Source organism: Lacticaseibacillus suibinensis, assembly GCF_003946175.1.
In the GTDB taxonomy this organism is placed as follows: Bacteria; Bacillota; Bacilli; order Lactobacillales; family Lactobacillaceae; genus Lacticaseibacillus; species Lacticaseibacillus suibinensis.
The window spans coordinates 1-49,711 of record NZ_RHOK01000019.1 but is presented as its reverse complement, the minus strand read 5'-3'; the positions used below and the strand labels follow the sequence as shown (position 1 = coordinate 49,711).

General features: G+C 51.5%; 48 protein-coding genes and 1 pseudogene. 30 read left to right on the top strand and 19 right to left on the bottom strand.

All coding sequences use genetic code 11. The features are described 5' to 3' along the window. Positions 1 to 109: 109 nt before the first annotated feature. Genes asp2 through secA2 form a run of 4 tightly spaced genes read right to left on the bottom strand, consistent with a single transcriptional unit; the run spans position 110 to position 6,643 of the window. Positions 110 to 1,462, bottom strand: coding sequence for an accessory Sec system protein Asp2 (gene asp2 / locus EKM90_RS09935; protein ID WP_125582180.1), 1,353 nt, complete (start codon positions 1,460 to 1,462; stop codon positions 110 to 112). Further along, complete coding sequence (gene asp1, locus EKM90_RS09930) at positions 1,463 to 3,037, bottom strand: accessory Sec system glycosyltransferase Asp1 (protein ID WP_125582178.1); 1,575 nt, start codon at positions 3,035 to 3,037, stop codon at positions 1,463 to 1,465. A gap of 17 nt (positions 3,038 to 3,054) precedes the next feature. Then, positions 3,055 to 4,284, bottom strand: coding sequence for a preprotein translocase subunit SecY (locus tag EKM90_RS09925; protein ID WP_125582176.1), 1,230 nt, complete (start codon positions 4,282 to 4,284; stop codon positions 3,055 to 3,057). Between the two features lie 10 nt (positions 4,285 to 4,294). Next, positions 4,295 to 6,643 (bottom strand): accessory Sec system translocase SecA2, encoded by a 2,349-nt coding sequence (gene secA2, locus EKM90_RS09920; RefSeq protein WP_125582174.1) that lies wholly within the window; start codon positions 6,641 to 6,643, stop codon positions 4,295 to 4,297. A gap of 73 nt (positions 6,644 to 6,716) precedes the next feature. On the opposite strand from secA2, the gene EKM90_RS09915 reads away from it, so the two are divergent. Further along, on the top strand, positions 6,717 to 6,920 hold the full coding sequence (locus EKM90_RS09915; protein WP_125582172.1) for a hypothetical protein: 204 nt from the start codon (positions 6,717 to 6,719) through the stop codon (positions 6,918 to 6,920). A 331-nt stretch (positions 6,921 to 7,251) separates the two neighbouring features. Here the strand turns inward: EKM90_RS09915 and EKM90_RS09910 are convergent, their stop codons facing one another. The 3 genes from EKM90_RS09910 to EKM90_RS09900 form a co-directional block, all read right to left on the bottom strand. Then, positions 7,252 to 8,271 (bottom strand): galactofuranosyltransferase, encoded by a 1,020-nt coding sequence (locus tag EKM90_RS09910; protein WP_125582170.1) that lies wholly within the window; start codon positions 8,269 to 8,271, stop codon positions 7,252 to 7,254. Positions 8,272 to 8,342: 71 nt separating this feature from the next. After that, positions 8,343 to 9,359, bottom strand: a complete 1,017-nt coding sequence (locus EKM90_RS09905; protein ID WP_125582168.1) for a galactofuranosyltransferase — start codon at positions 9,357 to 9,359, stop codon at positions 8,343 to 8,345. 29 nt (positions 9,360 to 9,388) lie between these two features. Next, complete coding sequence (locus EKM90_RS09900; RefSeq protein ID WP_164507943.1) at positions 9,389 to 10,282, bottom strand: glycosyltransferase family 8 protein; 894 nt, start codon at positions 10,280 to 10,282, stop codon at positions 9,389 to 9,391. Positions 10,283 to 10,787: 505 nt separating this feature from the next. Between EKM90_RS09900 and EKM90_RS09895 the strand changes: the two genes are divergently transcribed. After that, positions 10,788 to 12,128 (top strand): C1 family peptidase, encoded by a 1,341-nt coding sequence (locus EKM90_RS09895; RefSeq protein ID WP_125582164.1) that lies wholly within the window; start codon positions 10,788 to 10,790, stop codon positions 12,126 to 12,128. Between the two features lie 43 nt (positions 12,129 to 12,171). On the opposite strand, the gene EKM90_RS09890 is transcribed toward EKM90_RS09895, so the two are convergent. Further along, positions 12,172 to 12,849, bottom strand: a complete 678-nt coding sequence (locus tag EKM90_RS09890; RefSeq protein WP_125582163.1) for a 2,3-bisphosphoglycerate-dependent phosphoglycerate mutase — start codon at positions 12,847 to 12,849, stop codon at positions 12,172 to 12,174. A 120-nt stretch (positions 12,850 to 12,969) separates the two neighbouring features. Between EKM90_RS09890 and EKM90_RS09885 the strand changes: the two genes are divergently transcribed. Continuing rightward, a complete protein-coding gene (locus EKM90_RS09885) occupies positions 12,970 to 13,773 on the top strand; it encodes a homoserine kinase (RefSeq protein ID WP_125582161.1) in 804 nt (267 codons plus the stop codon). A gap of 45 nt (positions 13,774 to 13,818) precedes the next feature. Here the strand turns inward: EKM90_RS09885 and EKM90_RS09880 are convergent, their stop codons facing one another. From EKM90_RS09880 to EKM90_RS09850, 7 genes are all read right to left on the bottom strand, one after another. Beyond that, positions 13,819 to 14,055 (bottom strand): CsbD family protein, encoded by a 237-nt coding sequence (locus EKM90_RS09880; RefSeq protein WP_125582159.1) that lies wholly within the window; start codon positions 14,053 to 14,055, stop codon positions 13,819 to 13,821. A 97-nt stretch (positions 14,056 to 14,152) separates the two neighbouring features. Next, a complete protein-coding gene (locus EKM90_RS09875; RefSeq protein WP_125582157.1) occupies positions 14,153 to 14,398 on the bottom strand; it encodes a hypothetical protein in 246 nt (81 codons plus the stop codon). 68 nt (positions 14,399 to 14,466) lie between these two features. Next, positions 14,467 to 14,718 (bottom strand): hypothetical protein, encoded by a 252-nt coding sequence (locus EKM90_RS09870; RefSeq protein ID WP_125582155.1) that lies wholly within the window; start codon positions 14,716 to 14,718, stop codon positions 14,467 to 14,469. Between the two features lie 196 nt (positions 14,719 to 14,914). After that, on the bottom strand, positions 14,915 to 15,901 hold the full coding sequence (locus tag EKM90_RS09865) for a serine hydrolase (RefSeq protein ID WP_125582153.1): 987 nt from the start codon (positions 15,899 to 15,901) through the stop codon (positions 14,915 to 14,917). Between the two features lie 98 nt (positions 15,902 to 15,999). Then, a complete protein-coding gene (locus tag EKM90_RS09860; protein WP_125582151.1) occupies positions 16,000 to 17,241 on the bottom strand; it encodes a glutamate-5-semialdehyde dehydrogenase in 1,242 nt (413 codons plus the stop codon). Continuing rightward, positions 17,238 to 18,044 carry a glutamate 5-kinase gene (gene proB / locus EKM90_RS09855; protein WP_125582186.1) on the bottom strand — a complete coding sequence of 269 codons (807 nt, stop codon included), beginning with the start codon at positions 18,042 to 18,044 and terminating at the stop codon, positions 17,238 to 17,240. Before proB ends, EKM90_RS09860 begins: the two co-directional genes overlap by 4 nt. 246 nt (positions 18,045 to 18,290) lie before the next feature. Then, positions 18,291 to 19,250 (bottom strand): N(4)-(beta-N-acetylglucosaminyl)-L-asparaginase, encoded by a 960-nt coding sequence (locus EKM90_RS09850; protein ID WP_164507942.1) that lies wholly within the window; start codon positions 19,248 to 19,250, stop codon positions 18,291 to 18,293. Positions 19,251 to 19,460: 210 nt separating this feature from the next. On the opposite strand from EKM90_RS09850, the gene EKM90_RS09845 reads away from it, so the two are divergent. Beyond that, positions 19,461 to 19,667 (top strand): hypothetical protein, encoded by a 207-nt coding sequence (locus tag EKM90_RS09845; protein ID WP_125582146.1) that lies wholly within the window; start codon positions 19,461 to 19,463, stop codon positions 19,665 to 19,667. 56 nt (positions 19,668 to 19,723) lie between these two features. Beyond that, positions 19,724 to 19,966, top strand: a complete 243-nt coding sequence (locus EKM90_RS09840) for a YdeI/OmpD-associated family protein (protein ID WP_125582144.1) — start codon at positions 19,724 to 19,726, stop codon at positions 19,964 to 19,966. Positions 19,967 to 20,219: 253 nt separating this feature from the next. Here EKM90_RS09840 and EKM90_RS09835 read toward each other — a convergent pair whose 3' ends face one another. Both EKM90_RS09835 and EKM90_RS09830 read right to left on the bottom strand, forming a co-directional pair. After that, positions 20,220 to 21,125: a TMEM175 family protein gene (locus tag EKM90_RS09835; protein ID WP_125582142.1), complete on the bottom strand. Its 906-nt coding sequence runs from the start codon at positions 21,123 to 21,125 to the stop codon at positions 20,220 to 20,222. 75 nt (positions 21,126 to 21,200) lie between these two features. After that, entirely contained in the window at positions 21,201 to 22,436 is a 1,236-nt protein-coding gene (locus EKM90_RS09830) for an NRAMP family divalent metal transporter (RefSeq protein WP_225422820.1), read from the bottom strand. A 731-nt stretch (positions 22,437 to 23,167) separates the two neighbouring features. Here EKM90_RS09830 and EKM90_RS09820 point away from each other — a divergent pair. The 10 genes and pseudogenes from EKM90_RS09820 to EKM90_RS09775 all read left to right on the top strand — a co-directional run bounded on the left by EKM90_RS09820 (position 23,168) and on the right by EKM90_RS09775 (position 30,803). Then, positions 23,168 to 26,977, top strand: coding sequence for a SpaA isopeptide-forming pilin-related protein (locus EKM90_RS09820; RefSeq protein WP_191987477.1), 3,810 nt, complete (start codon positions 23,168 to 23,170; stop codon positions 26,975 to 26,977). 1 nt (position 26,978) lies between these two features. Beyond that, positions 26,979 to 27,221, top strand: a complete 243-nt coding sequence (locus EKM90_RS09815) for a hypothetical protein (RefSeq protein ID WP_003606405.1) — start codon at positions 26,979 to 26,981, stop codon at positions 27,219 to 27,221. A 42-nt stretch (positions 27,222 to 27,263) separates the two neighbouring features. After that, positions 27,264 to 27,587 carry a DUF961 family protein gene (locus EKM90_RS09810; RefSeq protein WP_003606404.1) on the top strand — a complete coding sequence of 108 codons (324 nt, stop codon included), beginning with the start codon at positions 27,264 to 27,266 and terminating at the stop codon, positions 27,585 to 27,587. 18 nt (positions 27,588 to 27,605) lie between these two features. After that, positions 27,606 to 27,977, top strand: a complete 372-nt coding sequence (locus EKM90_RS09805; protein ID WP_125582138.1) for a YdcP family protein — start codon at positions 27,606 to 27,608, stop codon at positions 27,975 to 27,977. Positions 27,978 to 28,051: 74 nt separating this feature from the next. Next, positions 28,052 to 28,315: a hypothetical protein gene (locus tag EKM90_RS09800; protein ID WP_003606402.1), complete on the top strand. Its 264-nt coding sequence runs from the start codon at positions 28,052 to 28,054 to the stop codon at positions 28,313 to 28,315. Next, positions 28,308 to 28,565: a hypothetical protein gene (locus tag EKM90_RS09795; protein WP_125582136.1), complete on the top strand. Its 258-nt coding sequence runs from the start codon at positions 28,308 to 28,310 to the stop codon at positions 28,563 to 28,565. Before EKM90_RS09800 ends, EKM90_RS09795 begins: the two co-directional genes overlap by 8 nt. A 32-nt stretch (positions 28,566 to 28,597) precedes the next feature. Further along, positions 28,598 to 28,846, top strand: a pseudogene (locus EKM90_RS13205) (hypothetical protein). Between the two features lie 19 nt (positions 28,847 to 28,865). After that, complete coding sequence (locus tag EKM90_RS09785) at positions 28,866 to 29,153, top strand: hypothetical protein (protein WP_107773161.1); 288 nt, start codon at positions 28,866 to 28,868, stop codon at positions 29,151 to 29,153. Next, positions 29,150 to 30,538 carry an FtsK/SpoIIIE domain-containing protein gene (locus EKM90_RS09780; RefSeq protein WP_125582134.1) on the top strand — a complete coding sequence of 463 codons (1,389 nt, stop codon included), beginning with the start codon at positions 29,150 to 29,152 and terminating at the stop codon, positions 30,536 to 30,538. The genes EKM90_RS09785 and EKM90_RS09780 overlap by 4 nt, the downstream gene beginning before the upstream one ends. After that, complete coding sequence (locus EKM90_RS09775; RefSeq protein WP_125582132.1) at positions 30,528 to 30,803, top strand: hypothetical protein; 276 nt, start codon at positions 30,528 to 30,530, stop codon at positions 30,801 to 30,803. The genes EKM90_RS09780 and EKM90_RS09775 overlap by 11 nt, the downstream gene beginning before the upstream one ends. A gap of 88 nt (positions 30,804 to 30,891) precedes the next feature. On the opposite strand, the gene EKM90_RS09770 is transcribed toward EKM90_RS09775, so the two are convergent. Then, positions 30,892 to 33,585, bottom strand: coding sequence for a TrlF family AAA-like ATPase (locus EKM90_RS09770; protein ID WP_404819944.1), 2,694 nt, complete (start codon positions 33,583 to 33,585; stop codon positions 30,892 to 30,894). Between the two features lie 405 nt (positions 33,586 to 33,990). On the opposite strand from EKM90_RS09770, the gene EKM90_RS09765 reads away from it, so the two are divergent. The 11 genes from EKM90_RS09765 (at position 33,991) to EKM90_RS09715 (ending at position 44,630) form a co-directional block, all read left to right on the top strand. Further along, a complete protein-coding gene (locus EKM90_RS09765; RefSeq protein ID WP_125582128.1) occupies positions 33,991 to 35,181 on the top strand; it encodes an XRE family transcriptional regulator in 1,191 nt (396 codons plus the stop codon). Next, positions 35,171 to 35,497, top strand: a complete 327-nt coding sequence (locus tag EKM90_RS09760; RefSeq protein WP_125582126.1) for a hypothetical protein — start codon at positions 35,171 to 35,173, stop codon at positions 35,495 to 35,497. Before EKM90_RS09765 ends, EKM90_RS09760 begins: the two co-directional genes overlap by 11 nt. A 130-nt stretch (positions 35,498 to 35,627) precedes the next feature. Next, positions 35,628 to 36,362, top strand: coding sequence for a DNA-methyltransferase (locus tag EKM90_RS09755; protein WP_125582124.1), 735 nt, complete (start codon positions 35,628 to 35,630; stop codon positions 36,360 to 36,362). Positions 36,363 to 36,460: 98 nt separating this feature from the next. Further along, positions 36,461 to 36,682: a hypothetical protein gene (locus tag EKM90_RS09750; RefSeq protein ID WP_003606383.1), complete on the top strand. Its 222-nt coding sequence runs from the start codon at positions 36,461 to 36,463 to the stop codon at positions 36,680 to 36,682. A gap of 3 nt (positions 36,683 to 36,685) precedes the next feature. Further along, a complete protein-coding gene (locus EKM90_RS09745) occupies positions 36,686 to 37,183 on the top strand; it encodes an antirestriction protein ArdA (RefSeq protein WP_125582122.1) in 498 nt (165 codons plus the stop codon). Positions 37,184 to 37,244: 61 nt separating this feature from the next. After that, complete coding sequence (locus EKM90_RS09740; protein ID WP_125582120.1) at positions 37,245 to 37,637, top strand: conjugal transfer protein; 393 nt, start codon at positions 37,245 to 37,247, stop codon at positions 37,635 to 37,637. Then, complete coding sequence (gene tcpF, locus EKM90_RS09735; protein ID WP_125582118.1) at positions 37,621 to 40,086, top strand: conjugal transfer ATPase TcpF; 2,466 nt, start codon at positions 37,621 to 37,623, stop codon at positions 40,084 to 40,086. Before EKM90_RS09740 ends, tcpF begins: the two co-directional genes overlap by 17 nt. Further along, positions 40,073 to 42,175: a CD3337/EF1877 family mobilome membrane protein gene (locus EKM90_RS09730; RefSeq protein WP_125582116.1), complete on the top strand. Its 2,103-nt coding sequence runs from the start codon at positions 40,073 to 40,075 to the stop codon at positions 42,173 to 42,175. The genes tcpF and EKM90_RS09730 overlap by 14 nt, the downstream gene beginning before the upstream one ends. After that, complete coding sequence (locus EKM90_RS09725; protein WP_125582114.1) at positions 42,172 to 43,167, top strand: bifunctional lytic transglycosylase/C40 family peptidase; 996 nt, start codon at positions 42,172 to 42,174, stop codon at positions 43,165 to 43,167. Before EKM90_RS09730 ends, EKM90_RS09725 begins: the two co-directional genes overlap by 4 nt. Before the next feature lie 9 nt (positions 43,168 to 43,176). Continuing rightward, positions 43,177 to 43,710 carry a hypothetical protein gene (locus EKM90_RS09720; protein ID WP_125582112.1) on the top strand — a complete coding sequence of 178 codons (534 nt, stop codon included), beginning with the start codon at positions 43,177 to 43,179 and terminating at the stop codon, positions 43,708 to 43,710. Continuing rightward, on the top strand, positions 43,707 to 44,630 hold the full coding sequence (locus tag EKM90_RS09715; RefSeq protein ID WP_125582110.1) for a conjugal transfer protein: 924 nt from the start codon (positions 43,707 to 43,709) through the stop codon (positions 44,628 to 44,630). Before EKM90_RS09720 ends, EKM90_RS09715 begins: the two co-directional genes overlap by 4 nt. A gap of 61 nt (positions 44,631 to 44,691) precedes the next feature. Here the strand turns inward: EKM90_RS09715 and EKM90_RS09710 are convergent, their stop codons facing one another. After that, positions 44,692 to 45,105, bottom strand: a complete 414-nt coding sequence (locus tag EKM90_RS09710) for a hypothetical protein (RefSeq protein ID WP_125582108.1) — start codon at positions 45,103 to 45,105, stop codon at positions 44,692 to 44,694. 441 nt (positions 45,106 to 45,546) lie between these two features. On the opposite strand from EKM90_RS09710, the gene EKM90_RS09705 reads away from it, so the two are divergent. The 4 genes from EKM90_RS09705 (at position 45,547) to tnpC (ending at position 49,451) form a co-directional block, all read left to right on the top strand. Beyond that, entirely contained in the window at positions 45,547 to 47,055 is a 1,509-nt protein-coding gene (locus tag EKM90_RS09705; protein WP_125582106.1) for a mucin-binding protein, read from the top strand. A gap of 315 nt (positions 47,056 to 47,370) precedes the next feature. Beyond that, the gene (locus EKM90_RS09700) at positions 47,371 to 47,553 is read left to right on the top strand and encodes a hypothetical protein (RefSeq protein ID WP_125582104.1); all 183 of its coding nucleotides are present in this window, start codon (positions 47,371 to 47,373) and stop codon (positions 47,551 to 47,553) included. Further along, complete coding sequence (gene tnpB, locus EKM90_RS13250; protein WP_164507941.1) at positions 47,540 to 47,935, top strand: IS66 family insertion sequence element accessory protein TnpB; 396 nt, start codon at positions 47,540 to 47,542, stop codon at positions 47,933 to 47,935. The genes EKM90_RS09700 and tnpB overlap by 14 nt, the downstream gene beginning before the upstream one ends. A 16-nt stretch (positions 47,936 to 47,951) precedes the next feature. Continuing rightward, on the top strand, positions 47,952 to 49,451 hold the full coding sequence (gene tnpC / locus EKM90_RS09690) for an IS66 family transposase (RefSeq protein ID WP_125582102.1): 1,500 nt from the start codon (positions 47,952 to 47,954) through the stop codon (positions 49,449 to 49,451). Positions 49,452 to 49,711: the final 260 nt, after the last annotated feature.

Here is a 49,711-nt window from a genome sequence, read left to right as displayed (position 1 = left end):
TGAGTTGTTGGTAATGCTTGTGGGTGTTAGTCTGAGAGTGGGTCATGAAGATTCCTGCTTTCTTGTTTAGCTAGTACTAACAAGAATAGGTCTTCATGGCCTTTTTGGTCTAGTCGTCAGGGTGTTGCACTTGAATTGTAAACTGGGGGTCGAATTGTTGCCACAACCGCTGATTTAAATGCGCACTGCTGGCGGTGCTTAAGTCGCCTTCATAGTACAGTTGCACATCAAAGCTGGCTTCAAAATCGCCGGGTCTTAGAATCTTCCCGGCCTTGGCGATGGCGCCAAGGTTGGTCAGCGGCTTGCCGGCGAAAATAGCCCGCGGCGGCAACTGCGCGCCATAGTAGAAGGCCGCGTAGGTGCCCATTGACATGCCGCCCATGGTCAACTGATCCGGAGTGAAATGCAGCCGCTTCAGAGTTTGCTTGATCAAATCCAGCACGGCTTGTTCAAAGGCCGGACTGCCGATATAAAAACCGCCCCCCATTAACCGGGTATCGGTAATCAGCAGATGCGGTGCGCCGAGGCGACTCATCATCCCGCGCCCTTCAAAGCCGTCATCCCCACGAAACCCGGAGAAGAAGACATTCAGCGGCGGCTTCAAGTCCCCAGCATCGAAGTAAGCAATGATGCCACCATAGCCACTGGCCGGATCAAGTAGCCGCACCGAGTTCAGTAGCACTTCGCCATACCGGCCGCGAGACCGCCGCACATGGAACTTGCCCAGTTTGACTTCACCGCTGCCGCGAATGTAGAAGCTCACGTTAAACCCCGTGGCCGCCTCGGCGAGCAGGTGATAGCCTTCATGGAGTTGGTCGCCGGTGAGCGCGATACGCTGGGTCGGCGCCCCTTCTGTCAGCAGGTCAATAGCCATCATTAGTTCGGCTTGACCGGGCTGCTCGACGTATTCCAAGGTGAGATGGTCATCAAAATTGGCTGGCACATACTGTGGATTCGGCAGCGCCGCCACCCGCACCCAGTCTGGACTGGCGGCCGTGAAGACGCGATACGCCCCGCCTTCTTGCCGGAGCGGACCGTGATAAGTCGGATCGAGCCGCAGGAACTGCGGCCCCATTCCGAAAGTGTGTTGACCGTCGAAAAAATCAACATTGAGGTCATGGGCCAAGCCTTTGACGTCTTCGAAGTCGAAGAAAAACACATTTTTCAGGTTCAAAATTTCCAGTGCCGCATCAGGCAGGGCCACATGCACATCACAGATGATTTGATTGGCCGGTAGCGCCCGCAGCCGCTCAGGCTGATCAAGCCAAGGCGAGGTGGCATCAAGCAAGATAAGCGCCCGAAAATAGCGCGGGTTAAACTGCCCATTTGCCAAAAACAGCGGTTGGCCGGCCACTGGTTGCCCGGTGTCATCCGGCAACCAATCATATTCAAAATCATCACTTAACGCGTCCCATAGCGGCAGCGAACGAGCCGCCACATGTAAAACGTTGATGGTTGCCATTTAAATCACCTTTTTCCACTCGTTCATAATGTGGGTGGCTGTGTTGGCCTCTAGCAAAGCCGCATTGCCCACTTGCGCCGTATTCCAATGATGTAGCGTATCCAAGAAATAACTCAGTCCCGGCACGATTTGATCCGGGGTCGCCACCACAATGCCAGTTTGATGGTCCTCGATAAAATCGTTGGCGCGCCGCACCAGTTGCGGAATGGCATTGCTGATGGCCAGCATTTGCAAGCGCAGGTTCGTCAGCTTGCTGGTATCCAAGTACACGCGCGCCGCACTCATCGCGGCCGCTTGAGCCTCCGGCGGAAGCGGTGGGTTCATCACCACGCGCTGCTGCAAGTTGTAGGCCGCACTAGCGGTCCCCCAACCGGCGCTTTCCCGCAGGCTCTTGCCAGCCTTACGCTCAGCCGGGGTCAGCTCATTGGCCTGCTTTTTCTTCAGATAGGCCATCACGTTTTGATAATCCTCAGACTGTAAATCTACGCCCAGTTTGGTTTCGAGCCAATGGGCCACGACGTGCTGACCAGCCTCCACCCGCGCGTCGTCATCAGCTTCAATCATCACTGTTTTGGCGCGATTTTTCTGCAGCATGGTCAGCATTTGCTCCAACGTTTGCCGGAACTCCGCTTCATCTGCATCACCAACGAACCAGTAGGTCATCATCGTCGGTACTTCATTACTATGCCCGAGGCTCAGGGACGTCGGATACGGCAAAATCGCCCGCGTCTGGTCCTCCCAATCAGCGGCATTTTGGAACTGCTGTAAAAACAGTCGGCGGTCTTCCTGCGTCGGTAGCACCACCTGGTCGGCGGCTTGAACGCTGAGGCGATCCACCACTTTTAGTTCAGTGTTGGCCGCCGCGAGGAAAATCACCTGCGGAAACAGCGTCAACTGCCGGCGCAACGCCAGATTGGCTGGCGTCATCGTTGCCACTAGCGTTGGCTGGCGGCCAGCGGCCATCACCCAGCGGTCCATCACTTCCGCCAGCACCGCGCTGCGGTCCGGATAGTGGCTGAAGGCGAAGCGACTCGCGACTTGCGGTGCCATGGTCACAGCGCCTTGGCGGTCTTCGGTCATCACGAGCTGATCTTGATCATCGAACCACTCACGCTTGACCAGTCCATTGCCTTGTTCACGGTAATCGACATACAGGCGATTGCCGCGGTCATCGTATTGCGCCACGCTGCGCGCGCCGGTCGGCTCATAGTCCGTGATTTGCCAGACAAACCCTCGCGGATGCAGCGCGACCGTTTTGGCCAGGCGCTCGCCGGCGAAGTAATTCACGTTCGGCCAGGCATACACCGGGAGCAAATCGGCTGGCAGCGGCACTTCGGCCAGCTGCAGTGGCGTACCGCTTGGCTCGTGGATGCCTAGCAACTGGTCATATAAGCGTACCAGCGGCACGGTATCCAAGCCCACTTGGTGCAGCATGAACTGCAGATCCGGAGCGGCCTTTGCCGTCATCAGGGTAAAAGGCTGCTGATTAGCTTTGAACACTTGCGCCAGCTCCACCACCCGATTGAGGTCCGGATGCGCATCCGCGGCGTTTAAATCAACCAATAATGTAAGCATGCTGAACCTCCTTAGGCTTATTCATCGAAGAGTTGGTACTGGTTTTTCAGTCGCAGCGCTTGGAACTGCTGCACCACCGTTGAAATGATGGTGATCATGATAAACAGATTTCCAATCAGCAACGTGTAGTTCGAGATGCCTTTGATATAAAGCCCAATCACCAGCGGGAGCAACGCAATGACAAAGATGATGCTGTTGCCAATCACCGTCAGCCACAGGAAGTGATGGGTCAAAAAGGCTTCCGTGTCATCGCCAGGCATCACGCCGGCAATGTAGTCGCCACTTTCCTTCAAGGTTTTGGCTTGTTTGCTGGGCTGGAAGTTCACGAAGCCGAACACGAAGCCTAACAGCACCAAAATCACACCATACGTGATAATCCCGCGCCAGTTCAAGTAATCGGTCCAGGCTAAAATGGCTTGGCCAACCTTGGAAAAGCGCAGGTTGGTGGCTTGCACCACTGTTTGTGGAATGGTGAAAACCATGGTCGAAAACATGAACGGCATTGAACCCGCCGTCAAAAACGGTAGCGGCAGATACGGCTTGGAAAAGGCACTTTCCAGCATCGGCTTTTGCAGTTCAAAGCGAATTTCGCCATAATTCAGGGGCACGGCCACCAGCAGCACAATCACGCCCACGACGCAGGCCGTGGCGATATGTTCCGGCGTCAGCGGATACGGCGAGTGCCCCCAGCCATTTTGAAGCATGTTCGGAATGTTCAAAATCAAGCCGGGTAAAATCAGCATCACCGTACTTCCAATGCCATGGTCGGCGTTATACAGCGCCAGATACACGACCAGCATCGCCCCAGCGGTCAAAATCAAAAGCGCCACCAGAAACGAGAAATCATAGCTGCCGCCTGGTAGATATAGCGGCGTCAGCGCCGAGCGACTTAGCCACAGCATTTCCAAACCCTGCACCAGTGCTAACACCGCGGTGATACCGTTTTGAATGAAGCCGGCAGTGCGCGTGGAAAGCTTATCCACAGCGGGAATACCCAAGGAAGACAGCGCCTGCCATAAAATCAGCGCCGTCATGTACGGGCCTAAGCCCAATGACATTAAGGTCGGGGCGCCGAGTGCGCCACCAGTGGCGTAACTGAAGACCTGCAAAAATTGGAACTTGGCCAAAGCATCTGAAGCGGCGGTGAGATCGTAGCCTGGAATCGGAATTTGCTGGCCCAGAGCCAAAATGGCGACCAGCATCATCGTGGTGAGGCAGCGTTTCAAGAGATCATGATTGGTTTTCATTGCTGCCTCCTTAAGGGAAATTAACCTTCACCGTACCATCGGCCTTGGCAATCAGCTCCGAGCACAACAGATTGGCCAGCACTTCTTGATACAAGGCGCGTTTCATCACCTTAAAACTGCGCCGACTTTCTTTTTGGTACTCATACATCGGATTGCTGCCTTGCGTGCTGCGATTCATGGTGACACTCTGTAGCGTCTGTAAGTTGTCCACTTGCTCAATCCATTCCCAGTCGATGGCCTTCAGCAGGGCCAGCCGTTCAAAATAGGCCCATTGATCCTCGGCGGGCAGCTTTTCATGCACCGCAGCGAGCCGGTGCATGATCAAGTCGGTCAAGTAATCAACGTCGGCCGCGAGCTTAGGTGCTTCGCGCACCGGGGCAGGATTGTAGTCACGGTCGACATGCTGATAAACAAAATCCAAAAACGCCGCCACGTCCGGTTGCGGATGATCTTGGACAAAGTTGCGCGCCGCTTGCTTAACGGCAAAGTCGACCTTACCCTGCACATCTTCTCCCGCGATGATGGCATCGCGTTGCTCATAAATTTTGTCGCGCTGCACCCGGAACACCTCGCCATATTGCAACGTGGAAAACCGTTGTGAACGTTCTCCGGTCGCAATCACCCGCTGGGCATTGTCAATCACATGCCGAAACCGGCCGTGGTTGCTCAAGCGCTGTTTTGGGGCGGTCGCATGTTTGTCGGTCCACTTGCGCACATGGCGTGGAGCGTTTTGCAAGACAATGCGGTCCTCCAGTGAGGCATAAAACAAACTTTCGCCGGGGTCGCCTTGGCGGCCGGCGCGGCCACGGAGTTGGTTGTCCACCCGGGGGTTATCCATCCGCTCGGTGCCCAGCACCAGCAGCCCGCCTTGCGCCTTAACGCCATCGCCGAGGTGAATATCGGTGCCGCGGCCGGCCATGGAAGTCGCCACCGTCACAGCGCCTGGCCGGCCGGCTTCGGCGACAATGTTCGCTTCTTTGGCAGCGGAGCGGGCATTCAGCAGGCTGTGCGGAATGCCTTCCCGCAGCAGGAGCCGCGAATACAGGTTGGACAGGGCCAAAGAGCCGGTCTCAATCAGCACCGGCCGTTTATCTTCATAGGCTTGGCGAATCACCTTGAGTGACGCCAGCAGCTTGGCTTCATTGCTGATGAACAGCCGGTCCGGCCGGTCTTTGCGAATATTCGGCTTGTGCGTCGGCACCTTAAAGACCGCCAGATGATAAATTTCCATGAACTCTGACGCATCCGTGGCGGCGGTACCGGTCATGCCAGCCAGCTGATGGAACATGCGAAATAAATTCTGGAACGTGACTTGCGCCATCGCCCGCATTTCCTGGGTAATCCCCACGCCTTCTTTGGCTTCCAGCGCCTGGTGCATCCCTGCTTCCAGTTTCATCCCGGTCAGTTCGCGGCCATTGGTAATGTCGATCAACGACACCTCGCCATGCGCGACGATGTAATCACGGTCTGGCTTCAGCAGGTAATTCGCCCGTAAGGCCAGCACCAGATGGCGGTACAAGTCGGTCCAGTCTTTGCTGAGCAAATCGTCAACGCCAAAATACGCCTGCATGCGCTCAATCCCAGCTGGGGTGAACCAGATCTGCTTTTCGTCTTCGCTGCGTTCAAAGTCCTCATCTTCCACCAGCATTTTGATCAGCCGGTCTGAAGACACGTAAAAATTCGATTGCGGCCTCGGCGCCCCGGAAATAATCAGGGGCGTCGAAGCTGAATCCAGCAGCACCGCATCGGCCTCATCCAGCAAGGCAAAGTTGAAGCCTTGCATGTAACGGTCTTCAGCGGTCGAAGCCAGGTTATCGGTGAGATAATCAAAGCCCAGCGCACTATTGGTGGTGTAGACAATATCCGCACTGTAAACCTGGTGGCGATCTAATTCGTCTTCATCGCTACCTTCTTCGGCCACACCAGGCATCACCGTCAGCCCCAGCCACTGGTAAACCACGCCCATTTCTTTGGCATCACGGTTGGCCAAGTATTCATTGGCGGTAATCAAAAAATTGCCTGGCCCAGTCAGACCATGCAGGTACATGGGCATGATCGCGGTCAACGTTTTGCCTTCACCGGTTTTCATTTCGATGATGTTGCGGTCTTCCATCGCCACGGCGCCCAAAATCTGAACGTCATACGGCACCATGCCCAGCACCCGCCGCGCCGCCTCACAGACGGTCGCGTATGCTTCCACCAGCAGTTTATCGAGCGGTTTGCCTTGGGCGAGCTGCTCACGCAGTTCTACCGTCTTCGCCTTCAGCTGCTCATCGCCAAGCGCCTGGTACTGCTTGATCAAGGCTTGAATTTGCCGGGTTTGCCGGATGTATTTATGTCTACGCAGGGAAAAATTCATCTCGGGATCATCGTTCCTTTGGCTTCAGTGAGTTCACATTGCAGTTTCACGCCGGCATCCATATAATGTGGGTATGAAAACAGAGAAAAAAAAGATTAATCAAGCCGATAGCTTGCTCGACCAAGATATCGAAGGCCGGTTCGCCAAAGAAAAAAAGGAAATCGTCAAGCCCACCAAGAAAAAGCCTGGGGGTAAAGGTTCACAAATTTTCATGGCGTTTCTGTTGGCCGGATTGATGCTGATTGGCATCTTGGTGCCGCTTTTGACCATGTTTTAAGCGGCAGAGGCTCATTTTTCAGAAAAAATGTTATTTAAAGTATAGCACAGGCCAATTATTTCCACGCTCATATATGACAACTCTCGTTTCGAAAAATGGTACACATAGGGAACAATTCTGGCGGCCGGCCCTGATTGGGGTCGGTGGCTGCCTCTAGTGAACCAAAGTTGGCGGGCGAAAAGCAAGCGTGGCCCCTTCAACCAATAAGCAACTGCCAGTGCCACAATTAAGCGGCTTCATTCCCTATCTACTGGGAATGAAGCCGCTTCTTTTTAACGCTAGTGAAGGTGGCAGTTATTAAAACTAGGCCAAGCGGGGCCTCAGGTGCCACCTACTCGCTGGTAATGTCATGCGCCGCTAAGACGGCTTTTAAAGCGGCCAGTTGCGTGTGCCGGCCAGAGCGAATCAAGGCCGACAGCGCTTTGACCTGGTCAACCAGTGGGCCATAGGTGACTTCAGTTTGCGCCGCCAGCACATCAGGAAGCTGGGCCAGGCGATCAACCACCAGGCCGACATGATTTTGCTCGATGTAGGCCCCAATCGCACTTTCCCGGTTGGCAATCACCGGCAAGCCCAGCGCCAAGTACAGGCTGAATTTATGCGCCTGGTTGATGCGCGCATAGGCCGCGTAATGATCCTGATCGTCTTCATCCCAAATCAAGCCAAAGCCGTGCGTCAGCGTTAAGCCTAACTGCGCTTGCGACATGGTGCCGCGGTAAGTGACCCCAGGGCCAAGCGGATAGCTTAAATTCGTTTGACCATTCTCCGAGCCATAGACCTGGACATCCAGGCTGGCAGGCACATGCCGCAGGAAGCCACTCTTCCACTTCATCAGATTGCCAGCATAATGCAAGGTCCGGCTGAAGCTTGGTTGGCGGTACGTCATCGGCTCCACGTACCCCCATGGGCCGCTGATAATGATGGGCCGCTTCACCCCGTCCGCCTTAATCGCAGCTGCCATCGGCACCGTTGACACCATCACCACGTCAAAACTATTGAGATAAGCCAACCATTCCACTTTCGGATACAACTCCGGATAGCGCAGATACTCCACATCATGGACCAACGCGACGATTTTCGCGTGGCGCTGGTGCACGGCCTCAATGATGTACTTTTCAATCGTGATATCCGCGTAGGTCGGCGTCTGGTAGATGACCACATCGCCAGCTTGCACTGGCCCCAGCATCCCTTCGATACGCCCGGCCCAATCGCCGTCGCCTTCAAACTTGATGAAGCGATTGTACCAAAGAGGCTGAAGCCCGATTTGCTGAAGATAATGCGCAACGTCTTCTTTCGGCTTGACCACAGCCTGATCGGACGCCGCTTGAAGCGGACTGATAATAAAATTCATGTTGACCTCCTGAGGCAAAGGGAACGCCGTCTGCCAGTGCGGCAGGCGGTGTGGAAACAGCTAGCGGTGCCTTAATATTCTGAAATGCCGTTCACAGCCATGATGGCTTTGAGGGCAGCCAGTTGAAGATGGCGCCCAGAGCGAACCAAAGCTTCCATTGGCTTGACCGCCGCCAGCAATTCGTTGTAATGGGCTTCATCCATGGCTGCCATCACTGGCACCAAGGCTTCCATATCGTCCACCACAATGCCGACGTGATTGGCCGCCACAAAGTTGCCGACCTGGCTGCCTTTTTTGGCAATGACTGGCAGCCCCAGCGACAGGTACAGGCTCAGCTTATGCGGCATGTTGATCATGGCGTAGTCGTTGTAGTGATGGGTCGAATTCTCGTCCCAAACCAGCCCAAAGCCATTATCCAAGGCCAGCGCCAAGGCTTCCTGCGAATAGGAACCCATGCGCTCCACGGAATCGGCAATGCTATAGCCTAGATCGCTATTACCATCACTGGAGCCGTATAGTTTCACATCAAGTCCGGCTGGGATGTTGGCCATGAAGCCGCCCTTCCATTCCACCAGATTACCGGCATAATGAATCGTCTTGGAAAAATGCGGCTGCCGCGAGCCGATGGGTTGAATATAGCCCCAAGGACCCGTCACGACGATGGGCAGGTTTACCCCACTGGCCAAGACTTGGCGCTTTTCTTCTGGGGTGTTCACCAGCAAGGCGTCGTAGGAGCCGAGGTATTCGACCCAGGTCTTGCGGTCGTAGCTCTTGGGATAGCGCAAATATTCCGCGTCGTGCACCAAGGCAATCACCTTCCCGCCGCGATCATGGGTACCATGCACGAAGGCATCTTCCACCGTCAGCGGCGCATACCCTGGTACTTGCGGGATGACAATATCGCCGGCTTGCACTGGCGCTAAAATTCCACCTTTGATTTCAGTTTCCCAGTGGTCTTCATTGTTGATGTAGCGGGAATAGCGCAGAGGCAAAAACCCGATGTGACCAAGAAAAACGGCGGTATCTTCTTTGGGCTTGATCACCGCTTGGTCGGTGGGGCCTTGAATTGGTGTGACAGTATAAAGCATATTTACTCTCCTCTATGTGGGTAACCACATTAATAGTGGTTCAACCCTCTGCGCTTGGTTTCTGTTGTGAAAAATTCCCGAGTTTGGCTGAAGTACTGCCAAAAAGCGGCTTCGAATTCATCCATCACCGCCAAATGACCCCACGGCCGGTAGCCATAGAGATTGCTGAGAAAATGGCGAATCACCACGTGCTGGCGCTCCGCGGTCATGTCAGCAGCCACTGCCGGGTCGGTTTGCTGCGCCCAGTGGGTCAGCCAGTCATCGTCTTTTTGGAAGTTGTACCGGAACGGGAGCAAGGTCACCTTGCCCGCCGTCAACAGATTGAGCAACGTTTGATCAGGGTATTGGTAATTAGCCTGATCCGCACGCTCAACCAGCATCTCCGGCTTGAACTGCTCGTTATACAGGGCCACATTGATGACCAGCACCCCGGAGTTGAAGTACGCCTTCATGCTCGGAAAATCCGGTAAGACATTTTGGTCAACCGGCGGGTTTAACGTGTAATAGTAGAAATCTGGCACTGCCGCCATCACGTTACCTGGCTGATTCAGGCTGAACAGTGGCGAAATATCGGCCATGACGATGGTGTCGTTATCGATCATCAAAAGCTGTTCGTAATTAGGAAAATACGCCGGCACGAACAGCCGCCACAAGGTCACCTGCCCGAACCGCGCATTATCGTAGTGCTTGAGTTCAGAGGTGATGGGCGGCTTTTGCCAGACAAACAAATGAACTTGCGGTTTCTGGTAGAAGTCAGGCAACTCACGCAGTAGCGCAACATCGGCATCAAGCTCGCCTTCTGTGACCACCAGGATATCAAGCGCCGCTTCGCTTTGATAATGGTCGATCAAAGAAGCAACCGAGGTGGCGCAAAGTAAAATGTGCGGGCCACTGACCGTATACACCACTGCATTTTTTGCCATAAACAAACTCCCTCCGAGCACCGTTTTCATCGCCATTGCGTCAAGACACAACGACGGTCAATCCTAATTTCAGTCCGCGCCGATGGCCACCCGCTAGCCGCATTGGCTTGACCGGCCCGTTCAGCGTTCAGTTCCTTGTGATAGGAATCCTAGTTAACCATAACATTCCCGGTCTTGTCGGAACAGTCAATTTTTGCAAGATTCCTTTGCCGGATAGCATTGATCACGTCAGCTTGGGGCATACCATAACGCCAGCCGGTCGTTGCGCCGGCCGCTAACCTCAGTCTAGGCCGACGCGGCAGCCACCGTCAATCACCGCTGTTTGTGCCTGCGTTTACAACCACCAAAATTCGTCGGCAAGGCTTTTGTCAGCTGATTTTCATTTTGGGGTCAACATTGCTTGCGTTTTTTCAGTCGGCGCGGGTTCCTTCCCCTGCGGCTTTATGCTAAACTGAGAAAGTCTGAGAATGTATCATTATTTTCTAATTAAAGGAGTGAACGGAACATGTCAAAGGCAGTTACTGCTGAAGATCTTGCTAAGTACCAAGCTGACCTGGAAAATACCCCAGGCAGCGCGGCCATCCAAAAAGCCGTCATGAACAACGGGGTGCTGAAGTCCAGCGAGGACGTGCACAGCCAAACCACAATGGAGAAAACCTTCTCCATCGATTTGAGCACCGGCACCGTGGCCGACCAGAAACAATCCGGCCGCTGCTGGATGTTCGCCGCATTGAACACGATGCGTCATGACATTCAACAACAATTCAAAATCAAAGGCTTCGAACTCTCCCAGAACTTTACTTTCTTCTGGGACAAATTCGAAAAGTCCAACTACTTCTACGAAAACGTCTTGAAGACGGCCGGTGAAGACATCGATAGCCGCAAAGTGGCTTGGCTGATGGCCAACCCTCAGGGCGATGGTGGTCAGTGGGATATGCTGACTGCCATCATCGACAAGTACGGGATCGTGCCGAAGTCCGTGATGCCTGAAACCTTCAGCTCCTCTGCTTCTGGTCAGATGAACAAAGTCTTGAACCTGAAGTTGCGCAAAGACGCTGTGACCCTGCGCAAGCTTGTCGCTGACAACGCCAGCGCTGAAGACATTCAAACAGCCAAGGACCAGATGCTCTCCGAAGATTACCGGATTTTGGCTTACACGCTGGGCGTGCCACCAACCAAGTTCGACTTCGAATATCGCGACGATGACAAGAACTACCACATCGACCGCGACTTGACCCCTCGCACTTTCTACGAAAAGTACATTGGCTGGGACACCAACGCGTTCCAGAGCTTAATCAATGCCCCTACGGCAGACAAGCCTTATAACCACCTGTACACCGTTGAGATGCTGGGCAATGTCATTGGCGGCCGCGAAGTACGCCACTTGAACCTGACCGTGGACAACCTCAAGCAACTGGCCATCAAGCAGCTGGAAAACGGCGAAACCGTCTGGTTCGGTTCCGATGTTGGTCAGTCCTCTGACAGCAAGCTGGGCATCATGGATCCAGCCTTGTTCGACAAGAACGGTCTGTTCAACGCCAACTTCGACATGACCAAGGCTGATCGCTTGGATTACGGCGAAAGCCTGATGACTCACGCCATGGTTATCACCGGGGTGGACATTGTTGACGGCCAGCCAACCAAGTGGAAGGTTGAAAACTCTTGGGGTGAAAAAGCCGGCGACAAAGGTTACTTCGTTGCGAGTGATGCTTGGTTCGACGAATTCGTTTACCAAGTGGTCATCAACAAGAAGTACCTGAGCCAAGACCTGCAAGATGTCATCAAGAATGAATACGATCACCCAACTGTCCTGAAGCCATGGGATCCAATGGGAGCCTTAGCTTAATGAGATTCAAAAAAGCCGCAGCGATGCGGCTTTTTTCGTGGCTTCATTTGGTGATGACAGTTTTAGCCACAATGTGCAACCGGTCGTCTAAGGTGTAAACAATCGGCTGGGCATTGGCCACCTCCACCTGATCGATTTGATCATCGGGAATGGCTTCCAAATATTTAATCAGGGCCCGCAGCGTTGAACCATGCGCGACCACCAACTGGTTCTCCTGGCGCAACAGGCGCGGTGCCAGTTCATCGCTCCAGTAGGCAATCAAACGCGTCTCGGCGTCCTGCAGACTTTCACCGCGAGGAATGATGCTGGCCGGGAAGCGGTGATAGCGCCGGCTCCGGCTGGGATTGACCAACAACGGCGGGCGGTTGGTGTAACTGCGCCGCCACAAGGCCACTTGCTGAGCGCCAAAGAGCTGGCGCGTTTCGTCCTTGTTGATGCCGCGCAAGGCCCCGTAATGCCGCTCATTCAAGCGCCAAGATTTGGTGATGGGGAGCCAGTTTTGGCCAATCGCATCTTGCACCAGGTAGGCCGTTTCGATGGCCCGTTTGAGCACCGACGTATGCACATGCCCGAACAAAATTTGCTGTGCCGCCAGCGCCTGCCCGGCCGCCTGCGCCTGGGCGACGCCATGCGCCGTCAGCGGGACATCGGACCAGCCGGTATAGGTATTAGAAAAATTTGCGGCACTTTCGCCGTGCCTGAGTAAGACCAGTTTGACCATCCGTCAACCTCCCTATCACTCGCTTAGTATACCATTTTCACTGAAAATCCGAAAAAAGGCTGGAAAATGAGAATATAATTAGATATACTTATTCTTATCTCATGATATGGAGGACTTAAGATGGCGATATGGGTGCCTGGCACGATTACATCACGAATTCAACCTGATTTGGCGCTGGCCATTGACCGTGGCGTCACCTTAAGCATCGGCGAGGAAAGCTTTGAATGGCAGATCACTGCCAATGACCAGACGCTGCCCACGGATCAAACCAACCTGATTATTGATGTGGCGTTGGCGCTGGATCCCATGCTGGTGCCCCATGAACTGACCTTGAACACCACGGTCACGCCCAGTGTTGGCTTAGGGGCTTCTTTGGCCGCAACGATTTTAGGCATCGAACTGGCTGAAACGCTGAGCCAGCAGCCGATCACTTTGACCCGCAAGCTGAACATGGCCGCCTTTTTCGAACCCAATCAGGCGGCCATTCAGGCCAGCTTGTTCGGTGGCTGTCTGGTCTACGCGCGGCCGAACAACATCATCAACTTCGGCACCGAGCTGGTTCAAGGCGCGATTTACGTGCCGGACCAGGTGGTGGAAACGCCGGTTGACCCTACGCCTTGCACGCAAGGCGTTTCGGCCCGCAGCGTGATGAACGCGATGATGAATGCCGATGGTGCCTGGTTGCAGCAGCATTTCCCGTTGCGCTCCCAAGTGACTGCCGGCTACTATCCGCATGCCGAAATGGTCTCCCGCGCGGTGCTGGCAGCAGGCGGGTTTACGACTTTCGTTTCTGCCAACGGCCCGGCGCTGGTGTGCCTGGCGCTCACTGAGCATGAGGATTTCTTCCCCCGGCTGCAGCAACAGCTCACTGCCGGCACCGTCGCCCCATTTCACTTGTCCCGGCGTGGGGTAACGCAGGTTTAACTCAAAAGGGCGTCTGGCCAAGGCCAGACGCCCTTTTTTGGATGATTAGTCGTCATGCTGCACGTGATCCACGGCATCGTTGAATTTTTCGGCTGCCTTCTCTTTGACGTCATCTGCTTTCGCAGCGGCGTCTTTTTTGGCGGCATCCAGCTTTGCTTCGGCCTGGCCCTTCAGGTTTTGGGCCTTGCCTTTGGCTTCCAACTTTTCATTGTTGGTGACCTTACCGGCGGCTTCCTTCACCTTGCCAGCGACCTTGTCTTTCATGGCATCAAAATCTGGCATATCATCCCTCCTTTACCTCCCAAGCATACCCAAAAGTCGATATAAAAAGCGAATATAATGCTTGAACAAAAATGGCATAAAAAATAGACCCAAGGGCCTACTTCTTCGCGTCATCAGGGACGGGCGGCTGGACCGCTTCACCGTCTTTGGTGATGTCTTTATAATTGACCACGGTTTTGTGTTTGAGATCCTCAACCGTTTCGTGGTCTTTTTTTGCGAACTGATCAATCGTCAGTAACGCGGCGTTGGCATATAACTTTTCCACCGTCCCGGTAAAGCTCAACGGGACCTGCTTGCTCTTTGTGACGTCGACGGTTTCGCCGACATTGATTTCTTGGGCCAAAAAAGTTCCCCCTTGTCGTTAACGACATGCAACGTCGTCTATTATACCATAATTGGCCCAGTGCCGTCTTAACTGGCGGCTTCGTCCTCTTCGAGCTGCTGCTGTTCGGAAATTCCTGGCGTCAGCACCTCCATTTGGCGCTTTGAAATCACGGCTTGATACAGCAAGTCGCGAGCATTCATCCGGTCTGCCGGATCGAATTGCTCGATCATGACCAGCGCAGAATTCTCGTAGCATTTTTTGATGGTGCCGATAAAATCGTGTTCCATGTTGCCGTTGGCGTGGCAACGAACGATGGCTTGTCTGGTAATAGCTGTCATGATAGCGCCTCCATTTCTTTTTATAAATCGAGTATACCACCAGCATTCTTATGGTCAATATAATTTATTAATTATATTTAAAAAGACGGACGTTATTTTGTGATTTTCTGCACTATTATTAATGCTGCATTAAAAAAGGCCAAGCAACACCAGAAGTGTACTTAACCTCATTTTTCACATATGCTTGGTGCGACCGTTAACTACCATACACAATGGTTTGAATTTTCTCGGCGTAGGTCTTAATCGCCGAGAAATTTTGGTAACTCCCATTATCGGTCATAATCACCAACAAGTAACGTTGACCTGAGGCCGTCGTCACGATTGCCGCGTCATTATCGGTAGTGCCCAGCCAGCCCACTTTATCTTGCACCGTGCTGCCTGGGTCAGTGGCACTGGCGGCGGCGGGAATCCCATCACGGTACACCTGCTTGCCCATGGCCGTAAGCAATTTGTTCCGATAAGTGGCATTGGCAAACGGGCCTTGCCCTTTCACCAGGAGCTTGAGCATCGTCAGCAGGTTGTCACTGCTGGTGGTGGCCGCCCCTGAGTAGTGAAACGGACTGGTAATCCCAAATTGGCTCAGGTAGGTGTTGATGGGCGTGCCGCCGGAGCTTTTCAGCACTGATTCCGCATAATCATTTTGACTGTTGACGATCATCGCCTGAAACCCGCTTTCGTCGCTGCTGGTCCAGGTCTTGGCGCCAGTGGCCACTTCGTGAAACAGCCAAGCAGTGATATAGAGCTTATAGGTGGACGCCGCCACCATCTGGGTTTGGGCATTGGCGCTGGTGGCCAGCGCCCCTTCTGCGTACACTGCCGCGTCTTTGGCCTTAGCGGCACTGCTCCCAGCCACTGGTGCTAAGTTGTAGAAACTCACCGCGACATGGCCGCTTTTAGTAATCTGCGCCAGATACGTGTTCAGCGCCTGCTTGATGCGTTGCTGTTTGGCTGCCACTTGCGTTTTGCTCAGCGTCGCAGCCTTGACCGTGCTACTCACCTTGCTGGCACTGTTACTGCTAGCGCTGACGCTACTGCTCACCGCCACTGGCGCGTCTGCCGCATCGGTGGCGTCATCGGCCGTCACCTCATGCACAATCGCCGCCACTGCCAGCCAAAGCACGCTAATGACCAGTAAACTGAATGGAATGATGCGATGCCAAATTGGCCGTTTTTTTCTGCGCATGCCTTTTGCTCCCTGTTTATTGTCTTAATAATAAACCAGGCATGTGAATTTTATAAGAAGAAAATTAAATCTTTATCATTTCGCGATGATGCGGCGAGCTACTCGCGCACCTGACCATTGCCCCGGATTTGATACTTGGTGGTGGTTAGGGCGGCCAAGCCCATTGGTCCGCGGGCGTGCAGCTTCTGCGTGCTGATCCCGATTTCGGCGCCAAAACCAAACTGCTCGCCATCGGTAAACCGGGTCGAAGCGTTCACGTAGACACAAGCGGCGTCGACCCGACTCAAAAAGCGTTCACTGCTGGCGTAATCATCGGTAATGATGCTTTCAGAATGTTTCGTGTTGTGGCGGTTAATATGGGCAATCGCTTCGTCCTCATCGGCGACCACCTTAACGGCCATGATCAAGTCATTATATTCGGTATCCCAATCGGCCGCGGTTGCTGCCGCCATATTAGGCACAATCGCCCTGGCCGCCTCATCCCCACGCAACGCTACCCCATGCGCCTGCAGCGCCGCCGCCAAGGCTGGCAAGTAATCGGCAGCGACCGCTTGATGAATCAACAACTTCTCGGCGGCGTTGCAGACGCTGGGCCGCTGCACCTTGGCGTTAACCACAATCGCCTTGGCCATTGCCAGGTCAGCCGCTTGATCCACATAAATGTGACAATTCCCCGCCCCGGTTTCAATCACCGGCACGGTAGCGGTGTTGACCACCGCCTGAATCAGACCGGCGCCACCGCGGGGAATGAGAACATCGATATAGGCCGTCAGATGCATCATGTCATTGGCCAAGGCGCGGCTCGGATCCGCCACCAACTGCACCGCCTGCGCCGGCAAGCCCACCTTGGTCAACGCGGTTTGCAGCACTTGGGTTAAGGCCAGGTTGGACTGCAGGGCCTCTTTCCCGCCGCGCAGGATCACGGCGTTACCGCTTTTCAGCGTCAGCCCTGCAGCATCGACGGTGACATTCGGGCGGGCTTCGTAAATCATACCTACCACGCCCAGCGGGACCCGTTTTTGAATAATCGAAAGCCCCGCTGCGTTGGTGAAGCCACCATCGATGCGGGCCGTTGGATCAGGTAAGGCCGCCACACTGGTCAAGCCATTGGCCATATCGCTGATGCGCGCTGGGGTCAGGCGCAGGCGATCGGTGAACTTGGCGGGCTGGTCACTGGCTGCCGCTAAATCACGCGCGTTGGCGGCCAAAATCTGTTCGGTGTGGGCGGTTAGCTCAGACGCCATGGCCAGCAGCGCCTGATTTTTCGTGGCGGTCTCCAACTGCGCCAGCACTTGGGCGGCGGCTTGGGCTTGTTGCCCCATTTGATTTAAATCAATCATCGCATTTCCTCCTTCACTTGGCCAAAGCGCGTGCCCACTTGCTCACCTGCCAGCACCTGGAGCACCAGGCGCGGATCTTGGCCAGAACACAGCACCATTTGCTTGCCGGCGGTCATCATTGCTTTGGCGGCGCGGAGTTTCGTCACCATGCCACCAGTGCCGAAGCGCGAGCTGCTGCCACCAGCGGCCGCCGCGGCCAACATCGCCGGCGTTGTGACGACTGGCACCAGCCGCGCATCGGTAAACTGATGCGGGTCCTTATCATACAACCCGTCAATATCAGACAAGACTATCAGCTGATCAGCATCAATCTGGGTGGCCACCAGCGCTGAAAGTTGATCGTTATCGCCAAACGTGGTGCGATGCGCCAGCTCATCCGTCGCCACCGAATCATTTTCGTTGATCACGGGAATCACCTGCTGCGCCAGCAAGGTCTGAATGGTGTCCAGCACATGCTGCTTGGTGAGCGGATAATCAAAGACATCATGGGTCAGCAAGAGTTGGGCAATCGTCGTGCCGTAATCGCTAAAGCGCTCGCTGTATAGCCGCATCAGCTCGGACTGGCCAATCGCGGCTAGCGCCTGCTGGGCGGCAATCGCCTTGGGCCGCGCAGTCATCCGGCGGCTGGCCAAGCCGACCCCGATGGCCCCTGAAGTCACCAGCACCACTTCACAGCCGCTATTTTTCACCGCTGATAAGGTATACGCCAGGCGGTCAATCGTTTGTAAATTCACCTGACCATTGGGATAAATCAAACTGCTGGTGCCAATTTTTACCACCACTCGGGAAACCATCGTCAACATCCTTTCGAAAACAAAAAGCACCGCTTCGTCGAGGCACCCATTCCTGGGCGGTACCATCCTCGTTCGAAGCAGCGCTTCACACTTTGTCAGTTCATTAAATTATCGGTTCATCTGCAAGTCGGTTTCGAACACCAGGCGCAATTCACAGTCAAGATTGCGCTTCCTGAACGGTTCTACTTACATTGCAGGGATTGATAGGTAGTATAGCGGGCCTAAAGCCGCTTGTCAACTACCGTTCGTTGGCCTTTATAGCGGCGCTTTTAATTCGCGCTCATAGTTTGCAAGCCACGCTTCAGACACCGGTTCAATCTTCGTGTGGTCATCACTCGTTGGATGCGCGATCAGGATTTGTGCCGGCTGATCCGCCGTAGCCACACTAAAGGTAAATTCAACGTTGGTCGCAACGCCCCACTCGCCATTGTGATTCATGGCAATCAGTGAAAATTCACCGACCTTGCCATACCGGGCTTTGAGCTTGGCCACAAAGGGATACACAGCCTGGTCGCAAGCGGCTTGCGGGGTGGCCCCTGCCGCCATGCGCCGCACGATTTCATAAGACATGCAGCCTTTCATGATGTCCTCGCCGAGCCCAGTCGCCGCCGCGGCGCCGACTTCACTATCGGCATAATAGCCAGACCCGGACAGTGGCGAATCGCCCACCCGACCGGCTTTTTTCATGAACAGTCCAGAAGTGGAGGTGCCTACCGCCATCGAGCCGGTTTGATCCAGTGCAATGGCCCCGACAGTATCGTGGCCATCATAAGCCGTCATCGGTTGCTGACGCAAAGCTTGCAGCCGTTTTTGCCATTCGGCTTTGGCTCGCGGCGTCAGCATGTTCGTCATTTCAAAGCCATGCAGCAGCGCAAACTTGGTGGCGCCTTCGCCGACCCGGAAGCTGTTGTAATGATACTTGGCCAAGGCCCGGGCCGCCGAAATCGCATGTTTGACATTCTGGATGCCCCCGACCGCGCCTTGGGCTAAGGTGTCGCCATCCATGAACGCCGCGTCCATTTCGACCACGCCTTCTTCATTCGGCAAACCGCCGTACCCCACGCTTTTATAATACGGGTAAGCCTCGACGGTTTTGATCAGCGTCTCCACAGCATCCCCAGCCTGAGCTTGCTGCGCCAATAGGTCACTGGCCTTAACCACGCCATCATGTGCCATCCGCCAAGTGGCAATTGTCCCCCACTTCATCTGCCTCATCCTCTCGTTTGTCTGATGGGTCTTAGTATACCCGTCTCAAAGCCAAAATGGACCTGGCGCCGCTGATTTTTCCAACCAGTGAGGCGGGACTAAAGGCTGAAGCAATCAGGCCAGTAAATCAGGCGAAAGTTGCAGGTGGCCCGACTTGTTCAATGCTACACTTTGGGTGTCATCAGGTAGCCGGGCACTACCACTAAGGAGGAAAAGCAAATGTCAATTTGGGGTGTTTTATTGGGAATCGTGCTGGTGGTGGTTGGACTATGGCAGTTTCACGCCACCACCCACGCCTTCAAAGAAATGAAACAAAACGGCAACAAAAACACGTCACCGTTCATCATGTACGCCTTATACAGCGGGTATCTCTTCGGCGGTCTTTTCATCATCGGCGGGGTGATGGTAGCCTTTAACCTGTTTTAACTCGGACTGGCGCAGTCTGGTAAAATAGAGGGCAAACCTAGGAAAGAAGGCCTTTCATGCCTAACCAACCTTTAGCCGCCTATGAACCCATGATTCCTGAAGTGGCGGCCTTGCTCGCCGCCCAGCCTGACCTGCAGGCCTTTTTCAACACCTTAACGCCAGGCTATCAGCGCGAATGGGCCCGTTTCATTTTTGGTACCGCCAGCGAAGCCACCAAGCAAAAACACCTCGCAAAGATGTGCGAGGTGTTGGCTGCCGGTTATAAATCAAAACGTGCGTATGATCAACGCGCCAAATAATACCATGACCAAGCGAGTGCTTGGTCATTTTTGATTCAAAATCGCATCTGGTCATAAGGCACCGCGGGCTTGCGCCACAAAGTAAAGTTAGCCCGCCTAGCAACTGTTGTCTTCCAGCATAAGCACCACCACTAATGCTATTTCAGTCGTTAGCCCATAAAAGAGCCAAAAATAAGCCAAAAGTGGAGAACTATGGCTCCTTATCTGCAGTTTTAAGCTATCCGTGCCCTTAATCCGCGTTTTTAAGGCGTGCTCACTGCTCATCGTGGCGGCGATTGCTGCGACCCCGGCGCTGCTGGGCAAACCACGCTGCCATTTGCTGGCGTTGCTCTGGAGTTGCATTTTGGAACTTCGCTTTCACCGCTTTTTGATAGCGTGGATCCAGGCTACGATTCAACCACTCACTCCAACGCGGTGAGCCTTGTTCGGTGCGACTTGTGGCCGGCGTCGAGCCTTGCCCTGTCGCTGCGGCGCGCTGATCATAGAGCTGATCGGCGATTTTTCGCCAGTCCACATAGGCCGAAGCTGGCAGTTCGGCGAGATCCTTCTGCTGCTCCGCCGGTAAGGCCTCGGCATCGTACATTTGCTGGCGGGCATCGGCGTTCAGGAAGAAGCTCATAATCGGGTAAGCCAAGTAGAAGAATAACGCCACCTGCGGCAGGAAGTAGCCGACAATAATGGCAACTAACGACAGCCCATCTAACCAGCGATTAGCATTGCCGTAGATTTTTTGATACACCTGCTGCATCTCGGCTTTGGTCGTGAACTGCAGATGGACGATGGACTTCGCCAGCCCCCGAAACAGAAAGCTGATCACCGCTTGGGTCACCCCATACAGCATCACCGTCACCCGCGTGGTATTTTCCGCCATCATGTCGGTGAACAGCGGCATCAGGGACAACACCGCCAGAAAAACCACTTCCCAAATCAAAATCTGATAGGTCATGGTCTCGATCTCGGCATAGGCCGTACTGTGCTGATACCACATGTTGAACACGAACACGAAGGTAATCATATAAATGCCAATGTGCTGCCCCATCGCAAGGTAATGGGCCCAGCTATCGTGCAGCACTGGTGCAATGTCCAATACCATGATGGTGATGATGACCGCCATCACCCCATCGGAAAAGGCATCGAGGCGACTTTTGAGTTTTTCCATACTGATCTCCTTAGGTTAACTGCTCGTATTCTACTGGTTAACCTGGTGCGGTGCAAGTCGCCTTCATTATTTTCCTTACCACAAGTGGAGAATTGGCCCCACCATATACAACCCAAACACCATCACCAGCAGACACAAGCTAGTAGCGGCAAACCGGTACCAACCATGCATTCGATACCGGTCCGGCAAGGCCTTGGCCTCTAGTAGGAGCAAAAAGCCGAGGACAATGGGCACCAGTAGCGCATTGATCACTTCAACTGTCACCGCCAAGTCCACCAGCTGGATGTTGGCCAACACCAACACCGCGCCAATCACATGGGCCCCGATGTAGATCAAATAAAAGCCGGCACTGCTTCGATTGAAGGGTTCATTCAAGCTATGCGGCCAGCCTAGCACCTCAGTCAGGCCCCAAGTTCCAGCCAAAGCCACCACCAACGCTGCAACCATCGAACCACCAAAAAGACTCATGCCAATAAGCAGGTTAGCCGGCCACCGCCCCAAAAACGGCGCTAACGCTCTGGCCATTTGCCCCACTGTGGCAAAGGCCTCGCTGCCGCCGTGCTGCCCCACCGTCGCCGCAAAAGTCACAATGAACACAATCATGATGCCTTGCGTCACCAGCGTGCCGACCGCCGTATCCCGGCGCTCTTGCGGGATATCTGCCGGCGTCAGGTGCTTATCAATCACTGCCCCTTGCTGATAGAACAGCATCCAAGGCATGATCACCGCCCCGACATTCGCCGCCACCAAATACACATAGCTGCGATGATGCCAAGGAATCGTCACTAGCCCCTGTAGTAAATCTGACAGCTGCGGCCGCGCCATGAACATCGCGATGATAAAGACGAATTCAGCTAAACCGACCAACACCCCGATTTTCTCCACTCGGCGGTACTCGCCCAAAAAAGCTAAGCTCACCAGAAAAATCGTGGCAATGGGAATCGTGATCCACTTGGACACCCCAAACAGTTCCCCGACGCCAGCAATGCCGATGAATTCCGTCAGCAGCGCCCCCACTGCGGAAATACCAAGCGTAATCGCGGCCAACCAGGCCCAGCCGCGGCCAAAGTACTGACGGATCAGGGCGCCATGCCCTTCCTGAGTGATAATCCCCAGTCGCACCGTCATTTCCTGGGCCATGAATAAGACTGGTATCAGCACCAGCTGTGGCAACACCATCGTGTAACCCCACTGTGCACCGGACTGCGCGGCGGTAATTAAACAGCCAGCATCGGTATCGGCCAGCATCACCAGTAGCCCTGGTCCCCATACCGCCAAAAAGCGGTGGCGCCGCCAAAAATCACGGCGCATTATTTTCTCTCTTGCGATGATGCCTCACTCCTTAACTTTCACAGTTTAGCGCAAAGCATCACAGTCGCCTAGTCACTATGACCAACCGCCGCGCAGTCGCACTATCGTCAAAATCCCAATTACATCCCATTAAGCGCGTTAATATCGGCATTAAATGGTGTCCTGTGCCCATTATAGTGAAGCAAATCGGTCCTTTGTGGTGCTTAGCGGTAAACGTGGCCAGTGACGGTAACAGCATCAAAATTGACCTAGCCACTTTAAGCCATCAAGCGCTACGACAGGCTTACGCTGTTATCCGGCCGGCCCCCGCAGCCGGACCATCGCGCCCCAGCGCCGCACCGCCTGCCTCCGCGAACCCGAAAAAAATAAGCCTGCCACCAGGGCAAGCTTACTTTTAAATGCATTGAACGAAAGATTAACGCTTGGAGAATTGACTCGCCTTGCGGGCCTTCTTCAAACCGTACTTTACGTTCCTCGGTTTTATACGGTTTCACCGAGTTTCAAAATCCCCTTATATCAACGTTTCTATTCACACACTTTTATGGAATTTCAACGAGTTTTGAGCGTGACGCCCTAATTTGGTACAAAATGGGCATTTCGTAAAGCTACGATTAACGCAAAGCAAACGCACAAATGAACGTAAAGCAGGTTGCTCCCAGACCTGCTTTTTTTGTCCCTCAAAGCTCGTTTTATTCAAGAACAAATCAATAAATATGGAGGAAATCACATTGATGAAAGCAGCCCGGCGAACTCCCATTTTCGCCGCATTGATTATGCTATTCGTTCAACTCTTTGTCCCCGCCTCAATCGCCTTCACCGCCAGTATGACCAACAGCAAGGTTGCTGACTGGCATAACACTTGGCACCTACATCTGTTCAATGGCTTACATTGGACGGACACCGGTATGTGGATGAAAAAGGTGGACGGCAAAGTTGCCTTCTGTGTGGAGCACGGGGTCGATCTCGATATGAGCGGCTCCGGTTACAACCCCAGCACTTACTCCGACAGTAAGAAGGATCAACTAGCCAAGATTGCTTACTATGGTTACTACCAGAACCCAACCAACCGCAACTACGCTGTCACCCAGATGGTCATCTGGGAAACACTTGGTGACACGCTGCTGACGACACCGAACAAGACCTACCAAGCTGAAAAGAAAGCCATCTTGAACAAGGTCTCCGCGCATGATCGCAAGCCATCGTTCAACGGCAACCAGATCACCCTCGCAGTTGGCGATTCAATCACCTTGACTGACACTAACGGACGGCTCGCGGTTTTCGCCCAGCAAACAGCGAACACCGCGAACCTCAAGATTGCAAAGTCTGGCAATAAGCTCACGCTGACGGCCACTGCCCAGTCGAAGGAATCTGGTAAGGTGGCTTATGCGATTGCCAAGGCTGCTGACGTGGGCACCTCTTTCGTCTACACGAAAGGCTCACAACAAAAGCTCGTCAACTTCAAGCTCTCCAACAACGGTGAGTTCAGCCTGCCAATCAAGGTCAACTTGAATGGTAACGTGAAAGCCAAGAAGGTTGACGCCGATACTAACAAGGCGCTGCCGGGTGCTAAGCTCAAGTTTGAATACGCCGGCACCACCAAGGAAGTCACGACCGGCACTGACGGCTATGCCGCCCTGAACGGAATCAAAGCTGGCACCAAGATCAAAATCAGTGAAGTCACTGCTCCTAACGGCTACGTCAACAAGGGTGAACTCAAAGAAGTCACCATCGAACCCGGCAAGACCGTTGAAGTTGTCCTCGGCAACAAGGAACAGCTCGGTAACGTGACCCTCGCCAAGATTGGGCGTGAGTTCGGCAGTGATATGTTCAATGCCTATTACTCGCTTAACGGCGCCGTTTATGGGATCTACACCAATAACGGAGCACGGGTTGGTGCAATCACGACCGACAGCAATGGTAAAGGAACCTTGCAGAATCTCAAGCTCGGTAGCTACTACGCACTGGAAGAAAAAGCCCCTGCTGGCTATGTTCTGAACACGGCCAAGCTGCCGTTTGAATTGAAGTATGCTGGTCAAACTGTCACGGTCACTACGGCTCACGTCGATACGACCGATCAAGAACAGCGCGGCACTGCCAACATCGAAAAAGTTGACGCTGTTACTGGTAAGCAGCCACAAGGTGCTGCCAGCCTAAACGAGGCTGTCTACGAACTCCACCGTGCAACCGATGACAAGCTCGTGAAATCGGTGACGATCGCCAACAACACGGCGTCTGTTTCCGGCTTGGAACTGGACGATTATTACTGGCAAGAAGTAAAGGCGCCGACTGGTTACGTGCTTGATCCGCAAAAGCACGCCTTCAAGTTGGCTTACGCTGGTCAGAACCTCACCACTGCAACTGCTACCACGACGGTCAAGGAACAAGTCATCACTGGTGATCTCGACTTACTCAAGTACGGGAACTACGACTGGTCAACCCAAGGCAAAGGCACTAAGTCGGTCATGCTCAAGGACACCCAGTTCGCTGTCACCAGCAAGACCACTGGCAAGGTTGTTCGCACTGGCCTCACCGATGCCCAAGGGTACGTGAAGTTTGCGGATCTGCCTTACGACACCTACACCGTAGCTGAAACCAAGACCCCAACGGGCTACAACGGCATCAAGCCGTTCACGGTCACAGTTGATGGCACCCAGAAGTCCCAGCATTATAGCATCGAAAACAAGGTCATTGAAGAAAAGCTGCGGGTAGTCAAGGTTGATACCGAAACCGGTAAGACCGTGCTGCGCGCTGGCGCAATCTTCCGCATTAAGAACCTGCAAGCCAACAAGTACGAAGTTCAGCCGACAGCCGACAAGACCGGTATGACTGATAAGTTCGCTACCGACAACTCCGGTGAGTTAATCACAGCCGAAGCGCTCGGCTACGGCAAGTACCAGCTCGAAGAAGTTCAAGCTCCAGAAGGCTATGTACTGGCTAAGAAACCAGCCAAGTTCACCATCAACGGCAGCCATAAGGACGGCATCGTGGTCATCAAGTTCGCTGACCTCTCCCAAAAGGGTGTCGCCACCTTGACCAAGACCGGGGCTACCCCGGTCGCCGTCGAAAAGGTTGAAACTGAATACGGTGACCAGTATAAGTACCGCTACGACTACATCGCCCTCGCTAGTGCGAAGTTTGAGTTCAAAGCAGCCGAAGACATTACGACTGCTGACGGAACCGTTCGTGCACACAAGGGTGACGTGGTTGCTACCGGCACCACTGATGCTCAAGGTCAGATTCAGACCCCAGAACTCTATCTTGGCAAGTACACGGCAACTGAAATCTCTGCACCAAACGGGTTCATCATGAATACCGATCCGATTGCTTTTGAGCTCAAGTATGCCGGGCAAGAAGTGACGGTGGCCTCCACCTCACTTGAAGCTAAGAACGACTTCCAGCAGCTCGACATTACACTCAACAAGCAAGAAGAAAGCATCACCGGCTGGAAGGACAACCTCCCAGTTATCAAGAACGTCGCCGCCAACGGTCAGGTCTTCGGCTTGTTCACGCAAGGCGAAACCAAGATTGGCGAAACTGTGATTCCGTCTGAATCACTGGTTGCCACCACGACGGTCAAAGATGGTAAGGCTGAATTTGACGCAATCCAGTTGCCAGAAGGCTACTACTACGTCAAGGAACTTGATGCCGGTGAGAAACACGACTTGAATACCACCATGTACGGCTTCCACTTCCACACCACCGACAACGAGAAGATCAAGCACATTGACCTTAACGACGGTAAGGTGATCGACAACAAGCTCCACGAAAACGAACTGACCTTCAAGAAGATCAATGAAGTTGCCACACTGGTTTCGGGTAAGGGCTACTCCTACGTGATAACCGGCAACGCTGCTGGCGCAGTTTTTGAACTGCTCGACACTGACAAGAAGGCCATTCAGACTATCACTGTCGGCAAGGATTCCACTGGCTCCATCAAGCACCTGCCTGTGGGCACCTTCTATCTCCGTGAATCCAAGCCTTCTGCTACCAGCCTCGTACTGTCTAAGGAAACCCTCAAGCTCGTATCCACTAAGAACGGCGTGACGGTTTTCGATGGCAAGGATAAGCAGATCGGTGAGACTAAAGCTGATGCCAAGGAACCAACTATCGCCTTTGAACTGACCAACGACTTGATCAAAGGCATGGGCGAACTGACCAAGACCGACGTTTCGACTGGAAAGCGCCTGCCAAACACCGGTATCCGTATTCTGGACGAAAACGGCAAGACGGTTGTATCTGGTCGCACCGACAAGAATGGGGTCTTCTCCTTTGGTAATCTGCCTGCTGGTAAGTACAGCTTCCAAGAATACGATGCACCAAAGGGCTACGAAATTAGCGAAGCCCTCGTGCCATTCGAAATCACTAAGGATGGTGAAATCGTGAAGGCCGTCATGACCGACAAGCAGACACCTAAGCCTGGCCTCCCACAAACTGGCAACGCGACGTCTGGCTGGCTCATCGTCATCGGTGTGGTACTGCTGCTCGGCGTCCTCGCTACGATGGTTGTAATCGGTGGTGCCAAGAAGAAAGATGGCAACTGATATGCGCATTTCTTCTATCAACATGTATCCCAATCCCGGCGGCGACGTGCTGCTCCAAGGCGACATCGTACTGGATCATGTGCTCATTTTGAAAAACGTGAAGCTCATCGAAGGTCAGTATCGCTGGTATATCCAGTTTCCACGATATGCTGATGGCCGCACAGTTCACCCAATCTCCAAGTCGTTTTACGATTATCTACTTCAACAATTAACCGAATACTATCACCAAGCCACAGCCGAGTAGCCCAACTACCCGGCTTTTTGAATACGAAAGGAAGGCTACAACATGGAACTCAAATTTGTTGCACCAAATATTGAAAAGACGTTCGGCCACCTGTACTTCGGTTCGCTTAAGCGCGAACTGTCCGAAGGTGATCGCGACAATCGCAAGGTTGTCTCCCGCACTTACGAGCTGTTCTCCGACTTGCAGCGCACCGACAACATCGAAATCACTATTCCGGCGAAGAAAGGTGACAAGGCCGAAAGCATTGAAGTTGACGCACCGGTCACCATCATCAAGCCGCGGATTGCGACCGTCGGCTACCGGATCGGTGAACAAGCCTTTGTGCGCTACATCTGCAATGCCGACGATATTGTCCCAGTCAAATAAAAGAAAAGAGGAACTCACATGCGATTAGCAGAAGGCATCGTTATCGACTTAAAAGAAACCTTTGGCGTCTTGAAATTCTCCGGACAGCGCCGCGAACGCTTCGTGCAAGACGAAGACGGCAACCGTACCGACGACGTAAAGGAACGCACCTATGACTTGAAATCCATGAAACAAGGGATGATGATCCAAGTTTCAATTCCGGCAGAGGCCGGGGTCAAGGACTTCAAGTACAACCAGATTGTGACTTTAGTTGACCCAGTGATCGACACCGTGGCAAACGCAAACTTCAACCGAGTTGAAACTTCGTGGTACATGAAGGCCAAGGATCTCGTGATCGCCACCGCGCCGGTCAAACCGCAGGAGAAGCCAAACAACAATGACAAGAAATAGCTCATTGCCCCACTCCTCGCGCGCGCCGCCCGCTGCGGCGGTTGCTTGCCACCAACGAAAGGAGTTGATTCCTGATGATGACTTCCACCCTGACCGTAGTTGGTCGTGAAGTGTTCATCGACGACTATAACGAAGAAATTGACAACGACTACCGCCTTGACCCAGACGAGATCCTGCAAGACATGGTGGAACTCATGGAAGAAAGCCCTGAATCCTACCAGCACCTGCATATCGACAGTGAACAAACTAACGACGGCATGAATAAGCTGTTCTCGTTCACATCTTACGAAGGCGAAGATGGCTTACGGCTTTCGTATCTGGGCGTCAGCGATGAGTAGAGATGCGAAATCGATTCAACCACAAAATTTTGAAATCGCCGGCTTTGTCGAAGATTACACCAGACTTATCAAAACAGATGGCGTTCTGCCAAGCGCTGACTTTTTACAGGAATTGGTCGCTGATGCCGCGGCACAGGCAATGGACGGTCAATTCATTATCTGGGTTGATAACAACACGATTGATGACGAACCAAAGGAATTCATTTTCAACTTGCTTGAAGACACCGTGATTTATATGGGTGTTGATTGAATTTCGTATTGCTACATGAAAGGAGCTCGAAAATGTCCGCAATGAATATCGACGGCTTTTTAGAAGACTATCCCGCACTAGTTGACCCTGATTTCCACGATCCTAGCCCAGATGCTTTGATCGACATGGTGCTGATGGCGGCCGAACAGGCAACTGCTGGCGAACCATTTTCAATTTAGGTAGACGGCGAATGTACCCGCGATCACGAATCCAAGGAGTTCAGTTTCAATATCGACACCGAAGATCGACAACCCGCTATCAAATATATTGGCGTCAAGTAACGCCCAAAGGGGAATTTCTATGAATGATCAAGTAACCCTCGTCAACTTGGACGACTTTCAACTTCACTACGAACACATCGCTGACTTTGACAACGGTGCATCACCCACTGGTGACGTCATCATCAATTTAATCGACGCAGCTAATCACGCGATTCAAGCTGGCATGAATGCTTGTGACCTGATTTTAGCCAGCGAACAGTGTGCGAAACCCGAAGCCTACCTTCAAGGCGCGCGCTTTAGTTTCAACGTTTCAAGTAGTCCACTTGGTCTCGTGATTGGCTACGACGGAGTGAACATTGACGAATGAAACTTACGTATCGCGGTACACGGGTCTATCCCCGTCAACGCAACTTACTCTACAACACGGCGATGACGGTTGTGGTTTGCTTGTGGGTAACTGGAGCTGCCATTGCTTATTGGCCGCTGCTAAGACAAATCAACTGGAAATTCTTTAATTGGCCGGACGTGGTGGCCTTGCCTTGGTCATGGTTGCCGCTGATTATCAACAGTTTATGTACAGCACTACTCTTTGGTGCTGGTTTGTGGGCTTACCGAACGTGGTTTGCGGATTCCTACAAGCAGATGGAACACCGCCAAAAGCTCGCCCGCATGATCATGGAGAACAAGTGGTACCAAACCGACCAAACCAACAGCGAGAGCTTCTTCAAAGACTTAGGCTCAACGCGCACCAAAGAGAAGATTTCGCACTTTCCCAAAATCTATTACCGACTCAAGGATGGGCTGATTCACGTTTCCGTTGAAATCGTCATGTCTTCCTATCAAGATCAACTCCTGCACTTGGAAAAGAAGTTAGAGGCTGGTCTTTACTGTGAGCTGGTCGACAAGATCATGCACGATTCTTACGTCGAATACACCTTGCTTTACGACACGATCGGCAAGCGCATCACCATCGCTGACGTGACCTGTGAACATGGCTCCATGCAGCTCATGGAAACCGTGGCTTGGCACTATGACGCGCTGCCCCACATGCTGATCGCTGGTGGTACAGGTGGTGGTAAGACCTACTTTATTTTGACGTTGATTGAAGCACTGCTGAAAGACGGTGCCCAGCTCACCATTCTTGACCCGAAAAATGCTGACCTCGCCGACTTAGCTGACGTGATGCCAGGGGTCTATTCCAAGAAGGAAGCCATGCTGGATGCACTTGAAACCTTCTATCAGGACATGATGGCGCGTAACGACAAAATGAAACAAATGGACGGATACAAGACTGGCGAGAACTACGCCTACCTTGGACTACCCGCCCATTTTCTGATTTTTGATGAATATGTCGCCTTTATGGATATGCTTGGCCGTGATGCCATGCAAGTCATGTCCAAGCTCAAACAGATTGTCATGCTTGGCCGTCAAGCTGGCTTCTTTCTCGTGTTGGCCTGCCAACGCCCTGACGCAAAGTATTTGGGCGACGGGATAAGAGATCAGTTCATGTTCCGGGTCGCTCTTGGGCGCATGAGTGAGCTGGGCTATTCCATGATGTTCGGCGAAACCAACAAGGACTTCTTCCAAAAACCAATCAAGGGACGAGGCTATGTTGACACTGGCGGTAGCGTGATCTCTGAATTTTACACACCACTAGTACCGCGCGGCTATGATTTCCTCACCGAAATTGGTGCCGTAGCCAATACCGTGCCTGCAACCCCAACAGAACAGGAGATGCTAAATGAACACTGATGTCAAAATTGAAAACCGATCGCAATTTCTCAATGACTTTCACGAAAACGTGCCTTTCCAGTCTGACGAAGACGCGGAAGACCAACTTGAATGGATGGCAATGCACGCCCGCGAGTACCCGGATTCACGGATCTGGATGGGCGCTCCCGGCGGCCTTACCGCTGACCGTTTTCCGAAGCGCTTTTGGTTCAACATCACTACTGGCGATGACGGTGGCTTGATCATGACTTACATTAACGTCGCGACAGAAGAATGTATTTCATAAACTACAAGATCACTTACCTGTCACGTTTTCTTCAGTTCATAATGCGGATTACTCTACTCTGTATAGTTACAGAAGTATAGCTCATTGATTAGCTGACTGATCGGCTGAATGTATAGCGCTGTTCGCGTTTTTTAAACGCGCGTTGACCACCTTCAAGTACCTCACAAATTGAAGCTTGCATCTCGGGATTTTCGATTGAGCCTTGCTGATATGTGAACTGGTGGCCATTAATACCCGTATCATCGATTAGTTCATTAGCTAGGGTTACGCACTCACTATCACCTCCGACTAGTACATTTGCATTGTGAGTTACCACAAATAACTGTCTTTGCTGCTTCTGCTCTCTTAGGTACGAAACAAGATCATCGTAAATCGCCTTGTTATCAAGCTCATCTTCTGGTTGATCAATGAGGAAAGGCTTATCGTCTTCATCTAAATTCAATTGCATCATGAGGAGAATAAATGCCTGTTTGCCTTCGGACATATCAGAAAAGTCCTGCCCATTGTAAGTGATTCTATAATCAATTTTGAGAAATTCCATATTTGAGAAAGCCTCAAGCCACGCATATAAACTCGAACCAGATCGATATGGCGTCTCGTTACTAGGAAGCTTTGCCCCGAGGTCAATACATCTAATCATCATTTCATGCATGCTCTCAGCATCAATAGTTGTCTCATCTTCGATATTAAGGCCTCCACCTTCGATATGCAAAGCCTCTACCTTATCCTTAAACGCTACTGAGCTCGGTTTGAATGCTGAAGACATCATTTCAACTACCTTATCAACGTCAATCGAAGAAACCACTTTAAAATTCAGAGTTTTGTCGTCTGTCTCGTAAATATCTCTGCTGTAAAGAGCATCCTCAAAATCCAGTTCATTTATAATTTGTCTGATTACCTCAGATTTTGTGTTCTGAAGGTCTTTAAGTTCATCTTTGTCGTTAGTAATGTCATCAAGTAATTTGCGCTGTTCACTTAGACTCTTTTGAAATTTTTGCAACTCCGGAGAACGTTTCTGCTGTTCTTGGTAACTGCTGTATAGTGTAGACTCCTTCAAAGCCTGAATATCAGAGTTCATTTGAGACAACGTATTTTGCTTTTCCTGTATGAGTTCGTCAACTTTACTCTGTAGTTCGCGATTGAAGGAAGCAATCTTTTCTTGAAAGCTTAAAACCGTTTCCTTGATAATTTGACGAGTATACGAATTAATCTGGGGGTTGAGTTGAACGAGATTTTCGTCGCGTAGCTGGACTAGCTCAATGACATCTGCAGTAGTCGCTTTAGCTGATTGCTGCAGAGCGCGCCCCCGTTCAAGCATCTCATCAACAGCCACCTGATCGATATTCTTTGCCTGCTCTTGCCGTTTCTTAACATCCTCAGCGAGCTTTTGGATGTTCTTATTTAGGGTTTCAGCATCTTGCTGAGAGCCAATTTTGGACTCTTTGTCTTCAATTTTTTGATCAAGCGTTGCTAGCTGACTAACCAGGCCGACAACTGCATCATGCTTCTGGCTCCTATACTTAGAAGCCTCATTTCGAATTTGGTTAATGTCTGCCAGATTGACTAAGGTCTCTTCTATAAATTCTTTTCGAGCTGAAGGAGTGCGTGCAATTTCTTGAAGCCCATCCTGATAAATAAAACGGATTTGGCCATCCCTATTACCAACCGTGCCATCCGCGTATCTAATTGTGCATCCGCGGCTTAGTCTCTCAATTAACGCGTTGTAACTCTTGTTGTTACTCTTAAACTTATCTGCATTGCTGGCAAGTTTTCCAATTAACGACAGTAGAACAGATTTTCCGCTCGATCTCCCACCGATTATAGTATTTAGCCCATCCGAAAAGTGAAGTGTCTTGGTTCCAAATGTTGAGTTGTTGAGTTCCAAGGTTTCTATAATTTTTGATTTGACTGGTGGTTCCGGCATGTTTTCTTGTATTCTAACGCGCAAACCGGGTTCATAAAGAACCTGCTTTAATCCTTCAAATGTGCGTTCAGCTTTGATCCATGTGTACGAAGAAGGTGGGAAAGTCTCCATTTGTTCCAGACGGTGTGCATCACAACCTGTTACTGCCGGAAAAACTTTTCCATAGCTGTTTGTAGGCTTCAAAAGCCACTCACGGTCTTCAAAAGCCTTTTTTTCTCTAGCCTGAATCAGATCTACATCGTCTTGAATAAACTGCCTTCCGCTCGCATAACCGTTACCATCGTTCAGGTTAATTCCATCGTCACTATTTGGAATCATAATTAAAACTGACTCCGAGTAGTTGGTACCAAAGGTGTTTTGGAGTGCGCTCCGCATCTCAGACGATGTCGGCATACGGCCGACTTGATCACCTTTGATAATCTCCGGTAAATCGTCGACAAAATTCAACTTTCTACCAGATGGCCCATTGACTTTCAGTTCTCTAAGGAACTTTTCAAGGGTTTGTTTGTCAGCATCCGGACTAAACAACAGATGCACGTTTACATTGCTGCTCGTCTTTCCTTTCTCAGCACGCTTTTTTGATACAAGATCATTCAGCCTTACCTCGATGTTCGGAAAAATCACGATATCTGAGTTCAATCCCCATTCTCTCCGATGCTTTTGTAAGTCAAAGAAATTTTTTACGGAAAAATAATCGGTAATACCTAGAGCAGAAGCCCCGTATTTGTTTAAGTCCTGACAATATTTTTTCCATACGCCTTCCTTATTTGCTCTCTGACCATTCTGGTCTGTATATCCGTCGTGCATTTGTGTGTTCGGCGTATGAATATGCATGTCCCATCTATACCACTTCGACATCTCTTCCACTAGAGCTCACCCTCCATGTTAGTCCCTCAGATTCACGCTCACAATATCAGCTAAAAGTTCACTGCAATTACCCGCAGAACATTTACTCCTGTCATTATACATCGGAGTCTGACCGCAGCCATTAAGAGATTCGACTCTCTTGTGGCACTTTAATCCAGCTAAGCCTTTTTGATCCTTGCCGCCCTCGTGCGGCGTGCAACGCGAAAGCCGCACGCGTGAGCGGCAGCGGTCGGCGCTAGCCGACCGCTTACCCCCAGTACTCTAACAGGGGGGTATTAAATACACCGTCTGTGCCTGAACACGGGGTAGAAAGGTTGATATGACGGCTTTTGAATAGCAAAAGGCAAAATGATGGATGGCACCCCCAATCCATCATTTTTTGAAAGGAGCGTTGCCATGTGCTCATGGCATGAAAAGATTAAAAACAAACGCAAGCAGCTCAAACTTACCCAAGCTCAAGTCGCCCGGCGCTTAGGTGTCACGCGGATGCATTACGTCCAAGTGGAGAACGGCAAGACGAACCCCAGTCCCGCGCTTCAAGCCGAAATTGACCGGCTGCTCAAGAACTGGAACGACGAACCTGAACTGACGCTGATGTTTGACTACATGCGCGTGCGGTTCCCGACCCATGACGCCAAGGCTGTGATCACCAAGATTCTTGGCCTGACCCCGGAACACCTGATATTTGAAGAACATGGCTTCTACGGCTATTCGGCCATGTATATTTTCTCCAACATTCAGGTCATGGTGGCACCGGTTGGCTCCAACCTCGGCACATTGGTTGAGATGAAAGGTCAAGGCTGCCGAGAGTTTGAAGGCATTCTACTTAGCCGCGGTGAGAACTGGTACGACTACTTTCTTCGGGTCGATGAAGCTGGCGGCATCTTCAAGCGGGTTGATATTGCGATTAACGACAAGGTTGGCCTGCTGAATATCCCCGAACTGGTCGATAAGTGTCTGAACAACGAGTGCATCTCCGTCATGCGATCGTTCCAAGGGCTGCAATCAGGAAAGCTCGTGGATCTCGACGAGGTTGGCCGAGGCAATACGCTGTACGTCGGCACGATGAAAAGCGACGTGTATTTCTGCATCTACGAAAAGGCTGCTGAACAAGCGGCCAAGCGCGGCATCTTGATTGCCGATACCCCAATCATCAACCGATTTGAGATTCGTTTGAAAAACGAGCGGGCAATTAAGGCGATTGAGAATATGCTGATAACCCGTGACGCTGAAAAGGTTGCGTTTGGTATCATCACCCGCTATATGCGCTTCGTGGATGAAGTCCCGGACAAAAGCCGCTTGAAGTGGCCGGTCAACGAACGTTGGGCATACTTCCTTGGCAAAGGACGCCAGCCGATTCGCTTAACCACCGATCCCCAGCCCTTTGACCTGAACAAGACCAAGGCGTGGCTCCAAAAGCAAGTCATGCCAACGCTCAAAGTCATCAAAGAAATCGACAACTACTTTGGCACCACTGACTTGCAGCTCATGATCAAGGACGCCGAGCTGACCGACAAACACCTCAAGCTGATTGAACAACAGACTGTTGGTAGCGAAGAGCTAGGAGGTGACATGTTTGGTCAATGACGTGCTGGCTTCCCACCCGCTGCGCGGTAAAGCATTCAAGGACTGTATGCTGAACGTGTACGTCTACAAGGCAGCACTAGTCGGTGTCGTCGAACACAAGAAGTACCGGCGCATCTGTGACATGAATAGTTTTGGCTTCACGGCACAAGACTATATCGCTTGGCGGCACCAGCAACAAGAACACCCGGCGGCGCTAATTGGCCGCGATGGACGCGACTTAAACTACGGCGAGTTACGCCGACTGCTTTATCAGACAGCCGAAGATTCAGGCTGGCCGGTCTTCGCTACACCGGTGGAAGACCTATTTTTCGATTAACCAACTCGGTCGCGATTGACCGTGACAAAACAATCGCAATTCAAAAAGGAGTGATGGTCACAAATTCAACTAAAAAAGTATCACCGCAATCAAACTAGACGTCATCTACAATCGCGAGTGTCTGGAAGGCATGGCGGACTTACCGACATCCTCCATCGACATGATCCTGTGCGACTTGCCGTATGGCACCACAGCCAACGCTTGGGACAAGGTGATCCCGTTTGAATACCTCTGGGGTCAATACGAACGGCTCATCAAACCCCAAGGCGCTATCGTGCTCACTGCAACTGAACGGTTCTCTGCGGACTTAGTGCAATCAAATCCGGCCTTGTATCGCTACAAATGGGTCTGGATCAAGAATACTGTCACCAACTTCGTCAATGCCAAGAACCGTCCGCTATCCCGGTTCGAGGAAATTCTCGTCTTCTCCAAGTCGGGCACGGCCAACTTTGGTAACTTTCCTGATACCAAAGGCATGAATTATTTTCCTCAAAGACTGCTCCCCTATAACAAAACCGTCAACTCGCGTAAGTATGAAAATTCCAATCAGTTGCACCCACGGAACGCGCCTGACACCTACACGCAAGAGTGGACAAACTACCCATCTGATGTGCTCAACTACAAGTCTGATCGCACCGGCTGGCACCCGACGCAAAAGCCTGTTGATCTTTTTGCCTACCTCATCAAGACTTACACCCAGCCCGGCGAGATCGTGCTGGATAACTGCATGGGGTCAGGCACCACGGCAATCGCTGCAATGGACACTGACCGCCATTTCATCGGCTATGAAATTAGCGAAGAATACTGGCGGCGCGCCCTCGATCGCATCAAGCACCACCACGCAACTCAAACCGAGCTTTTCTGATTCGTTACCCCTGATCCGGTCGCCGCTGACCGTGCCAAAACAGCGGCAATCTTGAAAGGAGCTTCGGTCACAAAACTAAAAATCAAAGGATGATTATTATGAATTTCGGACAAAACTTGTTTAACTGGTTCACCTCCAACGCCCAGAGCTTGGTGCTGATGGCGATTGCCATTATCGGGGTCTACCTCGGCTTCAAGCGCGAGTTCTCCAAGCTGATTGGCTTCTTGGTCATTGCAATCATTGCCGTGGGGCTGGTGTTCAACACTGCTGGGGTCAAAGACGTGTTGCTGAATCTGTTCAACCGCGTCATGGGGGCTTAGCCGATGGACGACATCAAAGTCTTTATTGCCAATCTTGGCAAGTATAACGAAGGCGAAATCGTCGGCGCATGGTTCACGCCACCAATCAACAACGAAGAACTCACAGAAAAGTTGGGACTGAACGACCAGTACGAAGAATACATGGTTCAGGACTACGAAGGCCCCGTTGTCTTTAGTGAGTATTCAACGATTGGCGAGATCAACGAAGCTGCCGCAGCCGTTGAAGCGTTGAAAGGCACCGAGATTTACCCTGCTATCAAAGAGCTTATTGGCGAATGGTACGACAATGTAATCGAACTCGCTGCACACAAGGACGACATTGCTTGTTATCACGTCGCGAACATGGCGGAGCTGGCCGAAGAACTAGCTGATGAAGGCTGGTTCGGCGACATTCCGCCACAAGTCGAAAACTATATCGACTATGCCAAGGTCGGCCGTGACCTCGAAATTGAAGGAGGTTTCGTTGAAACACCTTACGGCATCTACCAATTATTAGACTAACTCTCTGGGCTGGCGCTGCAAAAGGCGTCAGCCTTTTTATCTCACTACGAAAGGAGATCACATGAAGAAAGTCAGATCCTACACCAGCATCTGGTCGGTGGAAAAGGTGCTGTATGCCATCAATGACCTGCAGCTCCCATTTCCAATCACCTTTACCCAGATGACTTGGTTCATCGTCAGTCTGTTTGCGGTCATGCTGCTGGGCGACTTGCCGCCACTGTCATTCATCGACGGCGCGTTTCTCAAATATGTTGGCATTCCTGCCGGGCTAACGTGGTTCATGAACCAGAAGACCTTCGACAACAAGAAGCCAATGGGATTCTTGCGGTCGGTGATCAACTACGCCATTACCCCGAAGCTCACCTATGCTGGTAAACCTGTGAAGTCGCAGAAAGAGAAACAAACCGCTGCTGTGACCTACGTTTGGAGGTACCACAATGAAATTTCCGATTAAGTATATCGAAGATAATCTCGTCTGGAACACTGACGGCGAGTGCTTTGCCTATTTTGAATTGATCCCGTACAACTACTCGTTTCTAAGCCCTGAACAGAAACAACAAGTCCACGAGAACTTCCGGCAGTTAATCTCGCAGAATCGCGACGGCAAGCTCCATTTATTGCAGCTCGCCACCGAAGCCAGTGTTCGGGACACTCTCGACCGCTCGAAGAAGTTGGTCAAGGGGTCGCTGAAAGACATCGCCTTCCAGCACATCGACGGGCAAGCCGAGGCGCTGACCGAAAACGTTGGTGACAACCAAGTGGACTACCGCTTCTTCATCGGCTTTAAGCTGCTTCTGAACGACGCGGAGGTAACTGCCAAGTCAATCTTCAAGGATATGGCTTTAGGCATTCGGGACTTCTTCGCCGAGTTCAACACAACGTTCGCTGGTGACTTCTTCACCATGAACAACGCAGAGGTGGAACGCTACGCCAAGTCCGCTAAGTTCCTTGCCGAAAAAATTGGCCGCCGCTTCAAAGTCCGCCCGCTGGATAAGAACGACTTCGGCTATCTGCTCGAACACCTCTATGGCATGACGGGGCAGGACTACGACGACTATGAGTACCACTTACCTCGCAAGAAGTCTAAGCGCGACACGATCATCAAGCGCTATGACCTGATCAAGCCAACCCGCTCACTGATTGAGCAGCACCAACGCTCGATCAAGATCACCCACGGGCTGGATAGCAGTTACGTGACGTACCTGACGCTTTCCGACATTGTTGGTGAATTGGAGTTTCCCGGCAGTGAAATCTTCTACTTCCAGCAAAGTCAGTTCGATTTTCCAATCGACACCAGCTTAAACGTTGAAATCGTGACGAACAAGAAGGCGCTGACCAAGGTACGCAACAAGAAGAAGGAACTCAAGGACTTGGACGAACACGCCTACCAGTCCGGCAACGAAACGACACGCGGCGTCAGCGACGCTTTAGATTCGGTCGATGAACTTGAAAGCAACCTTGATCAGACTAAGGACGCCATGTACAAGATCAGCTATGTCATTCGCGTAGCTGGGCGTTCCGAAGATGAAATGAAGCGCCGTGCCGATCAGCTACTTGACTTCTACGACAGCCTCAACATCAAGCTCGTGCGACCATTTGGCGACATGCTGGGACTGCACGGTGAGTTTATCCCTGCCTCGAAGCGCTACATCAACGACTATATTCAATATGTGACCAGCGATTTCATCGCCTCACTAGGCTTTGGTGCGACACAATCGCTCGGCGAAAAAGAAGGCATCTACATCGGGTACAACGTGGACACCGGACGCAACGTCTACTTGCAGCCAGATATTGCGGCGCAAGGCATTAAAGGCACTGTTACCAATGCCTTATCCGCCACCTTCCTCGGCTCACTGGGTGGTGGTAAGTCCTTCTCCAACAACTTACTTGTCTACTACGCCGTTCTTTACGGGGCACAGGCACTGATTCTTGATCCGAAGTCAGAGCGTACTGGGTGGGCAGAAAACCTAGACTTCATGGACAACGAGATAAACATCGTCAATCTGACCAGTGAGGAACAAAACCGTGGGCTGCTTGATCCTTATATCATCTTGTCCAACTTGAAAGATTCGGAATCGTTGGCTGTTGACACCCTGACCTTCCTCACGGGGATCTCAAGCCGTGACGCCGACCGCTTCCCGACGCTGCGCAAAGCGATTCGCGCGGTAACACAAGCACCCGAACCGGGACTGTTGAAAGTCATTGATGAACTCCGCCGCGAAGACACGCCTATTGCGCGCAACATTGCCGATCATATCGAATCCTTTACGGACTATGATTTTGCGGCATTGTTGTTCTCTGACGGGACCGCGCGCCGAACGATCGCGCTTGATCGCAAAATCAACATCGTGCAAATCGCAGACTTGGTACTACCGGACGCCGACAAGACGCAGGAAGAATATATCACTGCTGAAATGCTATCGGTCGCCATGCTCATGATAATCAGCACGTTCGCGATCGACTTCATCCATCAAGACCGCGCCCAGTTCAAAATTGTGGACTTGGACGAAGCCTGGGCATTCTTGAACGTGGCACAGGGTAAGGCGCTGTCCATGAAACTGATTCGTGAGGGTCGCTCGATGAACGCCGGGGTTTACCTCGTTACCCAAAATGCAGACGATTTGCTCGACGAAAAGATGAAGAACAACATCGCCCAAAAATTCGCGTTCCGTAGCACCGACATCACGGAAATCAAAAACACCCTCAACTTCTTTGGTCTCGATGCCGAAGACGAGGGTAATCAGAACCGGCTTCGGTCACTAGATAATGGGGAATGCTTATTCCAAGACATTTGGGGACACGTCGGTGTGCTGCACTTCGACTATATCTTTGAACACCTACACCACGCCTTTGACACCCGGCCACCGAAACCCGTGGAGGTGATCGCTGATGACGAAAGCTAACCGTCGGCGGCTTCTGCTGTTCCTCGGTGTTGTCGCGGCATTCATGTTGGTACTGATACTTGCCGGTGGGCAGCCGGTACACGCAGCGGGACTGGTCGACGATCAATCTGGCGGCACTAACGAGTATTCCAAGTACCCGTTGTCGCACTACCAGCTCGACTACTTCGTCGATACTAGCTGGGACTGGTTGCCTTGGAATTGGGGCGACGGCATCGGCAAGTCTGTGAACTACGGTCTGTATGCCATTACCAACTTTCTGTGGACGCTCTCTGTCTACCTCTCAAACGCTGCGGGCTACCTGATTCAGCAAGCCTACTCGCTGGACTTCATCAAAGATACGTCTGACGCGATTGGGAAGAATATGCAGCTCTTGGCTGGGGTGTCAAAAGATGGTTTCACCACTGACGGCTTTTACCCGGGCTTGCTCCTGATGATCACACTCGTCGTCGGTATCTACGTCGCGTATACAGGTATCATCAAGCGCGAAACCTCGAAAGCTATCTCGGCAATCGTGAACTTTGTGGTGATCTTCATTACGTCAGCCAGCTTTATTGCCTACGCCCCGGACTATGTCAGCAAGATTAACGAATTCAGTTCAGACATCAGCACTAGCGCCCTCAACACCGGCTCCAAGATGATCATGGGCACTGATACCGCAACTGATAAGTCTGGCGTCGATGCGATTCGTGACACCCTGTTTGAAATTCAGGTGAAGCAGCCATGGACACTTTTGCAGTTCGGTGACAGCGACGCCGATGCTGTAGGCAAAGACCGCGTAAACAACCTGATGAAGACTAACCCATTCGGGGACAAGGGTAAAACTCGCACAGACGTGGTAAAAGCTGAAATTGAAGACAATGACAACGAGAACCTCTCGCCGACCATGACCATCAATCGGCTGGGCACTACGACCTTTGTTGTCTTGTTCAATATCGCAATCACTTTGTTTGTCTTCTTCCTGACGGCAATGATGCTGTTCAGCCAGATACTCTTTATCATCTACGCGACGTTCCTGCCAATATCTTTCTTACTCGCTATGCTGCCGTCCTTTAACGGGCTAATGAAACAAAACATCATGAAGCTGTTCAACACAATCATGACGCGAGTTGGCGTGACGCTGGTGATCACGATGGCATTCTCGCTATCGGCAATGGTCTACGGATTATCGGCCACCTCACCGTTCTTCCTCGTGGCCTTCCTGCAAGTCACCATCTTCGCGGGTATTTGGATGAAACTCGGCGACTTGATGGGCATGATGCAGCTCCACAGCTCTGACGCCCAGCAAGGCGCACAACGCTTCTCGCGTCGTGGCAACCGCATGCTTCGGCAGTTCGTCGGTAGTGCAATGGGTGGTGCAATGGCAGGACGCTTCCTGTCGCGGGGCTATGGGAAAGGTCGCGGAATGCCGCAAACACCACAACTTCCCGCTGGCACGCAACGCGAGCAAACCGCGGACGCTGCCAAGCCGCAACAACCTAAGAAGCCACGCAGCCAACGTCTGGGTGAGAAACTCGCCGATGTTTCCGATGTCGGTAACAAGCTCAAGGACAAGACTAAACGTGGCCTTGATCAGGTGAAGGACGCACCAACCAACGTTTTATATGGTCTGCATCGTGGTAAGCAACTGACTAAGGAGGCCGCCGAAACTGCGAAGGATAGCTTCAAGGGTCGGCGTGAAGCCAATCAGCAGGAACGTGACAAGCAGCTTGACCAACGGCGTAAGCAAATGCAAGAACGCAAGCTCGCAATCAAGCCGAAAGCTGATCCTGCAAAGCCAAAACCAACGGCTACCAAGCTACCGGTTGAGCCAACTCGTAAGCCGACAACTGCCACACCTACCAAACCAAAGCCCGAACAAACTGATACCAGTGGGCAACCTAAGCGCTCTGCCACGAAGCCAACTTCAACTCGGCCTCCGCGGCCAGTCACGAAAGCACAAGCAGACCCCACCATAAAACCGCACCAAGAACCAGCCCCACCAACGAATAGACTCAAGAAGCCACTGACCCTCGTTTCCGAAAAGCCGGCCAAGCCACGCACCCCAAAGCCACAGCGGATCAAAAAGGCTAAGGGGCATAAGAAGCGATGAAACTATGGCGCTGTTTAGCTCTTGCCGCACTCCCGATACTGTTGATTGGCGGTCTGTTCTTTGCGGTCATTGCCTCTGATGATGACGAAGATCAGCCTGCCTCTGCGATCACAGCCGACGCGATGAACTTATCCGCTGAAGTTTACAAGCATAAGCTGACGGTCGAAAAGTATTGTAAAGAGTTCGGCATTTCAGACCAGGTAATGGTGATACTCGCCATCATGCAGGTTGAATCTGGTGGCAAAGGCGGCGACGTGATGCAAGCTAGTGAATCGCTGGGACTACCGGTCAATACGCTAGATACCGAAGCATCAATCAAGCAAGGAGTGAAGTATTTCGCGTCGCTGCTGAAAAGCATGAAAGCTGCGGGCATGGATCTTAACACTGCGATTCAAAGCTACAACTATGGTGGCGGCTTTATCGACTACGTTGCTAAGCACGGCAAAAAGTACACGCTTGAGCTGGCAACGGCTTTTGCCAAAGAAAAGTCTGGTGGTAAGAAAGTCACCTACACCAACGCAGTAGCCAAAGACGGTTGGCGCTATGCCTATGGAAACATGTACTACCTATCGGTTATCTCGCAATACCTCGTCACAGGTGGCGCGAAGTTCGACGACAAAACGGTACAAGCAATCATGGACGAAGCGCTCAAATATCAAGGCACTCGTTATGTGTTCGGCGGCTCAACGCCAACAACGGGCTTCGACTGCTCAGGGCTGACTAGCTGGTGTTACGGCAAAGCTGGGATCAAACTTCCTCGCACCGCACAAGCACAATACGACGCCACGGCACACCTGAACATCAAAGACGCCAAGCCCGGCGACTTAGTGTTCTTCCACTCAACCTATGACACTGCCGACTACGTTACCCACGTTGGGATCTACGTTGGCGGCATGAAGATGTACAACGCCGGCGATCCGCTCGGCTATGCCGACTTGAACTCAAGCTATTGGCAAGCCCACCTGATCGGCGCTGGGCGCGTGAAGAAGTAGGTGACGATAATGAATCAAAACGGTATCAGCGACTTTGACTGGATGGATCTCATCACCAACACCTACGACGACGCGCTGCAAAAGGCACATGTCGATCTAAAATTTGGTGATAATCGCGCACTACGCAACAAGGAACTCGACTTTGCGTCAGGCGAGTGGGAACGCATCAAATTCTTTAAACAACGCTTGCCCAATACCGACGACCTGTGCCACGTCCTTGACCGCTTCGTTGACCGAATGCCGGAAATGGAATACGGGCACCGGCGTGAGTATCGCCTTGCCGTCGCGCATGAAGTGGCCGTTGATCGATGGCTCAAAGGCAAGGTGTTTGCACCAGAAGACCGTAAGTATATCCTCGACCGCGAACGCTACTTGGCCGAAGAATACTTCAACAACGACCGTGAACTCGGTCAGTATATCGAAACTGACTATGAGGGCTACAAGCGGATCTCGCTTCAACGCCTATTCGTGCGCTTTCTCGATATTTACGATGACTTTTACCGCTGCTACGAAATTAGAAAGGACAAGGTGAATGAACCTTGAGTAAAGATAAAGCCCAAAAGAAAGGCTGGTTCAAGAAGAAGCCAGCCGCCCCAAAACCGCCTAAAATTAAGCACCATGGTCTGCGCCGCCCGGTCACACTGCTTTGCTGGGCAGTGTTAATCAGCAGCACCAGTTTCGGTGTCTACAAGAACATGACCGCCATCGACACCCACACGGTGCATGAAGTTCAAGTGATCAAGACTAAGGTGATTGACACGCACGCCTTGGCGACCTTCACCACCGACTTTGCCAAGCTCTACTATTCGTGGCAACCCAGCCACGAATCACTAGATCAGCGGCAGAAAGCCTTGCAGCCGTATCTTGTGGAGCCACTGCAATCGCTGAACGCCGACACCGTGCGGAGCGACATTCCCACAACTGCCGCGGTCAGTGAGGTCAAGGTTTGGGACGTGAGCAAGACGACCAAAGACACCTTCCGCGTGCTGTTCACGGTGAAGCAAGACCTCACTATGGGTAAAGATAAGAAGTCTGTGGCCAGCTCTTACACCATCAACATCATGCAAAATAACAACGGTGATATGGTCATCACCAAGAATCCCACCCTCGCTGCGGAACCGGCGACGGCACGGATCAAGCTGCCAGATACGCAATCTGATAACTCGGTAGACAGTGCCACCGCAGACGACGTAACCAAGTTTCTCAAGACGTTCTTCACCTTGTACCCGCAAAGCGATCGCAACGAACTCAAGTATTACGTCAAGGACGGCACGCGGCCGATTGACCGGAACCTCAAATTCGTAGAGCTGCTTGATCCGGTCTTCAAGCAGACGAAGAACCGTCTCACCGTCAACTTGTCTGTGAAGTACATTGATACTGACAACGATATGAGCCAAGTATCGCAATACACCCTGACCCTTTCCAAGCAAAGTAACAACTGGATAATCACCGACGGTATCTAGAAGAATACCCGGCACGACCTCACGCTGAAACTAGCGTAGTAGGTCGTGCCGGGTATTGTCGTTATTCTGGTTGTGTCGCGACGTTTCGACTGTGGACTTTACGAACGATAAAGTAAGGGAGGTAGCCGAAAACAAAGGTTAAGATCACGATCTTGGTGAGCACTCTACCAATCTGAACTATGATGAATATTGCTAATGCTGTAACCGCTAGGATGACGACCACGCGCATGACTGAATAGAAGAACCACAGAAACAGCGGCAGGGCGAAGTATGCCAGTACACAGACTAGCAGTGTCACTGTAATCATCACCCAGCCTTGCATGAAGAACGGAGATAGCACATGCCACCACAGTACGCTAACCGCATTACTGCAGCCCGTAATCAGTACCACAAGCAATCCGCCGACGGCATTCGCAACAAAGTCAATGCAAGCATCAAGCCCAGAATTCACCGTTGAAATCAACGATCCAATCATCAATGACTCCTCCCCCCCATTTCATATTGGAGCTTGAGGATACCAGATGCTGACGCAGGATTGCAACTAATTAGTGAAGCAGCTCGGTTCACTGATGAATTCCGAGCAGAATAAGGCTGCAAATTCTAGGGATTGATTAGGATTATGAACCGATATTAAGAACACCATCGCTCATTTTCACTATCTGGTCCCACGTGTCAATCTGAGTCAGGTCATATATGGTAGCGATTATTAATTGTTTTTAGAAAAATCTGGATCAAAATCGGTTTCAAACAACTTTGGATTTTCTTGCTTGGCGTCTTTGAAATGTTTCTGAATTTTCTTCTGGTTACTTTCTGAGAGGTTCTGGAAAGAAACCTTCATATAAGACGAATCAAAGCCCCATATTTACATTAGTGCTATAATGAAAAGGAAATTAATTTTTTGAAGGGGAAGGAAACGATGTTTTCAAAAAATAATCATTTGCTAACTGATCGTCAATGTACACACCAAAACCCTAAATTTGCTTTACGGAAGCTGAGTATTGGGGTAGCTTCTGTCCTGTTGGGAACTATTTTCTTGATGGGTGAAGCTAATGTCCAGGCGGACACGGTTACTGATGCTAATCAAGAGAACCCAGTTATCGCTACGACGACTGCTGATACTCAAAATAAAAGTACAAGCAAAAGCAATATTGATCAGGCTAAACAACTGATTAATAATCAGACTACTGTGGTAGAAAATGAGAAGCCTGCTAATCCATTGCCAGACTATAAGCCGATAACGTATGTTAACTATGATGCCGTAAGTATCTATCCTGCGAATGATGCTCAGGGGAACCCATCAGTCTATGTGAAGGATCATATATTTGATAATGTTCATAAGCCAGGCGATCGGGTTTATGACTTCATTAAGGGGGCTAATGGTTGGTCTTCCGGTGTTTATTACTATCACCAAAACAAACAACATACGGCTGGTTACCATGCTTTGACACCAGTGGATGCCAATGATCGTTCCAAGGGTTATCAAGTTCCGGATTTTGAAGCCGACATTTTAGGTGGCGAAGGGATTGCCTTAGATAAAGATGGCCATTTAATTGGTGCCTATCCGGGTGAAAGTCATTATAGTAGTATGGCACCAGGAGCGGCTGTAAATACTTATATAACGCTTCATCCTGATCAGCAACGAGTAGAGATTAACTTTTTGGATCAAACCACTAATAGCTCCTTAGGAAAAGTTGTTTTGTGGGGATACAGTGGGATTCAAAGTCAATTTAAGGTTGATGATTTATTAGCTAAATTGAAATCTTTAGGATTTGAAGTTACTTCGTCTGATTTTCAAAATGGCTTCCATTACGATAGTACTAACAACGATTACTATAGCAGCTCCGATCCTAATCAGTGGCAAGATAATCAGTTACAGTCCTTTACGATTGTCCTCAGCCATCCACAATCAACTGAGAATGGTCAAAAGACCATTACGAGAACCATCCATTATAAGTACAGTGATGGTAGTCAAGCCCAACCAGATAAGGTACAAACGATTACCTTAACCCGGATGGGTTCTAAGGATGCAGTTACAGGCGAAATTACCTGGGGTGCTTGGTCGACGGGTAGTTTTGATGCTGTTACTAGCCCAACGATTGCTGGCTACACTCCAGACTATGCCCAGATTGATGCTGAAACCGTTGATGGTAATAGTACGGACATCGAACAGGCCGTTACTTACATCAAGGATCAAGTTGCTACTCCTGATGATAGTCAGGGAACTAAGGGAAACCAGCATACAAAAACTAATACTACTAGCCAAGAGACCGCTAATTTGACTAAGAATAGCCTAACTAGTAATAAACAGCAGGCTAATCGATTGCCTCGGACAGGTAACCAAAGTGAAACTGGTGCTGTGGCATTAGGTTTAGCAACGATGCTGGGTATGTTAGGCTTAGCCGGGTTAAAGCGTAAGCATCAATAAGCTGAATAACTAGAAAGCGACACTCAACTAAAATGGCTGAGTACATCTTTTCTACTCAAAGTCAAGTTATATCAGTGCTTAATTACTGTTTTGGCCTGACTTTTTGGCTCTTTGTCAAATGGTGTTGAAGAATACTATTTATCTTTTGGAAGGTTCTCTCTTCGGAGGGGGCCTTTTGTTATTTCAGCGATGGTAAGCACCCAATAACCGACCGCCTGGCAAACTAAGAAGTAAGCACTCAATAACTGACCGCATGTATAAAGCAGCGCCCTAGCAGTACCCTTACCTCATCATGAAGAATGGTGAGGTGTTTTTATGGACAAACCAGATATTGTCAGAATCAAACTTGACGAGGAGCATCGCCGCCCTGATCTGAATCCATCGACCAAGGCCCTTCAGCTCAAAATTGGCAACAATAAGACCGTTGTCGTTTACAACCACATCCAAGGCTATATCCTGGATGCGTTGATGAAAGCCGTGTTTGATGATGCTCATTGATATTCGTAAGCTAAGCGGCATTTACTTGATATGCGGTCGAACCGACTTGCGTCGCGGAATCGATGGCTTAAGCAGCGTGCTCCAGGAAGAATACGCGCTAGACCCGTACAGTCGGGCGCTCTTTCTGTTCTGCGGGACCCGAAAGGATCACTTCAAGGCACTCTATTGGGCTGGCGATGGTTTCGTACTGCTTTACAAACGCATTGAAGATGGTCGGATCCAGTGGCCAGCAAACCAGAACGAAGTGAAAAAGCTTCACGCAAAGCAGTTAGAGCGTCTGCTTTCAGGCTGGGGACTGGAGCCAACAGTGAAGCCGTTTTGTCCACGAAAAAATGCTAGGAAGCCTGGTACACCAGTGCTAAACTCAACTCATCACGAATGAATAGAGGGCGACGCCCATGACGACAACGACCGAAGACCTGCTCAAGCAGGCACTTGATCAAAATCGCGAACTCACGAAGCAGATCCAGGATTTGACGGAGCAAGTCGCGTATTTGACTCGTAAAATCTACGGCTCCCATTCAGAGAAGATGACTGATCCGAATCAGTTGTCTCTCTTGGAGGAAGGCAGTGTTTTTACCGACCCAGAGCTCACTGGGCACCAAAGCGAAAAAACGGTCGTAACATCAACTCGTAAGCCTAAGCGCAAGCGTGTTGAAACAATCGATCCGAATTTACCGGTCGAAGAGACCATCATTTACCGGCAGAGTGATCTCTGTGAGGATGGACATCAGTTAACTAAGCTGGGCAAGCACCTGGTGCGCGAACAAGTTCAGCACATCCCGGGTCGTTTGTATGTAGAGAAAATCTACGAGCAAACCTACAAGTGCTCAGCATGCGAGCAGCAAGATGGCCAGTCGCATTTGTATCAAGGCCGTGCGCCGCAGGCGCTGATCCCGCACAGTATCGCGACCTCGTCCCTGGTGGCGGAAGTCCTTCATCAGAAGTACACGCTGGGGACACCCTTGTATCGCCAAATCAAAGAGTGGAATCGTGCCGGTATTCTGGTGAGCGAGTCCACGCTAACCAATTGGGTGATTAAGACCGCGGAACTGGTCAGACCAGTCTATGACTTATTGCATAGTCACCTGATTTCTCAGCGGTTCCTGCAAGGTGACGAGACCCCCTTCCAGGTCCTGAAAGAGCCTGGCAAACGGGCACAGAGTAAATCGTACATTTGGGTCGAGCGTAGCATTAGCCGAACTGAACAGCAGGTCGTGTACTATGCCTATGGTGATACGCGGTCTGGCAAATTTGCCCAGCACATTTATACCGGCTTCACCGGTGTACTGCAGTGCGATGGTTATTCAGGCTATAACAGTTTGGGTGATAGCGTCACGCGAGTGGGGTGCTGGGCACATGTGCGGCGAAAGTTTTACGATGATGCCGCAAAGGTCAAGGAACAGTTTCGTTCAACGATACCCTTGGAGCTCCTGAACAATATGTTCAAGCTCGAGGAGCAATGGAAGAACTTAACTGCAGAAGAACGCCTGCGACATCGGCAGGCGGAGCTCAAGCCGTTGATCGATCAATTTTGGACTTGGTGTGATTCAGCCAATCCGGCACCGAAATCGCGGTTAGGCGTGGCCTTGACCTACGCAATCAATCAACGCCAGTTGCTCAATCGCGTGTTGGATTACGGCGAGATCGATCTCAGCAACAATGCCTCCGAAAGGAACATGAAGGCGTTCGTGATTGGCCGCAAGAATTGGCTATTTGCGACTAGCCCTAAGGGCGCCGAAGCAAACGCAATTTGGATGACGATTGTGGAGACGGCCAAGGCCAATGGCCTGGATCCTAGAAGATACATCGAAGATCTGCTTGAATGGATACCGCAGCTCCCCGCCTTCGTAAAGCCGGAACAGCTTGAGGCTATTTGCCATGGAATATTGAAATAGGCTCGTCAAGAACTATAAGTGCGTAACCGACAATGCGGCCCGTCCTCCACGAACTGGAGAACAAACCGCATTTTGCGTCTAATTCAAGACGGTCGGTTATTGAGTGCTTACACTAAGAAGGGGCGTAATCCGCATTCTCAGATTACGCCCCTTCGTTGTTCAAGCAATCTCTTGTTTTGATGGCTTCAGATACTGATTCCAAGGTGAATAAGACTCAGCTTGTTCTCTCGTAGGAGAAGTGGGAAGCTGCGACAGCTCGT

What these genes read in the sequence shown, in the direction of transcription:
- asp2 (WP_125582180.1), bottom strand. Translation starts at nt 1,462, where the DNA reads ATGGCAACCATCAACGTTTTACATGTGGCGGCTCGTTCGCTGCCGCTA.
- asp1 (WP_125582178.1), bottom strand. Translation starts at nt 3,037, where the DNA reads ATGCTTACATTATTGGTTGATTTAAACGCCGCGGATGCGCATCCGGAC.
- EKM90_RS09925 (WP_125582176.1), bottom strand. Translation starts at nt 4,284, where the DNA reads ATGAAAACCAATCATGATCTCTTGAAACGCTGCCTCACCACGATGATG.
- secA2 (WP_125582174.1), bottom strand. Translation starts at nt 6,643, where the DNA reads ATGAATTTTTCCCTGCGTAGACATAAATACATCCGGCAAACCCGGCAA.
- EKM90_RS09915 (WP_125582172.1), top strand. Translation starts at nt 6,717, where the DNA reads ATGAAAACAGAGAAAAAAAAGATTAATCAAGCCGATAGCTTGCTCGAC.
- EKM90_RS09910 (WP_125582170.1), bottom strand. Translation starts at nt 8,271, where the DNA reads ATGAATTTTATTATCAGTCCGCTTCAAGCGGCGTCCGATCAGGCTGTG.
- EKM90_RS09905 (WP_125582168.1), bottom strand. Translation starts at nt 9,359, where the DNA reads ATGCTTTATACTGTCACACCAATTCAAGGCCCCACCGACCAAGCGGTG.
- EKM90_RS09900 (WP_164507943.1), bottom strand. Translation starts at nt 10,282, where the DNA reads ATGGCAAAAAATGCAGTGGTGTATACGGTCAGTGGCCCGCACATTTTA.
- EKM90_RS09895 (WP_125582164.1), top strand. Translation starts at nt 10,788, where the DNA reads ATGTCAAAGGCAGTTACTGCTGAAGATCTTGCTAAGTACCAAGCTGAC.
- EKM90_RS09890 (WP_125582163.1), bottom strand. Translation starts at nt 12,849, where the DNA reads ATGGTCAAACTGGTCTTACTCAGGCACGGCGAAAGTGCCGCAAATTTT.
- EKM90_RS09885 (WP_125582161.1), top strand. Translation starts at nt 12,970, where the DNA reads ATGGCGATATGGGTGCCTGGCACGATTACATCACGAATTCAACCTGAT.
- EKM90_RS09880 (WP_125582159.1), bottom strand. Translation starts at nt 14,055, where the DNA reads ATGCCAGATTTTGATGCCATGAAAGACAAGGTCGCTGGCAAGGTGAAG.
- EKM90_RS09870 (WP_125582155.1), bottom strand. Translation starts at nt 14,718, where the DNA reads ATGACAGCTATTACCAGACAAGCCATCGTTCGTTGCCACGCCAACGGC.
- EKM90_RS09865 (WP_125582153.1), bottom strand. Translation starts at nt 15,901, where the DNA reads ATGCGCAGAAAAAAACGGCCAATTTGGCATCGCATCATTCCATTCAGT.
- EKM90_RS09860 (WP_125582151.1), bottom strand. Translation starts at nt 17,241, where the DNA reads ATGATTGATTTAAATCAAATGGGGCAACAAGCCCAAGCCGCCGCCCAA.
- proB (WP_125582186.1), bottom strand. Translation starts at nt 18,044, where the DNA reads ATGTTGACGATGGTTTCCCGAGTGGTGGTAAAAATTGGCACCAGCAGT.
- EKM90_RS09850 (WP_164507942.1), bottom strand. Translation starts at nt 19,250, where the DNA reads ATGAGGCAGATGAAGTGGGGGACAATTGCCACTTGGCGGATGGCACAT.
- EKM90_RS09845 (WP_125582146.1), top strand. Translation starts at nt 19,461, where the DNA reads ATGTCAATTTGGGGTGTTTTATTGGGAATCGTGCTGGTGGTGGTTGGA.
- EKM90_RS09840 (WP_125582144.1), top strand. Translation starts at nt 19,724, where the DNA reads ATGCCTAACCAACCTTTAGCCGCCTATGAACCCATGATTCCTGAAGTG.
- EKM90_RS09835 (WP_125582142.1), bottom strand. Translation starts at nt 21,125, where the DNA reads ATGGAAAAACTCAAAAGTCGCCTCGATGCCTTTTCCGATGGGGTGATG.
- EKM90_RS09830 (WP_225422820.1), bottom strand. Translation starts at nt 22,436, where the DNA reads ATGCGCCGTGATTTTTGGCGGCGCCACCGCTTTTTGGCGGTATGGGGA.
- EKM90_RS09820 (WP_191987477.1), top strand. Translation starts at nt 23,168, where the DNA reads ATGAAAGCAGCCCGGCGAACTCCCATTTTCGCCGCATTGATTATGCTA.
- EKM90_RS09815 (WP_003606405.1), top strand. Translation starts at nt 26,979, where the DNA reads ATGCGCATTTCTTCTATCAACATGTATCCCAATCCCGGCGGCGACGTG.
- EKM90_RS09810 (WP_003606404.1), top strand. Translation starts at nt 27,264, where the DNA reads ATGGAACTCAAATTTGTTGCACCAAATATTGAAAAGACGTTCGGCCAC.
- EKM90_RS09805 (WP_125582138.1), top strand. Translation starts at nt 27,606, where the DNA reads ATGCGATTAGCAGAAGGCATCGTTATCGACTTAAAAGAAACCTTTGGC.
- EKM90_RS09800 (WP_003606402.1), top strand. Translation starts at nt 28,052, where the DNA reads ATGATGACTTCCACCCTGACCGTAGTTGGTCGTGAAGTGTTCATCGAC.
- EKM90_RS09795 (WP_125582136.1), top strand. Translation starts at nt 28,308, where the DNA reads ATGAGTAGAGATGCGAAATCGATTCAACCACAAAATTTTGAAATCGCC.
- EKM90_RS09785 (WP_107773161.1), top strand. Translation starts at nt 28,866, where the DNA reads ATGAATGATCAAGTAACCCTCGTCAACTTGGACGACTTTCAACTTCAC.
- EKM90_RS09780 (WP_125582134.1), top strand. Translation starts at nt 29,150, where the DNA reads ATGAAACTTACGTATCGCGGTACACGGGTCTATCCCCGTCAACGCAAC.
- EKM90_RS09775 (WP_125582132.1), top strand. Translation starts at nt 30,528, where the DNA reads ATGAACACTGATGTCAAAATTGAAAACCGATCGCAATTTCTCAATGAC.
- EKM90_RS09770 (WP_404819944.1), bottom strand. Translation starts at nt 33,585, where the DNA reads ATGTCGAAGTGGTATAGATGGGACATGCATATTCATACGCCGAACACA.
- EKM90_RS09765 (WP_125582128.1), top strand. Translation starts at nt 33,991, where the DNA reads ATGTGCTCATGGCATGAAAAGATTAAAAACAAACGCAAGCAGCTCAAA.
- EKM90_RS09755 (WP_125582124.1), top strand. Translation starts at nt 35,628, where the DNA reads ATGGCGGACTTACCGACATCCTCCATCGACATGATCCTGTGCGACTTG.
- EKM90_RS09750 (WP_003606383.1), top strand. Translation starts at nt 36,461, where the DNA reads ATGAATTTCGGACAAAACTTGTTTAACTGGTTCACCTCCAACGCCCAG.
- EKM90_RS09745 (WP_125582122.1), top strand. Translation starts at nt 36,686, where the DNA reads ATGGACGACATCAAAGTCTTTATTGCCAATCTTGGCAAGTATAACGAA.
- EKM90_RS09740 (WP_125582120.1), top strand. Translation starts at nt 37,245, where the DNA reads ATGAAGAAAGTCAGATCCTACACCAGCATCTGGTCGGTGGAAAAGGTG.
- tcpF (WP_125582118.1), top strand. Translation starts at nt 37,621, where the DNA reads ATGAAATTTCCGATTAAGTATATCGAAGATAATCTCGTCTGGAACACT.
- EKM90_RS09730 (WP_125582116.1), top strand. Translation starts at nt 40,073, where the DNA reads ATGACGAAAGCTAACCGTCGGCGGCTTCTGCTGTTCCTCGGTGTTGTC.
- EKM90_RS09725 (WP_125582114.1), top strand. Translation starts at nt 42,172, where the DNA reads ATGAAACTATGGCGCTGTTTAGCTCTTGCCGCACTCCCGATACTGTTG.
- EKM90_RS09720 (WP_125582112.1), top strand. Translation starts at nt 43,177, where the DNA reads ATGAATCAAAACGGTATCAGCGACTTTGACTGGATGGATCTCATCACC.
- EKM90_RS09710 (WP_125582108.1), bottom strand. Translation starts at nt 45,105, where the DNA reads ATGATTGGATCGTTGATTTCAACGGTGAATTCTGGGCTTGATGCTTGC.
- EKM90_RS09705 (WP_125582106.1), top strand. Translation starts at nt 45,547, where the DNA reads ATGTTTTCAAAAAATAATCATTTGCTAACTGATCGTCAATGTACACAC.
- EKM90_RS09700 (WP_125582104.1), top strand. Translation starts at nt 47,371, where the DNA reads ATGGACAAACCAGATATTGTCAGAATCAAACTTGACGAGGAGCATCGC.
- tnpB (WP_164507941.1), top strand. Translation starts at nt 47,540, where the DNA reads ATGATGCTCATTGATATTCGTAAGCTAAGCGGCATTTACTTGATATGC.
- tnpC (WP_125582102.1), top strand. Translation starts at nt 47,952, where the DNA reads ATGACGACAACGACCGAAGACCTGCTCAAGCAGGCACTTGATCAAAAT.